The sequence below is a fragment of the Fibrobacter sp. UWH4 genome, from assembly GCF_900142475.1.
Lineage (GTDB): Bacteria > Fibrobacterota > Fibrobacteria > Fibrobacterales > Fibrobacteraceae > Fibrobacter.
Map to the genome: position 1 here is coordinate 633,656 of NZ_FRAY01000001.1, position 57,671 is coordinate 691,326.

General features: G+C 45.9%; 40 protein-coding genes, 1 tRNA gene and 3 pseudogenes (2 of these 44 running past the window's edge). 31 read left to right on the plus strand and 13 right to left on the minus strand.

Annotated features, from left to right (window positions below; translation table 11 throughout):
* From ispE to guaB, 5 genes are all read left to right on the plus strand, one after another.
* Window positions 1–90, plus strand: partial view of a 4-(cytidine 5'-diphospho)-2-C-methyl-D-erythritol kinase gene (gene ispE, locus BUA93_RS02515; protein ID WP_072977116.1) — the 3' portion only. The gene continues 780 nt to the left of window position 1, outside the view; the window shows 90 of its 870 coding nt (coding positions 781–870); its start codon lies beyond the left edge, outside the window; it ends in the stop codon at window positions 88–90.
* Between the two features lie 48 nt (window positions 91–138).
* Window positions 139–210, plus strand: a tRNA-Gln gene (locus BUA93_RS02520).
* Between the two features lie 39 nt (window positions 211–249).
* Entirely contained in the window at window positions 250–861 is a 612-nt protein-coding gene (locus BUA93_RS02525; RefSeq protein ID WP_072977118.1) for a 50S ribosomal protein L25, read from the plus strand.
* Between the two features lie 137 nt (window positions 862–998).
* Entirely contained in the window at window positions 999–1,553 is a 555-nt protein-coding gene (gene pth, locus BUA93_RS02530) for an aminoacyl-tRNA hydrolase (RefSeq protein ID WP_072977120.1), read from the plus strand.
* 114 nt (window positions 1,554–1,667) lie between these two features.
* On the plus strand, window positions 1,668–3,125 hold the full coding sequence (gene guaB, locus BUA93_RS02535; RefSeq protein WP_072800790.1) for an IMP dehydrogenase: 1,458 nt from the start codon (window positions 1,668–1,670) through the stop codon (window positions 3,123–3,125).
* 183 nt (window positions 3,126–3,308) lie between these two features.
* Here the strand turns inward: guaB and BUA93_RS02540 are convergent, their stop codons facing one another.
* Both BUA93_RS02540 and BUA93_RS02545 read right to left on the minus strand, forming a co-directional pair.
* The gene (locus tag BUA93_RS02540; protein ID WP_254793814.1) at window positions 3,309–4,580 is read right to left on the minus strand and encodes a GGDEF domain-containing protein; all 1,272 of its coding nucleotides are present in this window, start codon (window positions 4,578–4,580) and stop codon (window positions 3,309–3,311) included.
* A gap of 134 nt (window positions 4,581–4,714) precedes the next feature.
* Window positions 4,715–5,203 (minus strand): GNAT family N-acetyltransferase, encoded by a 489-nt coding sequence (locus BUA93_RS02545; protein ID WP_072977123.1) that lies wholly within the window; start codon window positions 5,201–5,203, stop codon window positions 4,715–4,717.
* 108 nt (window positions 5,204–5,311) lie between these two features.
* Here BUA93_RS02545 and bioA point away from each other — a divergent pair, with 108 nt between their 5' ends.
* From bioA to bioD, 4 genes are all read left to right on the plus strand, one after another.
* The gene (gene bioA / locus BUA93_RS02550) at window positions 5,312–6,622 is read left to right on the plus strand and encodes an adenosylmethionine--8-amino-7-oxononanoate transaminase (protein ID WP_072977124.1); all 1,311 of its coding nucleotides are present in this window, start codon (window positions 5,312–5,314) and stop codon (window positions 6,620–6,622) included.
* A gap of 79 nt (window positions 6,623–6,701) precedes the next feature.
* Window positions 6,702–7,523: a 6-carboxyhexanoate--CoA ligase gene (locus tag BUA93_RS02555; RefSeq protein ID WP_072977126.1), complete on the plus strand. Its 822-nt coding sequence runs from the start codon at window positions 6,702–6,704 to the stop codon at window positions 7,521–7,523.
* Between the two features lie 221 nt (window positions 7,524–7,744).
* Window positions 7,745–8,962 (plus strand): 8-amino-7-oxononanoate synthase, encoded by a 1,218-nt coding sequence (gene bioF / locus BUA93_RS02560; protein ID WP_072977127.1) that lies wholly within the window; start codon window positions 7,745–7,747, stop codon window positions 8,960–8,962.
* A gap of 47 nt (window positions 8,963–9,009) precedes the next feature.
* Window positions 9,010–9,705: a dethiobiotin synthase gene (gene bioD / locus BUA93_RS02565; protein ID WP_072977129.1), complete on the plus strand. Its 696-nt coding sequence runs from the start codon at window positions 9,010–9,012 to the stop codon at window positions 9,703–9,705.
* Window positions 9,706–9,733: 28 nt separating this feature from the next.
* Here the strand turns inward: bioD and BUA93_RS02570 are convergent, their stop codons facing one another.
* Window positions 9,734–10,615 (minus strand): LysR family transcriptional regulator, encoded by an 882-nt coding sequence (locus tag BUA93_RS02570; protein WP_072977131.1) that lies wholly within the window; start codon window positions 10,613–10,615, stop codon window positions 9,734–9,736.
* Window positions 10,616–11,347: 732 nt separating this feature from the next.
* Between BUA93_RS02570 and BUA93_RS02575 the strand changes: the two genes are divergently transcribed.
* The 6 genes from BUA93_RS02575 to BUA93_RS02600 all read left to right on the plus strand — a co-directional run bounded on the left by BUA93_RS02575 (window position 11,348) and on the right by BUA93_RS02600 (window position 20,763).
* Window positions 11,348–13,186, plus strand: a complete 1,839-nt coding sequence (locus tag BUA93_RS02575; protein WP_072977132.1) for a type I restriction-modification system subunit M — start codon at window positions 11,348–11,350, stop codon at window positions 13,184–13,186.
* A 107-nt stretch (window positions 13,187–13,293) separates the two neighbouring features.
* Window positions 13,294–14,580 carry a restriction endonuclease subunit S gene (locus BUA93_RS02580; protein ID WP_072977134.1) on the plus strand — a complete coding sequence of 429 codons (1,287 nt, stop codon included), beginning with the start codon at window positions 13,294–13,296 and terminating at the stop codon, window positions 14,578–14,580.
* A gap of 47 nt (window positions 14,581–14,627) precedes the next feature.
* The gene (locus BUA93_RS02585; RefSeq protein ID WP_072977136.1) at window positions 14,628–17,600 is read left to right on the plus strand and encodes a type I restriction endonuclease subunit R; all 2,973 of its coding nucleotides are present in this window, start codon (window positions 14,628–14,630) and stop codon (window positions 17,598–17,600) included.
* Window positions 17,601–17,793: 193 nt separating this feature from the next.
* Complete coding sequence (locus BUA93_RS02590) at window positions 17,794–18,804, plus strand: PDDEXK nuclease domain-containing protein (protein ID WP_072977137.1); 1,011 nt, start codon at window positions 17,794–17,796, stop codon at window positions 18,802–18,804.
* A gap of 139 nt (window positions 18,805–18,943) precedes the next feature.
* The gene (locus BUA93_RS02595; protein ID WP_072977139.1) at window positions 18,944–19,483 is read left to right on the plus strand and encodes a flavodoxin family protein; all 540 of its coding nucleotides are present in this window, start codon (window positions 18,944–18,946) and stop codon (window positions 19,481–19,483) included.
* 125 nt (window positions 19,484–19,608) lie between these two features.
* Entirely contained in the window at window positions 19,609–20,763 is a 1,155-nt protein-coding gene (locus tag BUA93_RS02600) for an alpha/beta hydrolase (RefSeq protein ID WP_072977140.1), read from the plus strand.
* Window positions 20,764–20,833: 70 nt separating this feature from the next.
* Here the strand turns inward: BUA93_RS02600 and BUA93_RS02605 are convergent, their stop codons facing one another.
* Both BUA93_RS02605 and BUA93_RS02610 read right to left on the minus strand, forming a co-directional pair.
* Window positions 20,834–21,499, minus strand: coding sequence for an MmcQ/YjbR family DNA-binding protein (locus BUA93_RS02605; RefSeq protein WP_175547359.1), 666 nt, complete (start codon window positions 21,497–21,499; stop codon window positions 20,834–20,836).
* Between the two features lie 31 nt (window positions 21,500–21,530).
* Window positions 21,531–22,034, minus strand: coding sequence for a DUF2798 domain-containing protein (locus BUA93_RS02610; RefSeq protein WP_072977142.1), 504 nt, complete (start codon window positions 22,032–22,034; stop codon window positions 21,531–21,533).
* Window positions 22,035–22,299: 265 nt separating this feature from the next.
* On the opposite strand from BUA93_RS02610, the gene BUA93_RS02620 reads away from it, so the two are divergent.
* Window positions 22,300–23,463, plus strand: a complete 1,164-nt coding sequence (locus BUA93_RS02620; protein ID WP_072977145.1) for a Bcr/CflA family efflux MFS transporter — start codon at window positions 22,300–22,302, stop codon at window positions 23,461–23,463.
* Between the two features lie 4 nt (window positions 23,464–23,467).
* On the opposite strand, the gene BUA93_RS02625 is transcribed toward BUA93_RS02620, so the two are convergent.
* Window positions 23,468–25,120 carry a Na/Pi cotransporter family protein gene (locus BUA93_RS02625; RefSeq protein ID WP_083597100.1) on the minus strand — a complete coding sequence of 551 codons (1,653 nt, stop codon included), beginning with the start codon at window positions 25,118–25,120 and terminating at the stop codon, window positions 23,468–23,470.
* 133 nt (window positions 25,121–25,253) lie between these two features.
* Between BUA93_RS02625 and BUA93_RS02630 the strand changes: the two genes are divergently transcribed.
* From BUA93_RS02630 to BUA93_RS02650, 5 genes and pseudogenes are all read left to right on the plus strand, one after another.
* Window positions 25,254–25,736, plus strand: coding sequence for a cyclophilin-like fold protein (locus BUA93_RS02630; RefSeq protein ID WP_254793815.1), 483 nt, complete (start codon window positions 25,254–25,256; stop codon window positions 25,734–25,736).
* A 172-nt stretch (window positions 25,737–25,908) separates the two neighbouring features.
* Window positions 25,909–26,706 (plus strand): hypothetical protein, encoded by a 798-nt coding sequence (locus tag BUA93_RS02635; protein WP_072977148.1) that lies wholly within the window; start codon window positions 25,909–25,911, stop codon window positions 26,704–26,706.
* 46 nt (window positions 26,707–26,752) lie between these two features.
* Window positions 26,753–27,169: pseudogene (locus BUA93_RS16495) on the plus strand (Rrf2 family transcriptional regulator); the annotation flags it as partial.
* Window positions 27,170–27,200: 31 nt separating this feature from the next.
* Complete coding sequence (locus BUA93_RS02645) at window positions 27,201–28,022, plus strand: protein-ADP-ribose hydrolase (protein ID WP_072977149.1); 822 nt, start codon at window positions 27,201–27,203, stop codon at window positions 28,020–28,022.
* Entirely contained in the window at window positions 27,991–28,890 is a 900-nt protein-coding gene (locus BUA93_RS02650) for an SIR2 family NAD-dependent protein deacylase (RefSeq protein ID WP_072977151.1), read from the plus strand. The genes BUA93_RS02645 and BUA93_RS02650 overlap by 32 nt, the downstream gene beginning before the upstream one ends.
* A 140-nt stretch (window positions 28,891–29,030) precedes the next feature.
* Here the strand turns inward: BUA93_RS02650 and BUA93_RS02655 are convergent, their stop codons facing one another.
* The 5 genes from BUA93_RS02655 to BUA93_RS02675 form a co-directional block, all read right to left on the minus strand.
* A complete protein-coding gene (locus tag BUA93_RS02655; protein ID WP_072977152.1) occupies window positions 29,031–29,717 on the minus strand; it encodes a hypothetical protein in 687 nt (228 codons plus the stop codon).
* A 472-nt stretch (window positions 29,718–30,189) separates the two neighbouring features.
* Window positions 30,190–31,641, minus strand: coding sequence for a GAF domain-containing protein (locus tag BUA93_RS02660; RefSeq protein WP_072977154.1), 1,452 nt, complete (start codon window positions 31,639–31,641; stop codon window positions 30,190–30,192).
* A 36-nt stretch (window positions 31,642–31,677) separates the two neighbouring features.
* Window positions 31,678–33,900: a DUF262 domain-containing protein gene (locus BUA93_RS02665; RefSeq protein ID WP_072977156.1), complete on the minus strand. Its 2,223-nt coding sequence runs from the start codon at window positions 33,898–33,900 to the stop codon at window positions 31,678–31,680.
* A gap of 7 nt (window positions 33,901–33,907) precedes the next feature.
* Window positions 33,908–34,954, minus strand: coding sequence for a hypothetical protein (locus BUA93_RS02670; protein ID WP_072977158.1), 1,047 nt, complete (start codon window positions 34,952–34,954; stop codon window positions 33,908–33,910).
* 1 nt (window position 34,955) lies between these two features.
* Window positions 34,956–36,140, minus strand: coding sequence for an AAA family ATPase (locus BUA93_RS02675; protein WP_072977160.1), 1,185 nt, complete (start codon window positions 36,138–36,140; stop codon window positions 34,956–34,958).
* Between the two features lie 259 nt (window positions 36,141–36,399).
* Between BUA93_RS02675 and BUA93_RS02680 the strand changes: the two genes are divergently transcribed.
* From BUA93_RS02680 to BUA93_RS02705, 5 genes are read left to right on the plus strand one after another with little or no spacing between them, the layout of a single operon-like run.
* Window positions 36,400–36,579, plus strand: a complete 180-nt coding sequence (locus BUA93_RS02680; RefSeq protein WP_139257688.1) for a hypothetical protein — start codon at window positions 36,400–36,402, stop codon at window positions 36,577–36,579.
* An 18-nt stretch (window positions 36,580–36,597) separates the two neighbouring features.
* On the plus strand, window positions 36,598–37,749 hold the full coding sequence (locus tag BUA93_RS15695; protein ID WP_083597086.1) for an FISUMP domain-containing protein: 1,152 nt from the start codon (window positions 36,598–36,600) through the stop codon (window positions 37,747–37,749).
* 42 nt (window positions 37,750–37,791) lie between these two features.
* Window positions 37,792–40,188 (plus strand): LEPR-XLL domain-containing protein, encoded by a 2,397-nt coding sequence (locus BUA93_RS02695; RefSeq protein WP_072977166.1) that lies wholly within the window; start codon window positions 37,792–37,794, stop codon window positions 40,186–40,188.
* A gap of 13 nt (window positions 40,189–40,201) precedes the next feature.
* Window positions 40,202–41,488 (plus strand): AAA family ATPase, encoded by a 1,287-nt coding sequence (locus BUA93_RS02700; RefSeq protein WP_072977168.1) that lies wholly within the window; start codon window positions 40,202–40,204, stop codon window positions 41,486–41,488.
* Window positions 41,461–42,081, plus strand: coding sequence for an HNH endonuclease family protein (locus BUA93_RS02705; protein WP_139257690.1), 621 nt, complete (start codon window positions 41,461–41,463; stop codon window positions 42,079–42,081). Before BUA93_RS02700 ends, BUA93_RS02705 begins: the two co-directional genes overlap by 28 nt.
* 199 nt (window positions 42,082–42,280) lie before the next feature.
* On the opposite strand, the gene BUA93_RS02710 is transcribed toward BUA93_RS02705, so the two are convergent.
* Complete coding sequence (locus BUA93_RS02710; RefSeq protein WP_072977171.1) at window positions 42,281–42,865, minus strand: NADAR family protein; 585 nt, start codon at window positions 42,863–42,865, stop codon at window positions 42,281–42,283.
* Window positions 42,866–42,869: 4 nt separating this feature from the next.
* Window positions 42,870–43,838, minus strand: a complete 969-nt coding sequence (locus BUA93_RS02715; RefSeq protein WP_072977172.1) for a phosphoribosyltransferase-like protein — start codon at window positions 43,836–43,838, stop codon at window positions 42,870–42,872.
* A gap of 229 nt (window positions 43,839–44,067) precedes the next feature.
* Between BUA93_RS02715 and BUA93_RS02720 the strand changes: the two genes are divergently transcribed.
* The 5 genes and pseudogenes from BUA93_RS02720 to BUA93_RS16735 form a co-directional block, all read left to right on the plus strand.
* Window positions 44,068–44,247, plus strand: coding sequence for a hypothetical protein (locus BUA93_RS02720; protein WP_139257692.1), 180 nt, complete (start codon window positions 44,068–44,070; stop codon window positions 44,245–44,247).
* A gap of 18 nt (window positions 44,248–44,265) precedes the next feature.
* Window positions 44,266–45,426: an FISUMP domain-containing protein gene (locus BUA93_RS15700; RefSeq protein ID WP_083597087.1), complete on the plus strand. Its 1,161-nt coding sequence runs from the start codon at window positions 44,266–44,268 to the stop codon at window positions 45,424–45,426.
* Window positions 45,427–53,627: 8,201 nt separating this feature from the next.
* A pseudogene (locus BUA93_RS16725) lies at window positions 53,628–54,206 on the plus strand (hypothetical protein); the annotation flags it as partial.
* A gap of 150 nt (window positions 54,207–54,356) precedes the next feature.
* Window positions 54,357–54,986 (plus strand): annotated as a pseudogene (locus BUA93_RS16730) (calcium-binding protein); the annotation flags it as partial.
* A 2,025-nt stretch (window positions 54,987–57,011) separates the two neighbouring features.
* Window positions 57,012–57,671: the start of a hypothetical protein gene (locus BUA93_RS16735; protein ID WP_371359294.1), read on the plus strand. It continues 5,481 nt past the right edge of the window; the window shows 660 of its 6,141 coding nt (coding positions 1–660); its start codon is at window positions 57,012–57,014; its stop codon lies off the right edge, out of view.

Consider the following 57,671-nt stretch of genomic DNA (forward strand, 5'->3'; position numbering starts at 1 on the left):
GATTCGCGTAAACAGGCTAAAGAGGCTGCCGAAGAGCTGAAGCCGATCTCCAGGTACCAGGTTGTAACCCGCTTTTTTGAGGGATTTTAGCTAAAACCCTTTGAAATTTTGGCGAAAATGCTATATTTGCGCCACCATTGGGGTATCGTCAAGTGGTAAGACAACGGATTTTGATTCCGTTATTCGTTGGTTCGAATCCAGCTACCCCAATGAATTTTTTTTAACCATTTACTTAATTGGAGTAAAATTATGGAACTCACAAAACTCGCAGCAACCTCGAGAGTGCTAGGCAAGAGCCGCGACTGCGCCCGTCTCCGCAAGGAAGGCAAGATCCCGGCTGTCTATTATGGTAAGGGTCAGGAGTCTGTGAATATCAGCGTTAGCGCAATCGATGTTCGCAAGGTTCTCGCCCCGGGTAAGCGTTACACGCTTCTCGACCTGGAAATTGATGGCAAGGCCGGCAACGCTGCCGTAATTTATAACTACCAGAAGAATCCGCTGACCCAGGAAATCGAACACATTGACTTCCTCAAGATTGAAGAATCTTCCAAGGTCAAGGTTCGCGTTCCGGTCAAGCTCTCCGGTCTTCCGGTTGGCGTCAAGACTCAGGGCGGTACCTTCGCTCAGCAGAACCGTTACATCCAGCTCGCTGCTGAACCGGCCAAGATTCCGGCTGTCCTCGAAATGGACATCTCCGACTTCCCGGCTCCGACGACCTTCTACGCCAAGGATTGGAAGCTCGCCGACGGTATCGAACTCGCTTGCCAGCCGCGTACCGTGATCTTCACGATCTCTGCCAAGAGCGGTAAGAAGGCTGACGACGCTGCTGCTGAAGCTGCTCCGGCTGCCGAAGCTAAGTAATTGCATCAAGCAATCGAAATTGGACCTGTCTGCTCCGTGCAGGCAGGTCATTTTTTTAGGCTCGAAGCATGAGCTATTTACTATATTACCGTTTACCTCACACCTCAAAGCGCCTTTGGCGCGACCTCATACCTGTTATGTACATCATCGTTGGTCTCGGAAATCCTGGTACTCAGTATTCAAACGCTCACCACAACGCGGGCTTTATGGCTGTAGAAAAGTTGGCCGACCCGAACAAGGACTGGAAAAGCGAACACAAGGCGCTTACCATGAAGGTGAACATCGCGGGCGAGGAATGCCTGTTGGCAAAACCGCAGACCTACATGAACCTGTCTGGCGAAGCAGTGCAGGCCCTGATGACCTGGTACAAGGTGAAGGTTGATCATCTGCTGGTTTTTAGCGACGATATTAATTTGGATGTAGGCCGTATCCGTTGCCGCAAGGACGGTAGCCATGGCGGTCAGAATGGGCTCCGCAACATCATTGAGCATGTGGGCGACAAGTTCCCGCGCATCCGCTTTGGCGTGGGCAAGTGCCCTCCGAAATTTGACCTCAGCAACTGGGTGCTCGCCAAGTTCTCGCCCGAAGACCGCCCCATATTCGAAGAGGCCATTGCAAAAGTGCCCGCGCTTGTGGAATGCTACTTCAAGCTCGGCATCGAAAAGTGCATGGAACGGTATAACGGCAAATAGGGCGATTTCGACGCTGCTCATCGCTAAAACGCTCTTTTTTACACATTTCTAGCGGTTTAGAGCTAGGATTTAAAACCGAAAATTACTATATTCTATGCGCAAAAGAGGTACTATATGAAACTTTTGCCAGAAGCTTTGACGTTTGACGACGTCCTCCTTGTTCCCGCAGAATCTTCTGTTCTTCCGGCTCAGACCGATGTGAGCACTCAGCTCGCCCCGAATATCAAGCTGAACATTCCTATCATCAGTGCTGCAATGGATACCGTGACGACGGCTCCGCTCGCTATTTCCCTTGCTTTGCAGGGTGGTCTCGGCATTATCCACAAGAACATGTCTATCGAAGACCAGGCCGAAGAAGTTCGCAAGGTCAAGCGTTGGCAGTCCGGTATTGTTACGAATCCGGTGACGCTCGATGCCGATGAACCGGTATCTGCTGCTTTTGAACTCCGCGCCCGCAACAAGGTGAGCGGTTTCCCGATTCTTTCCAAGGGTAAGCTCGTCGGTATGCTCACGAGCCGCGACCTCCGCACCGTGAGCGACATGAACGTGAAGATTCGTGCCGTGATGACCAAGAATCCGGTGACGGCAAGCCCGAAGGTGAGCCTCGCCAAGGCGAAGGAAATCCTCGCCGAAAAGCGTATCGAAAAGCTCCCGCTGGTGGATGCTTCCGGTGCCCTGAAGGGCCTCATTACGATGACTGACATCTTGAAGCGCGAAAACAACCCGAACGCAAGCCTCGACAAGAACGGCCAGTTGCTCGTCGGTGCCGCTGTCAGCACTTCCGCCAATACTCTTGAACGCGTGGCTGCTCTCGTGGATGCCGGCGTCGACCTGTTGATTATCGATACGGCTCATGGCCACCACATCGGTGTGCGTAACATGGTGAAGACCGTTCGCAAGAAATATCCGAAGCTCACGATTTGCGCCGGTAACGTCTGCACGCCGGAAGCCGTGGAAGAACTCGCTAAGTGCGGTGCGAACATCGTCAAGGTGGGTATCGGTCCGGGGTCCATCTGCACGACCCGTATCGTGGCTGGCGTCGGTTACCCGCAGTTCTCCGCCGTGGTGGAATGCGGCAAGATGGCTCGCAAGGTCGGCGTGAAGATCATTGCTGACGGTGGCCTCAAGTTCTCTGGCGACATCGTGAAGGCTCTCGCTGCTGGCGGTCACGCCGTGATGGTGGGCTCTCTCTTTGCCGGTACCGAAGAAGCTCCGGGCGAAGTGATTCTCGCTGACGGCCGAAGCTACAAGAGCTACCGCGGCATGGGCTCTCTCGGCGCCATGAAGGCAGGTTCTGCCGACCGTTACTTCCAGGGTGGCGTCCAGGAACCGCGCAAGTTTGTTCCGGAAGGCATCGAAGGCCGTGTTCCGTACAAGGGACCGCTCCGCGACACCGTTTACCAGCTGATTGGCGGTATTCACTCTGCCATGGGTTATGCCGGTGCTGCTAACCTCGAAGAACTCTACAAGAAGGCTACGTTCGTCCGCATCACGGGCGCAGGCCTCCGCGAATCTCACCCGCACGATGTGACCATCACGAAGGAAGCTCCGAACTACAGAACGGGCGACTAATCCCTCTTTTAAAAAGAATTAGAAAGCGGCGGGCATTAGCTCGCCGTTTTTGTCATTTATGCTCAAGTAGAAAAAACATTTGTTGGCTAACTGGAGAACCAACGTCCAAAAATATTCGCTAAATGTGAACCTTATTTTTACAGTTGTATTGCCAAACTCAGTATAAGTTGGAAATACTTAATTTTATTTTTCGAACGGAACTAAGGTAACGCAGTTCCTTTTTTTCTTGGACACATAGAGCGCCTTGTCGGCATAAGAGAGCATGTCTGAAACCGTTCCGTCTCCGAATGTTCCGCCAAAACTCATCGTTAACTTTACATTCGGGTAATCTTTCAGTTTGATTTTTTCTGCCTTGGCGCGCATCTGTTCAAGTCTGATTTTTAGCACTTCATGACTGATTCCCTTGAACGAAATTAAGAACTCGTCGCCTCCATAACGTACTATGCGGTCCAGATTACGAACAGATGAATTCAGTATCGATGCTACCGCAGTAAGTGCGGCATCTCCACACTGGTGACCGAAATTGTCATTAACGTCTTTGAAAAAGTCGATATCAGCCATTACAACGGCTTGGCTGTTGCGTGATGATAGTTTGTCGTCAAAATACTTGCGATTCATTACTTGTGTCAATGAATCCCTGTAGATTTTGTCGTTTATTTCCGTGATTTCGTTATGCTTGTCGGCAAAACCGAATAAAGTTGTTTCTTCACCAGTTCGAACAACCTTCATTTCGACATACTGGCCGAGTTCGTTGTGAAATATTTTTGACAAACTATTGCCGACTGGCAGGTATTCTTTGATATAGGACTCGTCTGTCACTTCTCGAATGCTATCCCGATCCTCTTCGAGAACGGACGTATTGATAAGTTGTTCAACAAGAGCCTTGAATGTAGGTTGTTCTTTTATGAGGCTTAGTGCGTTTTTGATTCGACTGCTTGTGCGAAGATATTCCACTTTTTCAGTTACAAAATCGACTCCGATAACGGAGGTGAATCCGTTCATGAGCGCGTTAATCATATTTTGCTGTTTGCGGTTCTGCTCCAGGAGTTCCTTCTCTTGTTCCAGCTTTGTCATTTGCGCGTTCACGTTTTCGACAAGGTACAGGACTCGGCGTAGAGGCTTTTCATTACCGATGCGGACAAATATCGCCTTGCTCCAACCGTGTATCTTTCCGTGAAAAATTTCTGAAATAACATTTGTATTTTTCAGGCGTTCCGGCAATGTTGAAAGTGTCGTAAAATTCTTGATGGTTTCAACACTTTCTGGGCATGCAAGGTTTACCATGATATTGGTAAGACTTTCTTGTAGGGTGGTGCCGCATTTCATGAATTTATCGATGAATTGGTTGGTCTTGATAGGGAATGCGGTTTGATTCTCAAGGTCAAGTACATGCATCGAAATGTACAGCTCAGTTGCGGCGTAAGTTATAGCTGTGAAAAATTCCGCAGTGTTCACAGGAAAGTCTGCTATAAATTTTGGGCAATTGTCCATAACGGTCCTTGATGAAAACAATTACTTTTGATGTTTAAAATATATTCTTTTCAATGAAAGTTGTTTTATTTTTTTTCAAAAACTAGGTTTTGAATTGTTTAAAGTTCGATATAGTGGGGGATGATGTCCTCGTAATTCCCGTCCTTGAGCAAGAACCCTTTGGGAATCACGCCGAGTTGCGTAAAACCGAGTTTCTTGTAGAGCTTGAGTGCGGATGTGTTTGTGGCGACAACGGCGTTGAACTGTAAAATCCGGAAGCCGATTTCTTTAGCTTTTGCGAGGCAATCTTTCACGAGAAATTCACCGATGTGCTGGCCGCGCTTGTTCTTCTTGACGGCGTAGCTTGCGTTTGAAATGTGCCCGCAGCGTCCAACATTGTTCGGGTGGAGAATGTACAACCCGACCACTTCGCTGGAGTCTGCATCGGTGGCAATGCCTGTAAACGATTGTGACTTGAAAAATGCGTCTCCAGTCAGCGGGTCAAGAGTTTCCTTCTGCGGGAACGCGATTCCGTCTTCGACAATGTCGTTCCAGATTGCAATGGCGTCGTTGATATATTTTTCGCTGTAGGCTTCGATTTTGAGCATTCTTTTTATCCTTTTAAAAGCCCAAAAAATACTTTTACAAGTATCTTCTTCATAAGGAAAAATATATAAAATGTGCTCGGAATAGGAATTTTCTATATTTGAATCTAAATGGAAAAGCTACTTGATTTTGATAGCGCGCATTTGTGGCATCCGTATGCGGCGCTGAAAAATACTCCGGCTAGGTTCTTGGCAAAATCCGCTCATGGAACGACGATTGAAACGGCCGATGGTCTGAAATTGATCGATGCTGTATCGAGTTGGTGGTGCATGGCGCACGGGCATAATGCCCCTGAAATCGTCGAAGCGATTCAAAAACAAAGCGAAAAGATGTGCCATGTGATGTTCGGCGGTTTTACGCACGAACCCGCGATTGAGTTGGGTGAAAAGCTGGTGAACTTTTTGCCCGAAGGCTTGAACAAGATTTTCTTCGCAGATTCGGGAAGCATTGCTGTGGAATGTGCCGCCAAGATGGCTGTACAATATCAGTATTCCCTCGGTCATCCGGAACGCTGCAAGTTGGTCGCCTTGAAGGGTGGCTATCATGGCGATACCGCAGGCGCGATGGCGCTTTCTGACCCTGATGGAATGCATACGCTTTTCCGTGGAATCATGCCGCACCATTACTTTGCGGAACGCCCGAACTGCCGTTTTGACGAGGCTTGGAACCAGTCGGATTTCGCATCGATGGAGCAAGTTGTCGAAGATCATAAGGGTGAAATCGCTGCCGTGATTTGCGAGCCTGTTTTTCAGGGTGGAAACGGCATGTGGCTTTACAATGCAGGTTACTTAAAGGCCCTTCGCGAACTTTGCGATCGTTACGGTATCTTGCTTATTTTGGATGAAATTGCTTCGGGCTTTTATCGCACGGGCCCGCGATTTGCGATGATGCATGCGGGAATAAAGCCGGACATCATGTGCATAGGCAAGGCGCTCACGGGCGGAAGCATTACCATGGCGGCTTGCGTTGCGTCCGAGAAGGTTGCCGAAACAATTACGAATAGCAAGATTCCTGCGTTTATGCACGGCCCCACTTACATGGCGAATCCGCTTGCCTGCGCTGCGGGAATCGCGTCGCTTTCGCTGTTTGAAAGTCGCGATTATGCGGGGAAGGTTGCTCGAATTGAATCTCGCCTCCGTGCGAACCTTGAACCGCTCCGAGCGCTTGAAAATGCGGCCGACGTGCGTGTTCTCGGCGCTATCGGAGTCTTGGAATTGAAGGCGAAACCTTCAGCGGAAGATATCTTGCGCGTGATTCGCGAAACCGGCGTGTGGCTCAGGCCTTTCTGCAATTACGTCTATACGATGCCTCCGTTCATTACAACCGATTCTGAAATCGACCGCATCTGCGAAGCGATCAAGATGATTGGCGAATGTGAACCCGCGCCTGTCGTAGAAGGCGAAGACGAATTTCATGAGTAAGTAGACATCCTGTCATCCTGGAGAGGCAAGGTTGGTGAGCTTGCCGAACCACGCCCCGATAGGATCCATTGAGATTTTTATGGAATATTATAGTTTAAAAATGCGTGCCTCGCAGCAAGTGGGCGAGGGCGAACAAAAGCATGAACAACACATTTCCGGTGCCGAACGCATTGTGGGCCGTGACTCTGTAGAAGCGGTATGTTCAGCGATGGTGCGTCGGGCCATGACGCATTCCAAAGGCGACCCGGATTTTATCAACGTGAAAATCGAAAAGGTTTGTGAAAGCGATATCCAGATTTTGAAGGCCTTGCCCGTGACGCGTGTAGATGTGGAATCTTGGCAGGAAGGGCTGGAGAAGGCTTTTGGGTTGGTCAGCAAAGCTGTGATGGAAGTTCATAAAGAAAGTTCCCTGAGCGTGCCGAAGGGAACGAGTGAAAAAGCCTGCCTTCAAAACTTCGCCGCAAATTTGCCAGAACTTTTGCGGGCAACGTTCCCGATGCGTGGTGCGATGCTGTATGATATCGCGACGGGTGAGCGCCTGGAACCTGACCACGAACGCGGCGTGCGGGCGACTTATATGGACGCGCTTCATTCGAGCGAAGTGGATAGTTGCAAGAATCACTTTAACGAAGCCATCGTGCTTGCGACCAAGGTGGCGAACGCCCCCGGAATGGTGGCGGAATTTTGCGTGAGCGATGACCCGAATTATGTGACGGGCTATGTGGCGAGCAAGGAACTCGGCTATGTACGCATCATGAAGATGAAAGAAATGGGCGATGAAAACGGAGGCCGCATTTTCCTGTTCGACTCGCGCAAGGCTAAAGCCGAAGAGTGTATCGAGTACTTGCAGAAGAAAAAAGTGCTCGTTGATGTCTCCTCGAGTCTTCCTGGAACGAAGTGACGGGATCCAGAGTTGATTTTTCAATAACAAGTCATCTCGAAAAAAATGGATTGTTCAGTAACAAGTCATCCTGGAGTGACCGTAGGAACGATAGGATCCAAAGAGAAATAGAAAGGCTAGATAGCCATCCTGAGTGGAGAACCGAAGGAAAATGGTTGAGTGCTTCGTAACAAGTCATCCTGGAGAAGCTAAGCTTCGAACGGGATCCAGAGAAAATTAGCATGAAAGAGAAAATTTTAGACTTATTTACAAGAGATGCGTTAGAGACTGCGCGTGCGAACAACACTTACCGCTCGATGCGCTTGATGGAAACGCCAGAATCGTCGCGCGTGAAAATCCGCATGCCCGACGGCACTTCGCAGGAGCAGATTTTACTTGCTTCCAATTCTTACCTGGACTTGGCGAACGTCGATGAACTCAAACAAGCGATGGCTCAAGCGGTTCTGGAGTGGGGGACTGGTAGCGGGGGTGCCCGCCTTACCACGGGCAACAAGACTCCGCATCAGAAACTGGAAGAATTTATCGCGAAATTCAAATGCGAAGAATCCGCTATTACGTTCAATACGGGTTACATGGCGAATGTCGGCACGATTTCTGCTTTGTGCAGCAAGAACGACTTTATCTTTAGCGATGAATTGAACCACGCGAGTATTATTGACGGAATCCGCCTTTCCCGCGCCAAGTGCTTTGTCTATAAGCATAACGACGTGGCGGATTTGCAACGGGTGATTCAAGAAGCGGAAAAGTCTCGTGCGTATGAGCCCACGTTGCCGGTCCCTCGCAAACTCATCGTGACAGACGCTGTTTTCAGCATGGATGGCGACCTTGCGAACCTGCCGGAACTTTTGCGGATTGCGCATGAAAGCGAATGCCTCCTGATGATTGACGAGGCGCACGCCACGGGCGTGCTCGGCAAGACCGGGCGCGGACTTGCCGAGCACTACGGCTGTGCTCATGCCGATGTAACTGTCGGCACATTGAGCAAAGCCGTCGCCGCCGAGGGCGGCTTCGTGGCGGGCAAGCAACAGCTGATTGATTTCCTCCGCAACAAGGCCCGTAGCTTTATCTTCACGACGGCGATGCCCCCTGCCGTTGCCGCTGCCGCCTGCAATAACTTGCGCTACATTGATGCGCACCCGGAACGCGTTCAGAACTTGCGCGAAAACGTGAAATTTTTCTGCGATGCCTTGCTACATGAAGGCGTGAACGTCGTGCAGTCCCCGTCTGCGATTGTTCCGATTGTCATCGGCGACGAAGCCCGCGCACTCAAAATATCCGCCGCTCTCCAAGATGCGGGAATACTCATCCCTGCAATCCGTTACCCCACCGTCGCCAAGGGCCAAGCCCGTCTACGCGCAAGCCTAATGGCAACGCACACGCACGAACAACTTCAGATTGCTGCAACAACCATTGCTCAAATAATAAATGATTGCTTGTGAAGCGTCGCTATTCCTAACCACTAATCACTAACCACTGTTTACTTTTTATGTCCAAAGGATATTTCGTTACAGCTACCGGAACGGATGTCGGCAAGACCTTCATCACCGCCCTTCTCGTAAAAAAGTGGCGCGATTCCGGTATCGATGCGGGCTACTACAAGGCTGCCCTCAGCGGTGCAGAACTCCGCGACGGCAAATGGGTCGCAGGTGATGCCGATTACGTGAAGCGCATCGCGAATCTTTCCGATACGCAAGATCAGCTCGTGAGCTACGTCTATAAAAAAGCTGTCTCGCCGCATCTCGCCGCCCGCAAAGAAGGCAACCCCGTAGAAATTGCGAAAGTCCAGGCCGATTTCGAAGCAGCAACTAAACGACACGAATTCATTTTCGCCGAAGGCAGCGGTGGAATCATTTGCCCCATCCGCTATGATGCCGACGAATCTAGCAACGCATCAGGAGCATCGAAAAAAATATTCCTCGTCGATATCATGAAAACGTTAGGCTTTCCGCTGCTTATTGTTACGACAGCGGCCCTCGGCTCCATTAACGCTTGCGTGCTCACCGTAGAATACGCCCGTAGCCGCGGCCTCGATGTCCGCGGGCTCATCGTAAACCGCTACGGCTCTAGCGGCAACCTGGAAATGGAAGACGACAACATCCGCATGATGCAAGACTTGACAGGCCTCGAAATCCTTGCGAAAGTCAAAGACGGCGACACCGATTTAGGCGTGCAACCGTTTTAAACCTTAAAAATGGGGCGCTTGTCCGCTTCTATTCCCCCAGCACGTGTCGGAGCGTGTCGAGGAAAAGTTCCCCCGCCCGCGTGAACTGCTGGCCCCGCCGCCAAATGATGTACATGTTGGTGGTGAGTTCGGGCATAAGCGGCCTGAAGCACAGGCGCGAACTGCGGCTCGTATCCACAAGGCCGTCGAATGTGAGCAAGTAGCCCGTCCCCTCCTTCGCAAGCACCGAACCGTTGTACGAAAGATCCAGCCCCACAATCACGTTCAGCCTCGAAATATCGTCGCCGAACCACTTCGGCAAATCCGCCACCATCGCCTGGCGCGACGCCATCAGCGGCTTGTCGAGCAAATCCTTCGGCTCAATGAAATCCCGCTTGGCCAAAGGGTCGTCACGACGCATCACCACGCCCCAGCGGTCCACCGAACGCACCGCAAGGCAGTTGTACTTTTCCAAATCAACGTTGTCTACAACTACCGCGAAATCAAAAATGCCCTTGTCCAGCTTTTCCAGGGCGCGCTCGCTGTCGCCCGAATATAAGTTGTACTTAATCTTCGGATAATCGTCCCGGAGAATCGCAATGCACTTCGAAAGAAAATTCACGTTCCGCGATTCCGCGCAGGCAATAGCAATTTCACCCACCACCTCGTCTTCCTTCAGCGACTTGAAATCCTGCACCGTCCTGTCGGCCATCGAAAGGATATCCTCCGCACGCTCCCGCAAGAGTTCCCCCGCAGGCGTCAGCCGAATCGCGTAGTTCGTGCGCTCGAAAAGCTTCTCGCCCAGTTCCTCCTCCAACTCCTTGAGCTGGCGACTCACCGTCGGCTGCGTCACGCAAAGATTATCCGCCGCGCGCGAGACATTCCCCAACCGCGCCGCCTCCAGAAAATACCGTAAAACTCGAAGTTCCATACCCGAAAACTAATAAAATTCAAGCCCCGCGGGTATGAATTTGCAAAAATAATGCCCGGAAGGAATAACTGATTGATTTGATGGTGGGGGAAGAATCCCCCTCGCTTCCATCGCCAGTCCCAGTGACAAAGGTCCCTGAGCCTGCCGAAGGGCCGCTACCCCCTCGCCTAAGGGGCTCCGCCCCCTAAAACCCCCGGCTTGTCCCGCCCGCCCGCTCAAATGTCATGCCCTAGTCATCCTGGAGCCGCAATGCGGCGATAGGATCCACTCTGCATCGACTTTCCTTGCGTCATTCCCGCGATTTCTCTCGTCATCCCCGCGTCTTTTCTCGTCATCCCCGCGATTTCTTTCGTCATCCTCGCGTAGGCGAGGATCTCCCTCTCGCATATTTATATATATTTCCCATTGACATAGCCCCATTCCTCGCGGTTTGGGGCGCGAGTTTAACGTTGAGTTAGCTCTTATTCTCGGAACCGAAAATCTGGAAAATTTTCAAAATACAACGAGGATAAGGCGAACACTCACGTCCAGCAATGGGCGTGGGTCGTTTGTGCTTATTGTTGTATTTGGTTTTCCAGAGCCACGGTTCCAGTAAGTGCATTCGACGCCACGCTTTTTCTTGCGAACGCGTGGTTGCCGGGCGAGATAAAGGTCATTGAGCTTGCCGAAATGACCGCGGAATTTTGCTTGCAGTTGAATGCACCAGTATAAGGGCTAGCAAATGAGGCCCTTATGGATAACACGCAGCAGTTCAACAAGCTGGTCAGTTTTATGTGGAATATCGCCAACGACGTGTTGGTGGATGTCTTTGAACAGGTCGATTACAAGAAGGTCATTCTCCCGATGATGGTGCTCCGCCGCATCGACGTTCTCTTGGAACCTACGAAAGAGGCCGTTCTCAAGCAGAAGGCCGAACTCGACAAGCAGAAGATTGTGAACTACGAGCCGGTGCTGACCGCTATCACCAAGTATCCCTTCGTGAACGTTTCGAAGTTTACGATGCGCACGCTGACGGCAGAGACGAACCCGAACCGCCTGAAAATGAATTTCCTGGAATACATCGACGGTTACAGCAAGGATGTCCAGGACATTGTCAAGAAGTTCGAACTGTTGCCGACCATCGACAAACTTACCGAGAACAACCGCCTGGGATCCATTCTCGAAAAGTTTACCGACAAGTCCATCAATTTGGGAATCTTGCCCCTAAAAGATGCAAGCGGAAAAGAAACTTTGCCCGGTGTCGATAACCACATGATGGGAACGGTGTTCGAGGAACTGCTCCGCCGCTTCAACGAAGCTTATGCGGTGACTAGCGCCGGTCGTCACTTTACGCCGCGCGACATGGTAAAGTTGCTTGCCGACTTGACGATTCTCCCGATTGCGGACAAACTTGAAAATTCGACATACACCATTTACGACGGAGCCTGCGGTACGGGCGGAATCTTGTCGGTTGCCAAGGAGAAAATCCTTGATATGGCACGTGAACGCGACAAGAAAATCAAGATTCACATTTTCGGTCAGGAACTGATGCCCGATACTTACGCTACCTGCAAGGCGGATATCATGATTTCGGGCCAAATCAAGAGTTTCAGTTATTCGTTGAACAAGCAGCAGCGCGACTATATCGCTTTTGGTTCGACCATTTCGCAAGATGGTCACATTGGCGAAACTTATGATTTCTGCATTTCGAACCCGCCGTTTGGTACGGCATGGAAAGAAGACCTCAAGAACTGGGGGATTTCGGACAAGAAGGAAATCACCGACAGCCGTTTTGTGCTTTCGGACGACATAAACTTTGTCCCCGACATTGGCGACCCGCAGATGCTCTTCTTGGCGAACAACGTGAGCCGCATGAAGGAAACGGAACTCGGCACCCGCATCGTGGAGGTGCACAACGGAAGTTCGCTCTTTACGGGCGACGCAGGCTCGGGTAACAGCAACTTGCGCAAGTATATCATCGAAAACGATATGCTCGAAGCGATTGTCGCCATGCCCGAAAAGGACTTTTACAACACGGGTATCGGTACCTACATCTGGATTGTCACGAACCGCAAGGAAAAACGCCGCAAGGGCAAGGTGCAGTTGATTGACGCAACCGCCATCAAGACTCCGCTCCGCAAGAATCTGGGCGAAAAGAATTGCGAAACGAACGAGGCAGACCGAGCAAAGATTTTGAAACTCCTGATGGATTTCAAGGAAACGGAACAGAGCAAGATTTTCGACAATTCCGAATTCGGTTACTGGTCTGTGCCGCTGATGAAGCCTGTATTGGACGAAAATGGAAAACCGGTCAAGGACAAGAAAGGCAATATAAAATATAAGGCGAGCCGTAACGAAACGGAACAGATTCCGATGAACTATCCGGGTGGAATCGAAGGTTTCTACGAGAACGAAGTCAAACCCTATACGCCTGACGTGATTTTTGGCGAACCCACTGTGGGTTACGAACTCAGCTTTACCAAGTATTTCTACAAGCCTGTGGAACTCCGCAGCCTGAAAGACATCAAGAACGACATCATGAAACTGGAACGGCAAACCGAAGGTGCCCTAGCGGAGATTCTGGAAGAGTAAGGATGAACACGTCATTGCGAGGTACGTTGTGACGAAGCAATCTCTTATTCGAGTGTCATCCTGAGCGGAACTAAGTGGAGTCGAAGAATCTAAAGGAATTTGTCTATATGAGAAAGTATGCGCGATATAAAGATTCAGGAATCTCTTGGATAGGAGATGTGCCGGAGCATTGGGAAACGAAACGTTTGAAATATGTTGTCGATGAATTTTGTAAAGGAAATGGAATTACAAAAGAAGAAGTTTTCCCAGATGGTGATATAAAATGTGTTCGATATGGGGAAATCTATTCTAAATACGATGTTTCATTTTCTGATTGTTACTCTCTAACAAAAAATAAATTTATTGCGTCTCCACAGTATTTCTCATATGGAGATATTCTCTTTGCGGGTACGGGGGAACTTGTAGAGGAAATTGGAAAAAATATTGTATACCTAGGAAATGAAAAATGTTTGGCTGGAGGAGATATAATTGTTGCCAAGCATTCACAAAACCCATCGTTTCTTAATTATGCACTAGAAAGTAAGTATTGCCGAATACAAAAGAGTTATGGGAAAGCCAAGTTGAAAGTTGTTCATATTTCAGCAGGTGAAATCGGAAATATCGTTATTCTTCTCCCTCCGCTTCCAGAACAAAAGACGATTGCGGAATACCTGGACAAAAAGACTGCGCAAATCAATGAACTTGTTTCGGCAAAACAGAAACAAATCGAACTCCTGAAAGAATACAAACAATCCGTTATCGCAAATGCCGTCACAGGCAAGATAGACGAAAGACGAGAGAAACGCAAATGGAAAGATTCTGGCATTTCTTGGATAGGAAAAATCCCTGAAAACTGGGAAGTGGATAAATTGGGACATCGCTTTATTCAAAGGAAAGAAAAAGTTTCCGATAAAGATTATCCGCCATTGTCAGTATCTAAAATGGGTGTGACTCCGCAATTGGAAAGTGCTTGCAAAACCGATGATGGAGATAATAGAAAGTTGGTTCTGAAAGGGGATTTTGTTGTTAATTCTCGTTCAGACCGAAAGGGATCTTGCGGTTTATCCGAATTAGATGGTTCTGTTTCCTTGATTAATATTGTTGCTACGCCACGTAATATAGATGGGCATTACATTCATTACTTGTTTAGGAGTAATAATTATATAGAAGAATTCTATCGTATGGGTCGAGGGATTGTGGCTGATTTGTGGACCACGCGATGGAGCGAAATGCGAACAATTATGATTCCTGTCCCTCCTCTTTCCGAACAAAAGGAAATTGTCGCCTATATAGAGAAGAAGGTTTCTTCTATCGATTCTCAAATTGCGTCCATCGAAAATCAGATTGCGAACTTGAACGAGTATAAGCAAAGTTTAATAAGTGATGTGGTTACAGGCAAGGTAAAAGTTTGTTAGTTCACTTCGGCAAGCTCAGTGAACTTAAAAGAAAAGAGGTTTGATATATGTCGACGGATACTTCAGAAAAGGGTCTCGAAACTCTCATCGAAAAATGTCTTCTTGAGACTAACGGCTACTATAGGGGTGTGCCGTCCGATTACAGCACCGATTACGCCTTGGATTGCGACAAGTTGGAGCTGTTCCTTTGCTCCACGCAAGAAGACAAAGTCCAAAGAACTGTAGATTTCAAGAATCCGCATATCCGTCATTCGTTCTTTGACAGGCTTAAGAACGAAATCACCAAGCGTGGCGTCATTGACGTCATCCGCAAGGGCTACAATTACAATACCACGCACTTCGACATGTATTACCCGTTCCCGTCCGAGTTGAGCGAATCGGGACAAAGTTATTACGACAGGAACATTTTTTCCGTTACGCGCCAGGTTCACTTTAGCGTCGCGAACCCTGACTTGTCTATCGACATGGTGATTTTCATTAACGGCATGCCTGTCATCACCATCGAACTCAAGAATCATTATACTGGCCAGACCGTGTTGAATGCGGTGGCGCAGTATTCTAACCCGAATGAACGTAATCCCAAGGAATTGCTACTGCAGCCTAGGCGTTGTGCTGTCCATTTTGCCGTAGATGACGACAACATCCGCATGTGCACGGAATTGAAGGGCAAGGAATCGTGGTTCCTGCCGTTTGACAAGGGTGTCGATGGCGGTGCCGGCAACCCGGTAAATCCTGGTGGCCCGCGAACGGCCTACTTGTGGGATTATGTGCTTACAAAGCAGACTCTCTCCTACATTGTTGAAAACCTGGCTCAGGTCGCAAAATTTACCGATGAAAAGGGAAGAGTCGTCAAGGAATCGGTTGTGTGGCCCCGCTACCACCAGCTTGATGCCGTCCGTTATCTGGTGCAAGAAACCAAGTCGCATGAACTGGGGCAAAAGTTTCTGATTCAGCACAGTGCGGGTTCGGGTAAGTCGAATACGATTACGTGGCTTGCCTTTATGCTGGCCCAGCAACTGCGCGGAACGGAAAAGCTGATGGATTCCATCATCGTCGTGACTGACCGCGTGAACCTCGACAAGCAAATCCGCAACAACATCAATGCCTATAACCAGCTCGGCAATATTGTCGGCTGGGCGGATTCTTCGGAAACGCTTCGCAAGGAACTCACTGCGGGCAAGCGAATTATCATCACGATTGTTCACAAGTTCCCGTTTATTCTCAAGGAAATCGGTACTGCTCTCGCTGACCGCCGTTTTGCAATCATCATTGACGAAGCGCATAGCAGCCAAAGTGGCTCGCTCTCGGCTAAAATGAACATGGCGATTGCCGGTGTCGATGTCGAGAACGAGGAAGATTTTGAGGATATCTTGAACAAGACCATCGAAGGCCGCAAGATGGTGAAGAACGCAAATTACTACGCCTTTACCGCGACCCCAAAGAACAAGACTCTCGAAATGTTCGGAAAAAAGATTCCGCAGCCCGATGGAAAACCGAAATTCGAACCGCACCACAATTACACCATGCGCCAGGCCATTCAGGAAGGCTTTATCTTGGATGTGCTGAAAAACTATACGCCGTACCAGAGTTACTACAAGGTCGTTGAATCGGAAATCATCCGCAAGCGAAAGGAAAATCCCGAATTTGACCGCGACCAGGCGCAAAAGAAAATCCGCTGGTATGTGGAAAGTCGCCCCGAAACGGTCGAGAAAAAAGCCGCCATCATTGTAAACCACTTTATCAATAACGTCATCAACAGGAACAAGGTGGGTGGACAGGCCCGTGCCATGGTGGTGACTGCCGGAATCGAAAGAGCGATTGATTACTATTACGCCATTTCGAAGCAGTTGCAAGATATGCGTAGCCCGTATAAGGCTGTTGTCGCGTTCAGCGGGAAAAAGATGTATCACGGCAAGGAAGAAACCGAGTCGAGCATCAACAAGTTCCCGTCTGCCGATATCGAAAAGAACATGAAGCTGGATCCGTATCGCATTCTCGTTGTCGCTGACAAGTTCCAGACCGGTTACGACGAACCGTTGCTGCACACAATGTATGTCGATAAGGGCTTGACTGATATCAAGGCCGTGCAGACGCTTAGTCGCTTGAACCGTTGCCACCCAAAAAAGAAGGACACGTTCATTCTCGATTTCGCGAATGATCCCGAAGATATCAAGGAATCGTTCCAGCGCTATTACAAGATGACGACGCTTGCGGGCGAGACTGATCCGAATAAACTGAATGACCTGATTTTCGAACTGGATGAATTCAACATTTACACGCAAGCTGAAATTGATTTGTATTGCAGAAAATATCTGGGTTCATCCCCGCGCGAAGAACTGGACCCGATTATTGATACGTGCGTGGAACGATTCAAGAATGACCTGCAAGAAGAACAGCAGATTGCCTGCAAGAGCGCCATGAAGAATTTCGTGCGCATTTACACCTTCCTTGCCGCCATTATGCCGTTTGGTAGTGAGGATTGGGAAAAACGTTGGACGTTCTACAAGTATCTTGTGATGAAATTGCCCAAGCTGAAACGCGAAGACTTTACCGAAGGCTTGCTGGAATCAATTGACTTTGACCAGTTGCGAATTGTGGAACAGGAAGCGGCAAAAATTTCCCTTGAAAACGAGAATGCCGAAATTGCGCCCGTGCCGACGGGTAATGGAGCCGCTGGCAAAAAAGAACCGGACCTTGTCAAGTTGAGCGATATTCTGGAAGAATTCAACCAGCGCTATGGCGGCGTGGAATGGGAATATCCCGATAAAGTCAAGAAGGATATTGACGAATTGCCCAAGGAGCTTGCCGAAAATGAAAGCTTCGCCAACGCCGTTTTGCATGCCGACGAATCGACCGTGCAAATCGAAGGCGGCGACGCCCTGCAGCAAATTATCGTCAAGAACATGGCCGCCCGTTCGGAACTCTTCCGCATATTCCTAGAAAACCAGGAATTCCAGAACTTCCTCGTGGAACGCGTGATTAATGCTGCGAGAACGATGGTGAGGGGCGCTGCAGGGTAGAATGAATAACCCCAGTGGTTATGTAAAATTTTCTTACTCCCCTTGCCAATTTTGATAGATTTAGATACATTACCGCTGAACGCATCTCGCTGTTTTAAGGCGAGGTGCGTTTTTGCGTTAGATCGGCTTGTCGGTTTTGCAAGAACGCCTCAAACGTTAACTAGCCGTTTTTTTGCGGCTAAATGGAGGCTATATGGCTAAAAAAGTGGCTAATCATAGGGAAGACGCTCTTTATTCTCAAATTGCGTCGATTCTCGAACAGAACCGTAAGTCTGTTGCTGTTGCCGTTAATACGGCGATGGTGCGCACGTATTACGAAATCGGCCGTTCGATTGTCGAAAATGAGCAAAAGGGTAACATCCGCGCAGAATACGGAAAAGAAGTCCTCAAAAATCTTTCTGCCAGGCTTACTGCAAATTACGGTAAGGGATTTTCGCAGAGAAACCTGGAGCAAATGCGTCAGTTTTTCTTGATTTACTCCAAGGAGATTTCGCAGACAGTGTCTGCGGAATTCACCCTCAGCTACTCCCATTACTTGTTCCTGATGCGTATTGATAATCCCGACGAACGGAAATTCTACGAAATTGAGGCGAAAAACTCGAATTGGAGCCTGCGGGAACTCAAAAGGCAGTTCGATTCCGCGCTTTATGAGCGGCTCGCCGTAAGCAAGGATAAAGAATCGGTGAGGGAACTGTCTAAAAAAGGGTGTATCGTGGAGTCCCCGGCGGACATTGTCAAGGATCCCTACATTTTGGAATTCTTGGGACTGCCGGAACAGTCCGAATATTCGGAAACCGAACTGGAAAGCAAGCTCATCGACAAGTTGGAGTCTTTTTTGCTTGAACTGGGTAAGGGGTATACTTTCGTGGGACGGCAGTCGCGGATTACGCTGGACGAAAAGCATTTCTTTGTGGACCTTGTTCTTTACAACAGGCTGCTGCAGTGCTTTGTGTTGGTGGATCTGAAGATTGGCGAACTCACGCATCAGGATTTGGGCCAAATGCAGATGTATGTGCACTACTATGACCGCTTTGTAAAGCTTCCGCACGAAAATAACACTATCGGCATCGTTCTTTGCAAGAAAAAGTCGGACTCCCTTGTAGAAATCACTTTGCCCGAAGGCAATTCGCAGATTTTTGCCAGCAAGTATCAAACTGTGTTACCCAACAAGGAACAGTTGATAGAGTTGATCGAAGAGAAGTAGATGCTAAAAAATGCCCCTCCTTTTTATGCTGATCAAATCTATGCCTTACAAGCATATCTAGTTATGAAAACAAAGTATTTGCAATATCTGAAAAAAGAGGTATATTTGAACATGTAAAGACTTCAACCGAGAGGAACCTATGAAAAAAGTATTGGTCTTGTCCAGCAGCTTGCGCAAGGGAAGCAACTCCGAAACCCTGGCGCAGGAGTTCGCGAAGGGTGCCGCCGAGGCGGGCAACAAGGTGGAATTCGAGTCGCTGCGCGGCAAGAAGATCGGTTTCTGCATGGGCTGCCTCGCTTGCCAGAAGAAGGGCAAGTGCGTCATCAAGGACGACGCTCCCGCCATCACCAAGAAGATGGAATCGGCTGATGTCATCGTGTTCGCGACACCGATTTACTATTACGAGATGAGCGGCCAGCTCAAGACCATGCTCGACCGCGCGAATTCTCTCTATTCCAGCGATTACAAGTTCCGCGAAATTTACCTGCTCACTTCTGCCGCCGACACCGACGCGAAGGCCATGAACATCGCGAAGCGCGGCATTGGCGGGTGGATAGCCTGTTTCGACGGCGTGAAGCTCAAGGGTGCTCTCTGCGCCACGGGTGCCGAAAGCGCCGGCGACGTCAAGAAGAATTCCGCGCTCCTAAAAAAAGCGTTCGCCATGGGAAAGAAAGTGTAATACAATAAAGTCATTCTCACGAAGGCTGGATTGCTTTTTGTCATTCTCGCGAAGGCGAAAATCTTAAGATGTCCGCCTGCGCGGACATGACGAGATGAGTTGAATTTTTAAATAGGAGATAAATCATGAAATCTAGATTCTTAAAAGCGGCGTTTGCCGTGGTTTCCGCATGCACCCTGATGGCGTGCACCCCCGCAACAGAAACTGCTCCTGCAGCACAACAGACAAAGGACGAAAATATGAACAAGCTCACGCTCACCGCCGAATGGGACAAGGTATTCCCCAAGAGCGATAAGGTCGAACATTCCAAGGTCACTTTCAAGAACCACTTTGGCATTGAACTCGCCGCCGACATGTTCGTGCCCAAGGACACGAGCCTCAAGGTGAACGGCAAGTTTCCCGCCATCGCAATCTCGGGCCCGTTCGGTGCCGTCAAGGAACAGTCCAGCGGCCTTTACGCCCAGCAGATGGCGGAACGCGGATTCCTGACTATCGCTTTCGACCCGAGCTTCACCGGCGAATCGGGCGGCGAGCCGCGCTACATGAACAGCCCGGACATCAACACCGAAGATTTCATGGCGTCCGTGGATTTTCTCTCGACCCGCGACAACGTTGACCCGGAACGCATCGGCATCATCGGTATTTGCGGCTGGGGCGGCATGGCGATTAACGCTGCCGGCATCGACACCCGCGTAAAGGCGACGGTTGCTTCGACCATGTACGACATGAGCCGCGTATCCGCAAACGGCTACTTCGATGCGGCAAACAACGCCGATGCCCGTAACGAGGCCCGCAAGGCATTGATGGCCCAGCGCACCAAGGACTTCAAGAACGGCACATACGACCTGGCCGGCGGCGTGGTGGACCCGCTCCCGGACGACGCTCCCTACTTTGTCAAGGATTACTACGCCTACTACAAGACCCCCCGCGGCTACCACAAGCGCTCCCTCAACAGTAACAAGGGCTGGGCCGCCTCCGCAGGCACCTCGCTCATGAACACCAAGCTTCTCGCATACGCCGACGAAATCCGTAACCCCGTGCTCATCATCCACGGCGAAAAGGCCCACAGCCGCTACTTCGGCGAAGGCGCATTCGAAAAGATGACCGGCAAGAAGGCGGACGTTCCCGCAAAACTCGACGCCACCAAGAACTGGAGCAAGACCGTCGGCAATAAGGAACTCCTCGTCATCCCCGGAGCCTCCCACGTGGACCTCTACGACAACCTAGAAAAAATCCCCTTCGAAAAGCTGAACGAATTCTTCAAGACGAATTTGAAGTAAACAAAAGACACAAAACCGCGACGTTTCTCGCTGCTGTTCAAGGTCACAAATTGTGACCTTGGTTGCTTTTTCACGCCAGCGTGTAGCTTTTATCCAGCAATTTTTTGATTTCGGTTAGCGTCACCGTCCCGTCAAGGACGACCGTTACCCAGCTTTTCTTGTTCATGTGGTATGCGGGGAGGTAGCCGGGCTTTTTCAGGAGTCCCGGCAATTCCTTCGGGACTATCTTGAAGTTCGCCACTTCGATAATCTCGTCGCCCTTGAGGCCAACTTTTGACTTTTCGACAGTCCCCAACAGGCAATACCATTTCTTGTTTTCGTGCTTGCGGATGGCGGCGAATTGCGGAAACCGTTCCCACAGATATTCGGGCTTGTCTCCGTATTTTTGCTCCGCGTAGCCAATCAGGTCGTTTGCAGATTTCCTTTTGAAAATCTGCGTCTCGAAACATTCGCTAATGAATTTATCCGTAATAGCGGAAACTTCTTTGCGGATGCGGCCCACGAGGGCCCCCTGCACGGAAAGCACTGAAAACAGTAGATATTCTTCGCCGGAATCGTTGTCGAAGACCTTGACTGAAACCTTCTTGCCTCGTCCCACTCTGATTTCTAGACGGAATTGCCCGCCAAGTATTTCGCGGACGAGCGCATAGTTTGGCCCTTCCTTCGTGAACCCGAAAGGAATGAGCTTTTTTACAAGGAGTTTCTTGCCGTTGAATTGTTCTTCGATGCCTGTCACAATCGAAAAGATAGATAAAATTATTTATGGCTCAGTTAGAAATTGCGACTTCCCGGCGTGCGTCGCGGTACTTGTGCAAGCCGAGCATCACACGGCGTGCAATCGGCTGCGCAATCAAGATTTCTACCGCGAGCGAAATGGCAAAGTTGCGAGGCCACTTGTAAAAGAAGTTTACCAGCGGCTCCATTGTGATTTCGCGGTTTCCGACCCAGGTACCTACAATCGTCAAGATGATGGACATCAGGAAAACCGTGCACATGATGTTGAGTGTAATCACCGCATGGAAGCTGTCGCCTTTCTGCGTAAGCCTTGAGGTCAGGAATGCCGCAGGCTTATATGTGACAAGCACCGTCGCGATGACGCACGGCCAGAGAATCGGCATAATCGGGAATACGTGCGCCCTGCTTTCCATGCTAAAGCCCATCTCGAAACAGGTGATGAGCGGCGCGATGATGTTCATCGAGATAATCGAAAGCGTCACGAGAAAAAGGGTGAATTCGCGTTTGCCGCGCGGGAGTTTCATGTAAAAGTCCATTTTAACCTCTTTTGTTGCGGGCCCTGCGCAATAAAAAAGGCGCAAAACCCTGATGTTTGAGTTTCACGCTGAACCATTATACGCAATGAAATTTCGTGCCCATAAATAAAAATTTTTTTTGCCTTTGTCAAGAACTTGCCAACGGAAAAATTTTTTCCTAAATTCGCTTGCGAAATCAACGTGTAGCGGTCCCGCATAAGTCCAGTTGTAAGGCTTTGCGGGCTTTTTTTATGGCGATTCTACGCAGCTTCGCCAAGAGGAATATATGAGCGGAAAACAGAAATTCACTTTCCTTATGCTGTTGCTAGGCTTGCTTTCGGCGTTCGGTCCCTTCGTGACCGACCTTTACCTGCCGGCCCTCCCGAGCCTAGCAGACTACTTTGCGGCAAGCCCCTCGATGGCGCAACTGAGCCTCACCATGAGCATGCTCGGGCTTTCGGTGGGGCAACTCTTTGTAGGCCCACTGAGCGACAAGTACGGCCGCAAAAAGTTGTTGCTAGTTTGTCTGCTTCTCTTTGTCTGCGGGACTGTCGCCTGCATTGTCGCGCCGAACATCGTAACCTTCAACGTGTTTCGTTTGTTGCAGGGCATGGCGGCGTCCGGCGGCATCGTGATTGCTCGTTCCATTTCGGCGGATTCCTACCGCGGCCCGGTGCTCACCAGGTTCCTCGCCATGGTGAGCGCTGTGAACGGAGTCGCCCCGATTATAGCCCCGGTGCTAGGCGGATTCTTGCTGAATTTCATGAGCTGGAAGGGAACTTTCGCGGTGTTGCTCCTGTATGGGGCGCTGCTGCTCTTTATGTCAGGAAAATTCCAGGAATCGCTCCCTGTAAAACGCCGTAGCAAAAAGTCTGTCTTGGCAAGTTTTAGCTTGTACGCAAAAGTATTCAAGAACCGCACCTACGTATCGTATTTCTTGGTATGCACATTCCCGATGATTATCTTATTCGGGTATATCGCCTCTTCGCCGTTCATTTACCAGAAAATCTACGGACTTTCGCCTGTGGGCTTCAGTCTCTGCTTTGCGCTGAACGCGTTGTTTACGGCGTTCGGTTGTGCGTTGTCGGGCAAAGTCGGCGATGAACGCAAGGCTCTCAAAATCGCTGGCGCGGGGATGCTCGTTTTCGCGATTGCTGTTGCTGCCGCCCTTATGATGCATGCGGTCCTCCCGCTTGTGCAGGTTGCCTTCATGGGGCTTACGTTCATGTTCGGCATGAGTCAGCCCCCGGCAACGGCCTTGGCATTGAATGCGGAACGAGCAAATGCAGGTACCGCTGCAGCGGCCATCGGGGCGTCGGGATTCCTGATGGGTGGAATCGTCTCTCCGCTGGTGGGCATGGGCGACATCGCCACAAGTGCATCAATCGTGCTTCTCGTGGGCGCAGTGTTTACGCTTGGATCGGTATTAGTAATAAGGTCTGGGCGATAATTTTTTACGATCGGCGATCTCCCATGAGCCTTGCCATGGTAAAACAACTGTCGCCCATCTTTTCGATTTTCCGTACGATGTCGATGTAAAGGAGTTCCGCCTTGACGTTGTTCCCTTCTTCGAGTCGTTTGCGCGCCACCTTCTTGAGCGCTGTCCGTTCGTTGTCGATGCGCTCTTCCAGGTCTCGGGCCGTGGCAAACTGTTCGGCAGAAAGTTCGCCGTCCATCGTGCCCAGGTGGCTGTGCACAAGGTTCAGCAACTGCTGTACAAGCCCGATGTAGGGGAAAAGCCGTTCCCTGTCTTCGGGAAGTATAGACAAATTCTTTTCGGCCACGCGCTTGATGAACAGCGCCACGGTAAGGCTCTCGTCCGAGAGGGCTTCCAGTTCCGTGACAATGGAGAGCATGGAGTTGATGTCGTTCATCTGGAATTCAAGCAGGTTCAGTTTTTGGCACTTCAAGAGGTACGATGTCAACTGCTCCTGCATCTGGTCCAGGTAGCCCTCTTCCTTTTCAAGCCAGTCGTAGTGGTTTGCGACAAATTCCTTCGGGTCTCCGGCAAGGCCGTTCTGGATGCGGGTGAACATTTCCACCGTGTTGTCGGCCATGTTCTGGATTTCCTTTCGCACCGAAACCAGCGGGATGGTCGCCGATTCGTGGGCGGCGAGATCCGGGAACGGGAAGGTGTAAACGGCGGGGATATCTTCGGGGGAATCCTTGATGATTTTTTTCGTAAGCCTTGCCACCTGCGTCGTGAAGGGGAGGAACAGGAGCGTTCCGGCCACGTTGAAAATCGTATGGAGCATGGCGATGTGGTAGGTGATGGCAACTTCGGCACGCCCCGGAGTAATCAAGTCGACGATTACGGTGAGTTGTTTCAGGAATATCAGGGCGAGTATGGCCGTGACGCTATTGAAAATCACGTGGACCAGGGCCGTGCGGCGCGCGTTGTCCTTTGAACCGAAGGCCGCCATGATGGAATCCACCGTGGAGCCGATGTTGCTTCCGATGACAAGGGCTGCAGAAAATTCCCAGGTCAAAAGACCGTTGTACGCCATGGTGATGACGATTGCCGTCATGGCGGAAGACGAATGAATGAGCGCCGTTACGGCGATGCCGATAGCGACCGCGATGGGGAAACTCCAGAATCCCAAATCCTGGACTCGCCCCAGGAAGGACATGTTTTCCGCGTTCAGCGAAACCGCTTCGGAAAGCCACCCCAGCGCGACAAACATCAGGGAAAATCCCATGACGGCGTGCCCGAGATTTTCTTTCCTGAATTTCTTGAGCGCAGTCAGCAGGTAGCCGATGCCGAAAATCGGCACTGCCAGGGCGGAAATCTTGAAATCGAACCCGAACAGGGCCACAATCCAGGCGGTAATCGTGGTACCGATGTTTGCACCGAAAATGACCGCCACGGACTGTTCTAGGGTGAGTAGGCTCGCATTCACGAAGGAGACCGCCATCACCGTCGTCGCGCCCGACGACTGGATGAGCATGGTCAGGGCGCAACCGGTAAACAGACCGAAGAATCGGTTGCGGGTCATGAAGGAGAGTGCTTTTTGCAGTTTTTCGCCGGCGGATTTCTGAATGCCGTCGCTAAGGAGTTTCATCCCGAAAAGAAGGACGCAAAGGCTTCCAAGAATATTGAAAACCATTCCGAGAATTGTAGTCATAAGCCTCGTAAAGGGGTTGTTGGACTTGCTCCAAAAATAGCAATTTAAGTTCTTACATTAAACATATTTAATTCTTCGTTATCGAAACGCAAGCCCAATTATTTATATTGTGTATATGCGAAACATTGTCCTTGTAGCGTTGTTCTTTCTCGTGGCCTGCAGCGATGCCGCAAGCCATTCGTCACAGCCTGAAGCTCAGACGCCGAAATCATCTGCAAGTTCATCTGCCCAAACGGAGGCTACCGTGAAACTCAAAATCCATGTGAACGATACCACCTTCACGGCAACGTTCGAAGAAAATTCCTCCGCCAAGGCCTTCGCCGAATTTCTTGCGCAGGGCGACCTCACGCTCGACATGCACGACTACGGCAGCTTCGAGAAGGTGGCCGACCTGCCGCGCAGTTTTCCGCGTAACGACAAGCAAATCGACACCGACGCAGGCGACATCATCCTTTACCAGGGCAATTCCATCACCATCTACTACGACAAGAACTCCTGGAACTTCACGCGCCTCGCCCGTATCGACAACGTGAACAAGAAACGCCTTAAGGAAATCCTCGGAAAAGGGAACGTGAAGGCGACATTCTCGGTGGAATAAACGTCCGAAAACTCTAACTAACCCTCGATTTTTGCGTAAGCAAATTTTTACACGAAATTTTTAGTTGTTCTATTGACATTACAACATTGTTTGAGTATATTTTGTGTTGTAACATTTAAAGAACAACTGTTTAAAATCAAACAAAAACGGGCATGGCCCAAGGAGACTCAAAATGGAAAAGAACAACTTCAAGACCGTAAAACTTGGCAAGGGCGTCGTGGAAGTCTACGATTTCGGGGCGGTCAAGCTGCACGCCTACAAGACAAACGACCTGATAACCGACGAATGTTTCTTGCTGGAAAAGGGCGGCGAGATGTTCATGGTCGAAGCCCCCTGTTTCTTCGACAACATTAGGGAACTGGAAGCCTACATCAAAGGCCTTTCGGTAGAATTCGTGGGAACGGTGATTGCCTACCATGGCGCGGGCGCGACCTTCATGAAGGGTGCTCCCGTGTACAGCACCCGCCATGCCGACGATTACAACCATAACGGGGGAGGTGCGGCCCTGGTCAAGAATTTCACGGCGGCTTTTGGCGATGCTTTTGACAGCTCCATCTACGCGACGACGGACTTTATCGAAGGCGAGACTTTGAATCTCGCGGGCATCGACATGCGCATTGTCGCGACCCAGGAAGCTTTCGATATCGAGTTTCCCGAAATCAACGTGGTCTACACCCACATGATGGGCCACGACGTTCATTCCATCGTGGCAGGGAGCAAGCACGCCGATGCCATCATCGCGCAGCTCACGGATTACATCGACCGCGGAATTTCCCTGATTCTCACCTCACACTACACGGTGGAAAATCTGGAAGATGCCCGTGCAAAAATCCAGTACCTGAAGGTGATGAAGAATATCGCCCTCAAGAACGTGAACCCGGCGGCATTCAAGAGCGCCATGAAGCAGGAATTCGCGAACTACTCCGGCGAAAACTACCTGGACATGACGGCGGGAATGTTCTACAAATAGGCCAAGGCACGCGTGAACGCGGGCAACAAATGTTAAATTGTGGATTATGAAAGTCAGCGTTCGTTTTACGGCGGCGGTCCATACCTTGCTTTGCATCCACTTCTTCGAGGGTGCGGAACGGGTGACCTCGGAATTCATATCGGGCAGCACCGGCGTGAATGCGGTCATCATCCGCAAGGTCCTTTTGCAGTTGCAAAAGGCGGGCCTGGTTGAGACGGCTCCTGGCGTAGGGGGCTCTCACCTTGCGCGTCCTGCCGACAAGATAACGCTCCTGGATGTCTACAAGGCCATCAACGATAACGACGAGGAACGGATCGTCTTCAGTTTCCACCCGGAACCGAATCCGCTGTGCCCCGTAGGCAGGAACATCCACCGCCTGCTGGACCCGGCCCTGAATTCGGCGCAGACGGCGCTGGAAATGGAACTGGAGAAGACGACCCTGAAGGGTCTCGCCGCACAACTCAAGACCGCCCCTGAGTCATCCGGGAGGAAACATGAACCAAGCAGAGCGCAGACTATTCCTGATAAAGTATCTACTGGCGGAAAGTCCCAGGTACAGCGGCACGACCATCCCCGCGGACGCCGAAGGACAGAAAATCCTGTTGCGTTCCTTGATGAACGTGCGGGAGGCCGCCCCCGCAAGCGATGAATTCTACAGGATTCAGGACGAATACCTGCAGGAATCCATCCGTGACCGCGGAATAACGGATGTCGCGGACATCGAAAGTGTTGGCAGGCGGTTCAGTGCGGGTGCGCCAGACCTGTTTGGCGATTCCCTGTTCCTGTGGCGCGGCGACATCACCACCCTCAGGGTGGATGCAATCGTGAATGCGGCCAACAGCGGCATGACGGGTTGCTGGCAGCCTTGCCACAGCTGTATCGACAACTGCATCCACACTTTCGCGGGAGTCCGCCTCCGTAGCGCTTGCGACGCCCTGATGAAACGGCAAGGGCACCCCGAACCTACGGGACAGGCGAAAATCACGCCGGCCTACAACCTGCCCTGCAAATACGTGCTGCACACGGTGGGGCCAATCGTGGGCTACGGCCTTACGGAACGGGACTGCGAGTTGCTGGAATCGTGCTACAGGAACTGCCTCGAAGTTGCGGCCCGGAACGGCGTGGAATCTATCGCCTTCTGTTGTATTTCCACAGGCGTATTCCGTTTCCCGCCGGAACGTGCCGCCCAAATCGCGGTGGATACGGTGCTGGAATGGAAACGCCGTACGCAAAACCCCATGAAGGTTGTCTTCAACGTTTTCAGCGAAAAGGACGAGGCTATCTATGCGCGGATTTTCGAAAAAATCAACGGATGATTTTTCTGCCGAAGTATCGAGACTGAAAAAGGCGCTGGCAAGGGCGGATGCCGTCGTCGTGGGCGCGGGCGCCGGACTTTCGACATCGGCGGGATTTACCTATTCCGGGGAACGCTTTGTCAAGTACTTTGCCGACTTTTCTGTAAAGTACGGCTTTTCGGACATGTATTCCGGCGGCTTTTTCCCTTACGGCACACCCGAAGAAATGTGGGCCTTCTGGAGCCGCTATGTCACGATAAACCGCTACATGGCCGCCCCGAAACCCGTCTACGAAAATCTCCTGAAAATCCTACGGGATAAGGATTACTTTGTCCTTACCACCAACGTGGACCATTGTTTCCAGAAAGCGGGCATTGACAAGGAACGGCTCTTTTACACCCAGGGCGATTACGGGCTTTTCCAATGCAGCAAGCCGTGCCACCCCTGCACCTATGACAACGAAAAGCAGATTCGTGCCATGTTCGACGCCCAGGGATTTTCAAAAGAGACGGGCTTGTTCGGCGCCATGACCGTCCCTGCGGAACTGTTGCCCAGGTGCCCCATTTGCGGCCGCCCCATGTCCATGAATCTGCGCTCCGATTCCACCTTCGTAGAAGACGACGGCTGGCATCGTGCTGCAAAACGTTACCGCGAATTTCTCGACAGATGTAACGCCATGCGCGGCGGAAACGTGCTGTTCTTGGAACTGGGCGTAGGCATGAACACCCCCGGAATCATCAAGTACCCGTTCTGGCAAATGACCGCCCTGAATTCGAACGCCACCTACGCCTGCATCAACTACGGACAGGCCTACGCTCCCGACGACATCGGACCCCGCTCGTTATGCGTCGACGGTGATATCGGCGAGGTGGTGACGAAACTTCTTTGATGAAGGATTTGACGAATCACTCGAATAATTTCATTTCAAAGGAGATGTCGCCACGGTCGTAGGGGAATTTTTCCTTGTCGACGGGGTTTTCCGCAAAGCCCCGCTTTTTTCTCTATACCTTTGGGGATTTATTTTGCTGACTATGTGGGTTGGTATACCAAATTGCTTGATATGGTTGCATCGATGATTTTCAGTTTTGCATTGAATCGTTGTTGTTCGGCGTTAATCAAACGGGCTATGTATTCAATAATATTCGTTTTTAGAGGAATTCCAATGTTTTTTGTCGTTGTGTGGTTTGGCACCATTGCTATTGATGGTGATGGATATATATAGATGCAATGAGCGACGGATTGCTGATTTATTGAGTCATAATTAGCATAAATATGCAATGAAATTTCTGTGTTATTCCAGACTTTTGCAATCACATTAACTTGGTCAGGCAAGAATGCGTATCTAACACCATTATGTTGGGCGATAATTTCTATGAGATGTGAAAGAGTTGTGATTCCATTGCTATAATTTTCTGCAAGAATATCCCAATAGCAGGGATATTGTAGGTTGATCCCTTGACAACTACTATTGTACACCCACGCCCAGCCGTTATTAGAATTTGCTATGTGGCAGAAAGTACCCGGTAGAATGTGAGATATATGCGGATAGCCGGGATCTCTTGTGAGCAATCTGTCTGCAAAATTTGGTGGTGCAAATGGACTGCTATATGTGTATATTGGAGGTATGTCGGATTTGCAGCAAAGTGTGAAATTCTCTCTGCAAGGCTGTAGCATGAGCGGATTGTCGAATAGCGCGTTTAGGATTACTTTTTTCATTTTAACCTTCTTCCGATTTTCAATCGGTTTCCTTTGGTAGGGAAATTATATCGAAGTGTCATTTTTTTGCGATTTTTAAGTGATAAATTGAACAAAGTGTGATACAGATCACATTTTGTTGGCGAAAATACGCCCACAATTGTGTGAAGTCGCTTCCGCATTTGCGGGAGCGGCTTTTACATTGTGGGGGAGTTGCTTGAACTTTTGCGGGAGATGCTTTTACAAGGTGAAGTAGGTGCCTGGACTTTTGCCGGGGCGTGTTGCATTCTTGTGTAAAGGGGCCCGGGCAAATGTCCGAGGGGCAACACTACTTATGCAAAGGCACTTGAGCATTTGCCGGAGCAGTTTCACTACTTATGCAAAGGCGCTTGCACTTTTGCGGAAGCAGCATTTACAAGGTGACAAAGGTGCTTGGACTTTTGCAGGACCTCCAACCACACTTTTGGGCTGCTTTTCGGGGCTTTTGCCCCCCTTACCACCAGAGTTTCAGGCGGAGGTAGTCGATGGCCTGGTGCGAGAGAATCCACCAGAGCGTGCGCTTGCCCGCGAAAATCTTCGCGATACCTGTCATGCCGGGGCGGAACCACGGGGGAGTCGCCCGCACGAACTCGCCGCGCACGGCGAAGGTGTTCTCCTGGTCCTTGACGCTTGCCGTCGGGTTCATGAGCGTGGTGCGGAACCTGTACACGTAATCGGGACGGCTCTTGATGGCCATGAAGCCCTCGCCGCCAAGCCGCACGTTGTTCACTTCGAGTTCGCTCACGTCGGCCTCCATGTAGATTTCTTCGATGGATGCCAGCTGGAACAGCTCGCCGCCCTGGTTCACATGCGACCCCACGCGCTTTTGCAGGTCGCCCTCGATGACCACCGCGCTGTCCGATTCGCAGCGCACCACCGAGCGAGAGAGCTTGTAGCGCACCGTCTTTAGCTTCGCCAGTGTCTGCGAGAGCTTGGCCTGCTGTATGCGCAGGTCGGCCAGCTGCCTGTTCGCCTGGGCCTTCTGTATTTCGCGGCGGTTGTCCTGTTCCTGGGCCATTAGGTCGGCCTCTTCTAGCTTGAGTTCCTTCTGGTCGAGTCGCAAGAGCTCGTCGCCCTTGTACACGATGTCGCCCGGCTTCACCTTCACGCTCTGGATGAACCCGTCGAAGGGGGCGCTCAGGTAGGTGATGTGGTCGGTCTTGAGCATGGCCGGGGCGCTTACCCTGTAGGGGATGGGCACCAGTGCCGCGAAAAGCACGAACGCCGTAAGCAGGATGCCCAGCAGTTTTGCCCAGGTGTGTTCGTGGCCCAGAAGCTTGGCTAACCCCTCCCGCGCGGCACGGGCGAACCTCTTGCCGAACCAGCCGCTCTTGCGGTAGAGTTCGTCTATCCTTGCGCTAGTGAGCGTTGCTACCAGGTGGATCTGGGCGGACTCCTCGTCGTCGAAGGGGTGCGCCCCGCGTTCGCAGGTGATTACCGCGATGGTCTCTTCGCCCCGCCTTACCGGGACCGAGAGCATGTGCCCCACGCCGTAAGTCTTGCTGTAGTACTCGTGGATTCGGGTGGCGAGCGGGGTGCCGCCGTCCGGGGGCGGGTAGGCGATGCTTGCGTCCTGTTCGTAGGCCTCTTCCATGGCGCATTCCAGGTCGCGCACCACCTGCATCTTGCCCTCGAAATGGTCGGTGTGGCTTATGGCCGCGAGCACCACGTAGTCGTGCTTGACCATGCCGATGCTCACCCTTTCGGCGTGGTGGCGGTCGGCGATTTCGCCCGCAAGTGCGAGTGCCGCCGTCTTGAAAGTCTTCGCCTCGCCGACAACCCGCACGATGTCCAGGACCTCGTTCATCTGACCGATCTTGGAACTGGTGGTGCGCAACGCGTTCTGCAGCGCCTTGATGATGGCGCCCTGGTCGAACTGCGGCTTTTCCTGGTTCTGTGCGGTCATTGGACTGTCGGTTAGGGTGTGGTTTGGGTGGAATAATTAAGATTTAAGACTTTTTATCTTTTCCCATTCGTTTCGGTGCTGTATGCATTCGTTAATAATTTTGGATAATTCGTTTTCATTAGTCTGCTTTAACGCGAGCTGTTTCTTTGCGATGGTTTCATCTAATGAGTTGTTTTGCAATTTGAGATTTTGTTCGGCAAGCGCATTTGCAATGTTTGCTTTTTGGATGAAGTAGGCCATATGGTCTAATACAGAATTGATTACTTTTGCGTATACAGCATCGAGTTCTTTACTGTGATATGCAAGTTGCTCTTCTAAAAAGCGAATTTTCTTTTCTAGAAGAAATGACTCTTTTCTATAATATGGGGTTGCCAATTTTTCAATAATAGAGTTTGCGGCGACATCTATTGAGTTGATTATATTGTCGATATTATCTTTTTCAGAATCGTAAATGTGATATCTGAATTCAACATGATGTCGTTCGCTAAAATCTTTTTTATTATTCGTGATTTTAATTATTTTTATTGCGCAAAAATATCCGTTTGAATTCTCTAGGATAATGACATTCCCTGCAACTAGTGATTTGCACCTTGACGTAAAATTAAATGCTTCAGGGATGTTTTGATATTGAGGGAAATCTACGATGTCCGGATTGAAAAATAGGCTTTTGACTCCGTCTCGATAACAATAAATACTGTCATCGCCACATTCACTCCATCGTGTGTCGAATGCTTTTTTGCCGTTTCCTATAATGAAACTGCCATTGTTTAGCGTGTAGTCTAGAATTATAGAATCCTCTAAATTCGTGTTGACAAAAATAGAAGTTTTATTTTGTTGTGAAATGTCATTTCCTTTTGGCATGTGTACCAAGTTGTTACGTTCAAAATAACGTAAGCCAAGAGATTCCACAAAAGACATTTCCGCCAACATTATTTCATTTTTGTGGTTCTCTATATAGTCTGAATACTGTTCGTCTTGTAAATTTGGATTGTCTGTTTTTAAAAATAAAATCAATGCTTTTGAACGCACTGCTCCGAGTGAGATTTTTTTGGGAAACGCATATGTGGTGTATGGATTTTTTTCTCCATCGTCATAGAAGATTTCAGAAGATGCTCCACAAGCGTAATCAATAAATTGATTGTATGCTTTTCGTTGATAAGTTAATGAGTTGACAGTAAAATAATTGCTGTATGAAGTTTTCCAAAACCAATTTTTTAAATCTTTAATTTGTTTTTCTGAGGGGTTTGAAATCTTTCTAAAGAATTCCATTATAAAAATTAACTGCATGTTATAAGGCAGGTATTTGTATTTATTTACATGCAATTCGTTGTGAAGAAATTGTACCGCCTTTTTGATAAAGGGGATGGTTTCTCTCGTCGTCTTTGCAAAATCATCTCGTTGGGCTAAATGCTCAATGTCAGTTTGGTCGAAATATAATTTGCCGAAAGAACTTTGAATGCAACGAAATAGAACATTTCTTGGTGTCTTTTCGAATCCAAATTCCTTTAAATCGCGCTGTATTTTCGTTATTTCATCAGAAAATTTAAAATTATTTTTTTTGTACGACAACGCATTGACCATCCAGTCAAAAGAAATGTCTACGCCTTTGGAATTTAGCCTAGAAAAGATTTCAACAGCTTCTTCAATATTTGCATCATTAATTTCAATACATGCGATTTTATATTCGATGAAACGACTTGCTAGGGAGTCTGCTCGGTCTAAAAGATTGTCGATTTCGTCTTTAGGAATCTTTGGCTCTATGTTTGTTCTAGAATATTGGCGAAAATCACTGCTGCTCAATAAAACGTGAAGTGGAACTTGATACGGTTGCTTTGTTACATCGTTGCGTGGGTAGAAAAATTCTTCGTTTTTTAAATCGTAGTATAAGTTAAACAACGATTTGTACATTTGCTCGTCACAAGCAAAACTTGATTTGTCTGGGTTTGTCAAACAACCGAACATTGAAGAAAGTCTTTGGAATCCGTCAAGCACATACCATTTTTGATCATTGTTTTGGGGTAGCTCGAATGGTCCAACTTTACGAGATTCTTCCCAATTCATTTTTTCTGAAGGCTTCCATAGCAGAAGAGATCCTATGGGATAATTTTTTTTAATGCTGTCAAACAAATCCTTAATATTATCACAAGTCCAAACAAAATCTCGTTGGAAGGGGGGGACGCAAACTAGCCCTTGCTTGACTTCCGTGATAAGCGAGCCTATTGTTTTGATTTTTGTGTCAATAGTAAGTTTTTTGCACATATTCCCTCTATAGAATTTTTTCAAGTTCCGAAGCTATATCGCTTAGTTCGTTAGGATTTTGAGACATTCGTTTTTGCAATGATTGTCTGTGCACATAAGATGATTCTTCAAATTGTTTTGACAAACGTTCTTTAAAATTTGCAATACCAGATCCATTCGACAAGTAATTCCAATTAGAGTCACTTATAGTAGAATAAAGTTTTTTTATTTCCTCTTTCATGAAATTTCTATCACATGCTGTACAAACAACCATTTTGTCAGGATCCTGTTCAGGTGTATATGACGAACGAAACTTGTTTTTTATTTTAAATCCACATTGCATGTCATAGAAATCCTTCTGCTCGTCTGTTAAATGCCGAAAAGCGTTGAACCATCCATTATTACTTCCGCATAACTCCTGTATTGCATCATCAGGCAAATAATTTTCTGCTTCTCTCTTTTCAAGAATGTGATATTTTATATTCCACTTATTCAAGTCAGATATTGCCCGATCGTATTTATGGTTTTCATCGCCGAAAAATTCCCTGTCGCTGTCCCAAAGAACATAATATCTAAAGAATTTTATTTTGTTTTTAAAATCTTGTTCTTTTCTAGAAAAAATTGCTTTTGTTGAACCACACCCGCCTAGATGCTGTGGAAGAATTTTATTCTTCTCTAAAGCTTTTTTTATTCGAGTACTTCCAAAATGCTTTATAATGCAATTAAGAAAATAACCATCGTTTTGAATGTTCTCTACATAGACATACATTGGCAAAGTAACATAATCTATAGCTTCTTGAATATTGAAAACTTTTTTTACGATTTCTGAATGACCATTCATGCAAACGTCGATAACTTCACCGCGATATGGGGGCAATGTCATGTTAACGTTAATTGATTGCTTAATTATATTTTGTAAACTTTGGGGAAGAGATTTGAACGATCCGGTTTTCAAAGATTTCGGTCTGACGAGAATTGAGTTTATTCCTGAACTAAGAGATATGATAGAAAGTAATCCTATCAACTCTTCTATAGCCCCCCTTTCAAAACATGAATCATCAATCCTACAAAGCATTTTATACCTTATTTTGTGCTTCAAAAATAGCTATCGATTCTGCCAAAGTTTCTTCAAAAACACCTTCTGGCCAGTAATTTACTGATCCATCTTCATTTATTTCGACTGAAACAAGCTTGCTACAGCACTCATTTTTATCAAATTCTACAGAATAAAGAGCGACGTCATTAACAGAAAGTTTTTTTTCTGCAATTAATCTTCTTAAGCGTAGAATAAAATTGATTGAGTGGGTTTCTACAAGATAAGATTTGTTGCAATCATTTTTTGTGCTTAAGGCGATTAATTCTGCAAGGTTTCCATGAGCTGCCGGATGCAAATGTGTTTCCGGTTCTTCTAATACAATAATGGTCGGTTCATCGCATGTGCGACTTGCTCGCGTAACAATCGGAAGGGATTGGGCTATGCCTACGCCAGCATCTGTAATATTTATATTTAATTTGTTTGCTTGTTCCATTTCAATGGAGTAAACAGGATCTCTGTCACGGTTTACTTTTATTTTCCATCCATTGAAATTGTTTTCATACCACTTTGAAACATTTTTTAGAAGTTCTTGATTAACGGTTTTTGAATCATCAATTAAAAACTGGTAGTTGATGCGACCATCATTTTCTTCACAAGATTTAAATGTGTTTGATTGTAAAAATGCGTATGGAAGCCAACGAAATGCTCCAATGTAATCAATGTTAAAACGCAATGTGTTTATAATTTGTTGAGCAAACAGCTTGTATTTGTCATGACTTGGTGTAATTCCGTTAAAATACACTCCTGGAACGGGATTTTTTGTTACAAGATCATGAAGTTCGTCGTCCTCACCAGGTTCAAGTCCAATTTTGTCGTCTTTGTTTTGAGCTGTCCAGCGTTCTATTTTCGAATGGCCATTTTCTTCGTTGACAAAAAAAGAAAATTCAAGAGAATTTTTTTTGTTATCTTCAAAAAAGAATGAAACAGCTCTATGACCACGACCATACACAAGGCTTCTCATATCCTCGATGTGTAGTCCGTTTTTTGTAGGGTCGAATACTTCAGCTGATTGGCAGTTAATGGCTGATTGTAAAATCGATGGTATTTTGAGAATAGCGCTTTTGCCAGAGTTGTTTTTTCCAAAAATTACTGTGACGGGTTTTAATGAAAGCGTCTGTTCGTTTTTGAAAATTTTATAGTAGCTAAAACGAATGTTTTTTATCATATTATCACCTAATGTGTATAATTTAGATTTAAATAACCTTTAATGATTGCTGAATTCAAAAAAAAGATGCTTTTAAGAATAGTTGTCCTGTTTTAATGTCATAACCTTGAAAAATATCCCGGTGTGACGCGAATCATGCTGGTTGTGAAATGAATACGGTTATAATACGCCCACGTTCCAGCGGTATACAAAAAAAGTCGGACTGCGGGGCGGGGTGTGGGCTGAATATGGGGGCTTTTTACCCCCATTTGGGGTGTTTATGGCTGGTCAAATAGCTTTCTTTATTATCTTTTTCTTAAAAATAAGAACAGATTTTGTTCCTATGAATGAATCGGATGTAAAAGTAAAAGGGCCTGGTCCCTATTCGATTGAGCGGTTGAAACCGCGATTTATGGTGGATGCCTTATCCATCGAGATTTTGCTTTCAAAAAAAGTTTAATAACAGGAGTACTAAAAGATGAACAAGTTCAAGACACTACTTTTCTTAGCCGTGTTTGGCGGGATAGGCCTTTGGGGCTGTGACGACTCGTCGTCGGCAAGTGAAGGCAACAATGAATCATCCGCTGTTGAATCATCTTCAAGCGTAAAGGACTCTGATTCCACCGAAGAGTCATCCTCTTCGATTGACAAGAAGTCTTCGGGTAACGAAACCAAAGACAAGTCATCGAGTAGTGAGAATAAGTCTAGCAGTTCCGCGAAAGAAACGAAGAACTCCTCCGACTCCAAGAGTTCCAGTTCTGTAAAATCGGGAGATTCTTCTAGCAGTAAGAAGAATGTGTCTAGCTCGTCGGTGAATTCGTCTTCAAGCAAGAACCAAAGTAGTAGTTCTTCTGTGAAACAATCGAGTTCTAGTTCTAATCTTGTTCAATCATCAAGTAGTAAAGGTAATCCATGGGGAACTTCTGCAGAATGGGGACCTTTCAACTGCAATGTGAATGGGGGGTGCTTAGAATTTACAGATGACCGAAATGACCGAACTTATAAGTACATGAAGTTTGATGGAAAAAAGTGTTTGAACTTTAATGACAAAGGAAAATGTACGGACGAAAAGGATACCACCATCTATGCAATGGTAGAAAACTTAAATATTGGGAAAATGGTAGATGGATCACTGGATCAAAATGTTGATAACGAGATAGAACGATATTGTTATGATAATGATACGCTTATATGCCACTACTATGGAGGCCTTTATCAGTGGGCAGAGATGATGGGCTTCAATGACAGTTGTAATACCAAGAGTTGTGCTCACTTGATTCAAGAAAATCACCAAGGAATTTGTCCAGACAAATGGCATCTGTTGACATACGAAGATTTCTATATCATTTTGAATAGCAATGGAAACACACATGGAATAGAGGGCTTGCGGTCGACGTTTGGTTGTGGAGGATATAATGGAACAGGTTTTAGCCTTGTATGTGGTGGAGAAAATTGGGGATATGCATATGATAATTTTGATGAGGGCGTATATTGGTTCTACCCAGAAGAGACTGATTCGAATTTGCTTAAAGCGAGTGGTTCATATACAGGTCTATCAATGACAACCGTTAGAAAGGGTTCTTATAAAAAAACACATGGTTTTTCGGTTAGATGTGTTAAAGCTGAGTGATTTTTTTACGGGTAAAAAGTTTTTCACCAACAAAGGGTCGTTATGTCAAAGAAACAACAGAGAAAAAGTCTAAACAAGAACAACTACAAAATCGAGGCTCTCGAACCTCGTTTGATGATGGATGCCAATGTAGATTACAATGACTTTGTTGATGAAATTACTGATTACAATTATGCAAGTGCTCTGAGCTCAACTCTTTCAGAGATGCAGCAAAATGTTGACCAATCCTTTACGGAGGCTTTGGGCAAGTTAAATCTTGCTAACGTTTCTTCGGTACAGGATTTCTTCAGCAGCCTCACAAATGATGCTGCATCTAAATGGAATAGCTTGCTCCAGGCAATTTCCGCTATTCCGCAGAACCAACAGAATAGCCTAGAAGTCTCGGATATTGCCAGCGTGATTAATGCTGCCGATATTGGAATTTTGGCTTCGGCAGACAACAATACTCTTTCTCTTTCCGTTGAATCGTCCGCTACCCCCCTTTTAAATGCCTTAGAACTTGGTGACTTTGATGTTGCTTTAACCGACCTTTCGGCGGTTATTAATACATCTGCGAAAATAACCATTAGCTTTGCAGATGCTGCACCAAACGACAACGAAGACATTCTTACAGTATCCGCGATTAGTGGTACGGCTCTTGAAGCAGAGGTGAGTGTTGCTGACCTAAATACGGGTACGGGTGTTGGCTACATGAACATGTCCCTTAACGATGTTGCCGATGTAAACAATGATGTCGAATTGAGTGTTTCCTACGATTCTACGAATGGTTTTGATTCGCAATTCTTGATGGATGTTGAGTTGTCGCTGACTTCTGGAAATTTACCGTTTAGATTCAAAAATAATGGGCAAATCAAAATTACGGAAAATGATGGCGGAGATGTCGTTTGTTCGATTCCGGAAATAGAGTTTACGAATTCTCAATTTGATTTGCAGACGATTCTTGGAATAATTGATGAATTTGAAATTCCTTTCCTTAAACAATTGAGCTTTGAAATAGGTGGGGATCGGAAAAGGATTTCTGATATTGGGCTTATGATAAACGAGTATTGGACTCGTGCCTCCCTTGCGATGAACGCCGCTGTTTCGCGAGTAGAAAATGTTGATTGTCTGAATATGGAAACTCTCCGAAAATGCTTCGGGATGATTACCAACCTTTCGGCGGTTTCTGGAATACTTGATAAAATAGAAATTATTTCATCGAATTCTTCATTTGATATACTTTCGACAAATTCCTTTAGTGCGTCCGATATTGTAGACTTGTCTTCTGGTGAAATAAAAGTTCGTTTTACGCCAAATTTGTTGGATGTTGCTGGTGATGTTGATTTGGGACTTTTTAAGCTTGGCGGAGTGAAGGCTGATTGTTTTATTGAACTGAATTTAGGAGTATCGGTTAATGAAAATGGACGGTTGTCCTTTACATCGGTTTCCTTGAATGAAGTTGGCCTGTCTGTAAAAACAACGGCGCAAGATGAAAATGTCCACATAGGGCTTTTTGATGCTGAAGTAAAAAACTGTGGACTGGATTATAATATCTCTGTAAAGAATGTCCAAAATGAACTGAAATGGTCGTCAGATAAACTTGAAATCTCTTTTGGTACACTCGAGTTGAAATCTGGTTCGGTATGCGTTTGTAAAGTAAATGAGAATCCTACAGATAATACCTTTAAGTATAGTTTTGAAGATGCTGAATGGAAAATGCCTGATGCTATTAAGCAGTTTGTCTCGCTTTCGGGAGATACACTACAGCAGCAACTGTTGTCATATCTTAATGCTCTGCAAAGTTCCTTGCGTTCCCTTATTCGGGACAAGGTCAAGTTGGGCGTCTTTGACGGCTCTGTTGATAAAATTGTTGATGTCATTGACAAAATTGATAAGGTTGTTTATGGTTCTGAAGATAGTACAAATCCAGGACTGGTAAGTGTCCTGAATGGGTTGTATAAATTGAATTTTTCTAGCGTTGAAGATTTTGTTGAGATTTTTGATTCAAAATGGATGAAAGTTTTTGGCTTGACGCCGACTGACCTTTCCGAAAATGGAATCGTTGATGGGAAGGTCTGCTCCTTGAAATATATAGATTTGAACGGAAATGAGATTGTCCCGACTAGTGGTGAAGTGTCTGAAGGTGGAATCGAAGATGAACAGCAGCCGGATTTTAAAAAGTATCGAATCGATTTTAATATTTTCTTTAAGATAGATGAAGAAATGAACCTGGATTTTGCCAATAAGCTAGGTTCTATTTTGGCGAATGTTTCTACAGATGGAACAATTGGTTTTGTGGGAAAAGCCGGATTCAAGTTTAGTCTTGGTGTTGACTTCTCATCAGAAAAAATCTCTGCTGACACAACAATAGGCTCAATTCTTGGAACAAATGGTTCAGATGCTTTAGAAAACCATGATTACTTGACTGGTCAAGGTTCACTTTCATTTAGTTTTTACTAGCTTTGGAACGCAAATGCTGAATTTTCTCGAAACTACAAATGTCGGGCCGATTAAGCGGCTGTCGGTTAGTTTTGCCAAGCGCCTGAATGTTCTTACTGGTGACAACGGTCTAGGCAAGACTTTTTTCCTTGATACGGTCTGGTATGCCATGACCCGCAAGTGGCCCGCCGAGGTTAACCAGAACCTGTTCTCGGGCCTTGTGGGTCGGCCGCAGGATCCAACTTCTGAATCCTTTATTCGGTTCAATCTGACAACCGAACACGATAACCATGTAGACTACAAGGCCACCTTTGACCGTGCTGAACAGGGGTGGGTAGGTCAGGTAGGCAGGCCCTACAATGCAGGGCTTGTTATTTACGCCCTTGCCGATGGCAGTTTCTGCGTCTGGGACCCTGCCAGGAACTATTGGAAGAATGGGGCGACCGCAGACATTCAGGAACGCAGGCCCGCTTTTGTTTTCTCTTCGCGCGAGATATGGGAAGGCCAGAAGGATGGCGACAAGTCCGTCTGCAATGGCCTGCTTGCGGACATGCTCAAGTGGCAAGTCCAGAAGGGTGGTGAGTTCAGAATCCTTGAAAACTTGCTCGTGAATTTATCCCCGCCCGACTTCAGTTTGAAGATTTCGACACCGACGCGCCTTTCTGTTGACGATGTTCGCGACATCCCGACCATTGCCATGCCTTATGGAAATGTTCCTGTGCTCCATGCGTCTGCGGGTATTCGCCGGATTCTTGCTTTGGCTTACTGCCTTACTTGGGCCTATAGCGAACACCGCAAGGCGTCCCAACTTCGCGGGGTTCCGACAGCTTCGCAGGTGACTTTCTTGATGGACGAAGTGGAGGCACATTTGCATCCACGCTGGCAAAAGAAAGTTCTCAATTCAATCCTTGTCGCTATTGGCGAAATGTATGGCGAGGGTGCCGATGTGCAGGTAATTGCCTCTACACATTCGGCCCTGGTAATGACTTCGCTCGAAGATACCTTCGACAAATCGCTTGACAAGTGGTTCGATTTCGATTCTGTCGATGGTGGTGCAATCAGTTTTGAGGAACGTCCGTTCGAGAAGATGGGCTCTTCTGATTCTTGGCTTACGAGCGAGGCTTTTGATTTGGCCTCTCCCCGTTCTCCGGAATCCGAGGCGTTGTTGAAAGAAATGAACGATGCGTTGCGAGAGAATTCGGGGGCTACCCCGGAGCGTATCCGCGGACTTTATGATAAACTTTTGCAGAAACTTTCACCTTTGGATGAAGATTTGTTCGTTATTCGTCATATATGCAAGAAGAAGGGCTTTATAGAATGATTCCTGTAAGGCCTCAGATAGAACCTGCCGATTTTGATGATAAAGTGCGTAAACCGGGCAATGCTTGGCTGCGGGCGAATCCGGGTGTGGATCCCAGCAAGTACAGAAATTTTTGGACGGCATGTCTAGGTGAGATGGCTGACCTTTATGGCCATACTTGTGCTTACTTGGCGATATACTTTGATTCCGTATATGGAGCCGATTCGGTAGACCATTTTATTCCCAAGTCTGACCCGATAAACGGAAAGAAACTTGCTTACGAATGGGGTAACTACCGCCTTTGTTGCCTTGGTGAGAACCGTAAGAAACGGACTAAAGTCCCTCCCCTGGATCCGTTCGACCCGCACATGAAGCAGGATTCGTTCTTCATTAATTTTGCGGATGGCTCCATCTACCCCAATCCCGGTTATGATGAAACCTATAAGCAGAAATGCTGGGACACGATAGAGGCTTTGCAACTAGACAGGCCTAATTGTCGCAAGATGCGCAAAAGTTTTTTTGAAATGTATGTTAAGGATCCTGCATCATACATTAAGTACCTACAAAAAAATGCCCCCTTTATTTATCAGGAAGTGGTGCGTCAGGGGCTGTAATGTAGCCCTATTCTGCAGTCAGGTCTTCGCACAGCACGAGTTTTTCGTTTTTCCAGGTTTCCAGGCCGTTCTGCAGTAGCAGTTTGCCCGTGGCCCACATCAGCCGGACATCGATGATTCGAACTGCGGCTTTTCCTGGTTCTGTGCGGTCATTGGACTGTCGGTTAGGGTGTGGTTTGGGTGGAAATAATAGTAAAAATCAGAATCCAGGAAAAATGATTTTTCCCCCGATTTCTGTTTTCGTGACAGATGTTGTGTATTTTATTTCATTTTCTAATAGAAAAAAACAATCTTTTCTCTCTTGGATTTTTTCTCTTTGTTCTCGGATTTCCATCCACAAGCGTCCTAGAGCATTTGTTCCTTGATAAGTTTTGGGAGAAATCTTCTTTGTTCCCCAGAATTCATCTTTTGATGATATTTCAACGATGTCGTTATTTCGTGTTTTTTCAAAAATATCGTTGAAATAATTAGTATATGCAGTATATTTCATAAATAAACTAAAACGCATTATTTTAATTCGATTAGATTGCATTTCTTTGACATATTTGTAGGCTGTTTTTTTGGACTCTAAACCGTTTGGTGCGTCTAGAATTTCTGATTGAATCGATGGGTTGTTTTGAAATTTTAGTGCCTGATATAGATGTTCTGAAGACTTGATTAAAGTATTCTCTAACAAGAAAGGGAATCTCATTCCCATATTGGAAAAGGCGCCCCATTTATCTGAAGCTCTTACAAATGCGCAGGACTTGGTTAGATGGTATATGCGAATGCTGTTCTGTTGCATATGATTAACGACTGTAACCGTCTCTGATCATTAACGGATACCAATTGAATGTTGAAAGAGGTGAATAGCTTCCCCACCAGATGACAAGTGGTGTTGCATTTGGACAATTTCTATAAGAGAATACACTGCCTCCAAACCCCCAGCCTCTACGATAAGGAACTACACCTAATGGTCTATAAATTTTTTTCTTTTCGTCCGATAAACGGCTCCATATTTCAGCTCCTTTAATAAAAAATGCTTCTTCACACATTATTCTGGCATCTTCATTGGGGAAAACTTGGTTGTTTCCTGTAGCGGGTGTATCTCTTAGGTAGGAATCACATAAACCCATTGCTTGGAATTTTTCCTTGAAAATATTATTCTGCATACACTTAATATGTGGCCAAAATACTTCTGATTGATTTTTGCAACACGCTCTGTTTTCTAGACGTAAACAATGTAACAAATTTATTTCTTTGTGATGGTCTGCAAAATACCATTCGTTATATGAATGAAGCACTATGGGACAAATACTGATTTTCTTGCTATTGTCTAAATTGGTTATATCGTTTGATATTCGTCCAAAAGTAAAAGCAAAATCATCAAGATAGAAAAGGTTTTCTGCCTTGCGTTCATCTTGACAATAGGCGATGTTTTCTTTCAGTAGGGCCTCCTTTAATATTTCTACCATCGCTTTTTGGCTTTTTCCGTCTTTTTGACAATCTAAAATGAATGTTTTTGCCCAATAAGCTCTTGGATCGTTGTTAGTAAGGACAGGATCCTTTGCCTTTGTTGAGCACATGTTGATATATCTTTCTTTGTCAATAAAAAGGCCGCATCCCATTATTTGATCCATTGTTGTAATGATAGCCTCTTGATATTTCTTATCGAATTGATTCAGCCAATGTTCTATATGTCTTCTTGCTGATTGTTCGTCTATTACATAGGTTGGTCTTAATTTATATTCAAGGATAGCGTGGATTATGTTCTTCATAAAAAGTCCTTTCCGGTATAACCGGGGTGTTTTACTAGAAATTAGGTTAAAATGATTCTGTATTGTTTTTTTTGAAGGGAAAAGTTGTTGCGATGTGACGTGAATCACGCTGGTTTTAAATTGAATACGGCTATAATACGCTCCGTATTGCCGGTATACAAAAAATGTTAGACCTCGGGGCGGGGTGTGGGGTGAATATGGGGGCTTTTTACCCCCATTTGGGGTGTTTGTGGCTGGAAAAACGCCCATCTTTATTATCTTTTTCTTAAAAATAAGAACAGATTTTGTTCCTATGAATGAATCGGATGTAAAAGTAAAAGGGCCTGGTCCCTATTCGATTGAGCGGTTGAAACCGCGATTTATGGTGGATGCCCTGTCCATCGGGATTCTGATTTCGAAAAAAGTTTAATAACAGGAGTACCAAAAGATGAACAAGTTCAAGACACTACTTTTCTTAGCCGTGTTTGGCGGAATAGGCCTTTGGGGCTGTGACGATTCGTCGTCGGCAAGTGATGATAACAATGAAACATCCGCTGTTGAATCGTCTTCAAGCGTAAAGGACTCTGATTCCACCGAAGAGTCATCCTCTTCGATTGACAAGAAGTCGTCGGGAAACGAAACCAAAGACCAGTCATCGAGTAGTAACGCTAAGTCGAGTAGTTCCGCGAAAGAAACAAAGAATTCGTCCGACTCCAAGAGTTCAAGTTCTGTGAAGTCGGGTGAATCTTCTAGCGGCAAGAATCAGGATGTATCTAGTTCGTCGGTGAGTTTGTCTTCAAGCGAAAAGCAAAGCAGTAGTTCCTCCGAGAAACAGTCTAGTTCAAGTTCTGTCTTGCCTAAATCCAGTAGTTCCGTTTTTGAAGTTGACTCTTCCAGATTATGCACGCCTGGGTATGATTATTGTTATCGTCCTTTGGGAGCAGATAGTTTACAGGCGGGAGCGTATAAAAAATATAAGGATACTCGCAATGGACGAGAGTATTTCTATTTGACAATAAATGGTAAAGATACAAGTGGAAAAAAGGCTTCTGTAACGGTATTTGCGGAAAATCTGAATATAGGTGAAATGGTTGACGGTTCAGAAAACCAATCGGATAACGATAAAATAGAACGTTACTGTTATAACAATGATACGACGAACTGTGTGGAGTATGGTGGGCTTTACCAGTGGGCGGAGATGATGAACCTTCCGTTCGAATGCAATAGTAAGAGCTGTGCCGACTCCATTAAGCCGAATCATCAGGGAATTTGCCCAAAGGACTGGCGTCTTATGACATATAATGACTTTTATATTGTAGTTCACGCAGATGGAAATGATGCGGGTGTGAAAGGTGTTAGATCAATGGGTTTTGGCGGCCTTAACTATACGGGGTATAGTTTGATCGGTGCGGGAATGAGGCTCTATGATGATGGGGTATCATCTTTTATTGATATAAATGAAGCTGCATATTGGTTTTTCCCTACAGAAAAAGAAAATAAGACAACATGGGCAGGTGTGGCTTTCACTATCAAATCAATTCAAAATTTTGATAATGGTTATGGACCGAAGATTGATGGATATCCAGTCCGTTGTGTAAAGATTGACTAACGAATTCATAATAAGGATGACATATGGCCAAGAAAAACTACAATCACGGAATGAACAATTTCAAAATTGAACAGCTTGAACCCCGCCAGATGTTCAGCGCCGATGTTGGTCTAAACGATATTGAACAACAGCTGAATAACATTCCTGACATTGTTGAAAATACTTTGGAAAGTATTGATAATCTGCAAATGTCAAACCTTGGTCTAGATGCCACCCTTAACTCTGCCTCGGCTATTTTGCCGGATATCGCGACAGATATACAATCGTTAATTTCTGCGGCCTTTACAAGCTATAAGGGTTCTTTGCCCCCAAATACAGAGTCGGTTTCACTAGATGCCCTTGCCGCTGAATTAAATAATAGAATCACGACTGATTTGCCACAGAGTTTTGTTAATCCTTCGTTCAGTGTGCAAAATGAAGATACACTTAAATTGAATCTAGGTTATCAATCTAACGCTGATGTCGGAAACTTGAATATAGATGCCGTGGCCCTACAGACGAACAATGTGACCATTTCAGCCTCGGTGTTGGCAAATGTGTCGGTAGAGATTGATTTTGACAAGGATGATGATGCAGTCCCTGCTGAAAGCAGTTCTGATATTGAAATTTCTGCCGATATATCCAATATTAATATATCCGTTCCAAATTTTGGAGGAACGGCGGAATTCATGAATTTATCCGTTTTAGAGCAGAATGATGATGTTGCTGACCTTGGATTAAACTACAACGGAATATCATCTCTGCAGACCACTTCTCTTGATCTGGAATATCGTCTTGACAATACAAATGCAGGTATGCCATTCGATATAAAAAATGCTAATGATGTTATCGGCGTGACCAAGGCAACGAATGGTGATTTTTCTGTTTCAATGCCTGAACTTCAGCTAAAAAGTGGTATTGAAGGGTTTTCGCTAGAAAATATTCTCCAAGGTCTTGATTTCGAAAAAATTCCTTTTATTCGCGATTATAAATTTGGTGGGAAGACTGTTTCCTCTTACATTGCGGACTTGCAAAAATTTTGGGCAAGAGCCTCTTTTGCAATTAATGGCGCTGTTGAACAGGACTCGACGGGAGCGAGTCCTGTCTATCAACTGAATTTGGGAAAAATCGGAACCTATTTCTCTAAACTGATTGCCAATGTAGAAAATGTTGGATTACTGCTTAAGTCTTTCACTCTGGAAGATGAAAATCATAACCTGGTGAATTTGTACGGTTCTGCAACGAATATCTCATCAAACGATTCGTTGCTGGACCTGTCTTCTTCACCAACATCAATTTATCTGAATTTTAAGCCCAATATTCCCAATATTGCACCGCAACCGAACCAAACTATAGACTTGGGGCTACTGAAATTAAACGACCTTGATGTAGATTGTTCCATTAGAGTTGAAGTGCCGATACATGTGGATCAAAATTCCGGTCAGTTGTCTTTTGATGGCTTTGCGTTGGATGATTTTAAACTAAAGGTATCAAAGACGGATATCAATGGAGAATTGGCTCTTGGCTTGTTCAATGCATCTGTCCAAGGCGGCTCGTTTGAGTTGGAAGTTGGATATGATGTGAATACAAATGAATTGCTGATTTCCGAACCGAAATTCTCGGTGGAATCAGCAACATTAAAGTCAGGTACGGTAACTGTTGCAAAACTAGATGCTGCCGAAAACCCTTATGAATTCGGTTATGATTCGCTGACCGAAAACTGGATTGTACCAGATGAGATAAAAGCTTTTGCGTCGCTATCCGGTGAAACTCTTTCCCTTCAAGTTGCTGCATATCTTCAATCAATGCAAACCGCCCTTCGCAAACAGCTGGAAGATAATGTCAAGTTGGATTTCCTGGGAAGCTCCATTGAAAAAGTTGCAGATGTCGTTGACAAAATAGACATGGTTGTTAACGGATTTGTGGATCCGTCTAATTCTGCAAATAATGTTGTTGGCTTGTTTGTTGTTGATAAGGGTAAATACAAGGCTAATTTTTCTAGTGTAGAAACATTTGTTGAGGTTTTCAATAATGCGTGGAAAAAGGCTTTCAAGATAAATGATAATGTTTGCTCTTTAAGTTATGTTGGATTCGTTGGTGATGAGGCGACTGTTATAGATGATGTAGAAAATACGAATGATTCAATAAAAAATAATTTTAAATTGGATCACTATACCTTTGAATTTAATTTGAAATTTAGCAATGAAGTCGATTTTGACTTGAACCTGGCGAAATCGCTTGGTGATGATTTTGTGAATGTTGCAACATTTGGAAATGTTGTTGTCTCTTGTGAAGCCGGCGTAAATTTTAAGTTGAATGTAAATTTTAAATATTCGACTATTGGTAACGAAACTAACATAGGCGATATAATAGATGATGCAAATGTCGGTCAAAATGAAACATACTATTTCTATGATGTAGGAAACCAACTGCAGATAACAAAAACAAAAGATGTAATAATTGACGGCAATAATGAAGATTATTCATTCTCGTTTAAGGTGAAACCTAATAGTGCATCAAATGAAACAACTGTTTTAGTGTTGAGCGGAGGAATATCTTCTCAGAATTTTAGATATGTCGCAGAATCTCGTGGAACGAATGGTGAATATACGACACTGTTAAATACGGGTCTACCGGATATAGAATATAATGTCCAAAATAGGAAACTGATTTTTACAAGTGATGAAGATTTTAGCATTTGTCGTTCCGAAGAAGCTGATGCATTTGGTGAGTTGAAACTCGTTAATACAGTTTTGCAGACATGTTGTTCTTTAACATTGGATTATAATCCGCTTAGTATTGTTCTTAAAGATGCGAAAAATGCATCTAATCAAACTATAACTTTAAAATTATCAAATGTTATAGATTTTGCTAAAGACCTTTTTAGCAAAGGGGTGGCCGAAAATGCCAATTGGTGGGAAAGCCTAGACAAATACCTCTCACTTCAAAAAAATGATGAGGACCAGTTCGGCTTGGATTCTGTTGGCGAATTGGATTTTGGACGATCTATCAAGAATACATATGGATTGTATGTTATAGAAGCCGATTCCAGTGGCGTCGTTCGGTTTGGCTGTGACCCATCTCTGCTTCAAGGATATAAAACGAGTCGTGTTGGAGATGCGATTGTCGTTGACTCACCTTATTACACGCTTGAATCAAACTCTGGATTCAAGTATATGCGTATGTCAGGTGTGCTGAATGCATCGGGAGTGATTGGTACAGAAAAGGGAATCTTGCTAGAAAAGTATTCTATAGATGTCGCTACGGGAAATTGTGAATATAAATCAAAATATATTGATTCTCCTGCGCATAATACTTGTTTTACGGCTAGCACGAATGAATCTGATGCCATTGCGGACAAGAATAGTCTTCAATCTTCTATAAATTACGTTGTTGGAACCGATCCTGAAAATCCGGTCGTTGATGCCGATTTTAATGGAAAGTTCCTTGTACAAGAAAATACTATTAGCCAAGAACAAAATTCAGACGAATATACTGTAGGAGTATTTGCGACAAGCAAGGAAAAAGCATGTTGGAGAATCGTTTCTGACAGCAGCAACCTTGTGTTGGAAAAATATCAAGTGATAGGCAAAGCCCTTACCCTTGTTGATTCGATAACGCTCGATAGTGTAACATCTCTGTCTTTGGGGGCTAATCTCGATAAAGCACAAGAATCTTACAATGCTTTAGTCTTGGAACTTCAGAAACTCTGTGAAGGTGCGTTTGATTTATCTTTTGTTGATGAATCAGGAACTTATTCAATAGGTGTTACTTCCAATAAAACAGAAATTTATTCTGCTACGGTCTCTGATAAGTTTTTAGATATAACCATAGGCTCTGACGAATTACATATAGATACCAAGAATTGTAGTGATTCAAATGACCTTTCTCGTGCTATAGAGGATGCCTGGAAAGCAAATAATTCTACCACGCAAAATGGAGCGTTGAAATCTGTTTCTGTACAGAATGATAAAGTTGTATTTGCTGTTGCTGAAGGGACTTCTGTTGTAAGCGCTACTTTAGGACTTGATTCAAATACAATTGGCGAGAAAAATGACTTTAAGCTGGTCGATTTCGGTGGAAATAATCTTGGCCCTGTAGATTTCGAGTCTTTGCTTGGTGGAGTTGATGCAGATGCCAACATTGTGGCTGTAGTTAATGCCATTAACGCTCTGATTAATCCAAATAGTCTAGATGACTTGCCCTCCTTATGTTGGCAGGATGTAAAAGACAATCCGATGGACCATCTTGAATTTCGCTCGAATGCTGCATTTGCGCTTGAAAATATTGGTTCGAGTAAAGTCCTCGAAAGGCTAGGCTTCTCGCCAATGAGGGCTAGCAAATGTGGTAATGATGATTATCGCATTGTTGGCAAGACCTTGCTTGGCGTTGATTGGTCTAAATTATTTAGCCTTGATGAAAGTGCCGATGCCAAGGTAGAATTGTATGCGAAGGTCGATTTCTCTATTGGTAAAGCTATAGATGTTAAAGAGGTTGATACTAGCGATCAGGAATTAATTGTAATCTCGTTGGATGAAAATGCAAATAAGAGCTCGTTTGCTGTTGGTGGATATGTTAAGTTTGGAGATGTTTACTTTAAGATTCATAATCTTGATGTAAATTCGGAAGGGAACGTTGATTCCATTACAGTTTCAAAAAATGATTGGATTGTTATCAAGGAAAACGCCTCGACTACAGTCAATTGGGATGACCCGAATATATCTTTAAGATATGTCGCTGCCATTGAGGCCACTTTCAATTTTGTTGATGTGAATCTCGTCGCTGACGGTTCAGTGCATATTGAGGCGACTTTTACTGCAAATAAGAAGACTGATGCTAATAATGCTAACGATTCGTTCTTGAGTAACTGGGAATTCCAGAATCCTCAGTTTGTGTATACATCGGCCAATCAACAATCTGAATCTTCAAATAAGTTCGAATTTGGCGGCGCTGTCGCGGTTCCTGGTTTTGACACATTCTATATCGGCGAAAACAAGATTGAACTAGAGGAAAAGAATGGACTTCCGTCAATAAAATCTGATTTTTCTGGCCTAGAAACAGCAATACATGATAAACTTTCTGATTTGTCAAATTTCTCAGTGCAAGATGTCTATGCCTTGCTTGATGGGCTTGTAGATCGTTTGACCGCCATTGCTAAGAATAGCGACATCAAAATTCCTGTTATCAATAAATCGGTTGGCGATTTGGTGAATGTCGCAAACGATATTCGAAAAATCGTGAACAACTTGCGTAAGGACAATATTGTTAGCTTGCAGGGATTGAATAATCGATTAATCAAATATCTTAATGATTTTGGTTTGACAAGTACACAGGGTAAAGAAATTTTTAAGTTAAAATACAACAATGAACTACAGCAAATAGGCATAGAATTCAATGTTCGAAAAGCTTTTAGTTCTGTTCATAAATTTAATTTCGGTAATGGCTCAACAGGTATAAGCGGTAATGCTGATTTGAAGGTCTCAGGAGGGTTTTGGTTTGAACTTTCTGCGAATATGGATTCCTCTTTTGACTTTGTTTTGGGTGATGTAATAAAATTTGGCGCTGATATTGATATAGTTGGAGAAAAACTTTCGTTTAATTTGGGAGTTGATGCCGCAGGTGATTCTGCAACTCAATCAGAAATAGCAGTTCTGCTGAAAGACTTAATTACGGTTGGTTCCAACAATAACGATGCGTTTATTTTTGGAAATGCCGCATTGATTGGAATGTTTGGTGAAGATGGTGTTTCTCTAGCGACTTGGAAAAAACAAAATGGGTCTGATTACAGTCAAAATCCTAAGTTGGCAATACCAATGGTCGTTTGTAGCAAATTGCCCATAAGTGTTTGTGGTTATTCTCTTGGCGATGTGTTGTTTGGCAAGTGGATGAACGGTGGTATTGTCAATGCCGCAAATGTTGAATCGGCAAAAGCCTATAAGTCCCAGATAGAGCAGTATTGTAGCGATTGGTTATCAGGAATAACACCTGTCGCTATCGGAGAGGCTGTAAAAGTAGTTTATGATTCTTCTAGGACGAGTAATCAAAATGATTCAGGATGTTCCTTAAGACTGAAAGAATCTGACTCTGCAAATAATGGCGATTTTGTCGTTGATTTTAGCAGTGTGTATTCTAAGATGGAGGAAATCTTAAGTGGTGATTTTGATTGGTTTGATAAGATAAAATTAGCCATAACGGGCCTGAATCGTCTGCTAGACACCATGGAATCAAGCATTAACGGTGGCATGATGAGCGATTTGGTCAATGTGCCTGTGGTTGGCGGAACATTGAGCTCAGGTGTCGATTTCTTGAGTGACCTTAAACAGAAAATTCTTGAGCCATTCTCGAATTTTGTTTATGAATCAACCGGCATGACGGCTCAAATGGTTGCTCAAAAATTGAGTGAGCTTTTGGATGGCTATTTAATCATTCCGGGAGCAAGTGTACCTTCTATTAATGTGTCTTCCGGTGAAGAGTTATGGAAAAATGACATTAGTAACAATCTTCTATACCGACAGGGAAATGAATTTGCGGAATGGTTCTTTAGGCTAGGCGGAGATTACTCCTTTGGCTCCAATATTGGATTTGACCTTGGATATCCTGGACTCGGATTGGAAGCGGAAGGTGGATTAAACCTTAGTTTGTCCTGGTCGCTTGAATTTGGCTTTGGAGTGTCAAAGGAGAAAGGTTTCTATTTCATCTTCGGCGAAGGTGACGAAGTAAGTGCCAAGGTTTCGGGTCTTTTTGAAGATGATTCGGATGTTCTCGGCAAAATGGCCGGATTGGGCATGATGCTGGAACTTGATTCGGATGACGGCGTTGAGATTAATTTTGGCCTGAATTTCGAGGATGGAGTGTCAAATTACAGTGCCTATGAATCGGCCTTTGGCACAATGGTAATAGCTGATACATCAAAGAAACTTGTTGGGGTTGACCTTTCCCAGGCAATGGGAGTGCTTCCTCAATTTAGTTTTACCGCCAACGCAGATATTGAAACAAAAATTACTGTTGGCGTTTTGAAAGATGTCAAGTCGTCTGATACACCTAAATTTCCTAATGTAAGTGGAGATTTTGTCTTCCATTGGACAGATGGAAATATAACCCAATTGGGATTCAGTGAGATGAAACTCGATATGGGGTCATTTATTAGTGGAGTTCTAGCGCCGATTGTATCCAAGATTCAAAAAGTTGTTGAACCGTTAAAACCACTAATTGATTTCTTGACAACGCCATTCCCTGTACTTAAAGACTTAGATATTATTATTACTCCGCTTAGCCTTGCCAAGGAATTTAGTAAAGGCAAATTTGATGATGGCATGGTTTACGCCATTAAAGATCTTATTGCTTTGAGTGATAAAATTACTGCATTGGGTAATGGTAAAAATATGGCAATAAAGTTGGGAAACTTTATGCTTTATGATGGTATAGTTCGACCTAATGAAAGAACCGCTGCATTAGCTTTCTTGAATGGGAGCGCCTCTAAAAACTCGTTAGATGATTCAATAGGAAAATATGTTTTTGACGACGATTCAAACCTTTTTGATATTTCTTCTATAAAGGATTCATCTTCAGCAATGTTGTCTGGGGGTGGTTTCAATGTGGGGGATGGTTCCTGGCGATTTATCTGGGACAAACCGACTGACATTTTCAAACTGCTGCTCGGTCAAGATATTGATTTGGTCCATTATGATATGCCCAAGCTCAGTTTTGACTTTGACTGGGATACATTCATTCGTATTTGGGCTCCGCTTGGCGTTCGTTTAGGAGTGTCTTTCAATGCGAATATAGACCTTGCCTTTGGCTATGATACCTTAGGTATTCGACAGTGGGTGGGTAGCGACTATAAGGACTTTAGCCGCCTGTTGAATGGATTCTATGTCGATGATCTTGATGAAAAGGGTAATGATAAAAATGAGCTCTCTTTCTATGGTGGGTTAAAAGCATCTGCAGAATTGAATGCTGGCGTTAGTGCCGGTGTTGGCGGCGGTGTTGGCATCAATGTAGGCTTCAATTTGTTTGACCCGAACAAGGATGGTAAACTTCGCCTGAACGAAATTGAACGAGTATTCAAGGAAGAAGGCCTTTTTGGCATGTTCGATGTAAATGGAGCCATTACAGCCAAGTTGTATGCCTACCTTGATTTATTGTTCTATACCAAGAAGTGGAACATTACGGACGACATCACCCTATTTGAATTTAATTATGAACATCATTTAAGCCCTGTAATGATTTCAAAGTCGGGTGATGATGTCGTTGCGAATATTGGTTCTAATGCATCGAGCCGTGTAGCGACCAATGATTTGAATAAGACTCTGGATGATGGTGATGAAACACTTGTGCTTACCCTTGGTAAAGATTCGGTTTCTGACAAATATGGTCATGAGGAGTCTATTACGGATGGTAAATTAATCATCAATGCAGAACAGGGAAATGATAAAATTTATCTAAAATCGGGAAATGCTACGAAACCTTCTGAATTTAATATCATCATTAATGGTGGTGATGGTAATGATATTATCGACCTATCTGACCTGTATGTTGCCGCTGGTTATTATGTCCTGATTACGGGCGGTGCCGGTGCCGATAATATTACCGGTGCCCATGGCTTGAACATAATCTTCGGTGATACTGGAACCGTCCGTGTCGATAAGGAAAAAGACGAGAATGAACAGGATGTTTATAGACTAGTAGCAGAAGCGAATGTAGATGCGAACCAGGCCGGAGGTGATACAATTCTTGGTAACTCTGGTCATGATATTATTTTTGGCGGTGCTGGAGATGACCAAGTTGATGGTGGAGATGGTGTAGACTATATCTTTGGCGATGGCGGTTCCTGGTCAATACTGACAAATGAAAATGATGTTGTTGCCGCACTGCATGAAATATCTAATGGTCTTGTAAAAGATAATGTTCGCATTTCCCGTACGGATATCAGCCTAGATGGCGGTAAGGATACGCTCATTGGCGGTGATGGCGATGATGTAATTTATGGCGGTGGCGGTGACGACCATATTGATGGTGGTGCCGGTAATGATTTAATCTATGGCGAAAAGGGGCATGACCGCATTCTTGGTGGTTCGGGTAACGATACCATCTATGGTGGCGAAGGTATGGATATTGTCTTTGGTGACAGGATTACGGATGGCTCCAAAGATGTTGCAGCTCCCTTTGCTGTTGATACAACGAACAAGACTGCTGCTTTTAGTCAGGAATTTATTGATGCGCAGTTTGCAAAGGATGATCCAGATAAATATAAAATCGCACAAGAAGAATTTGAATTCATTATCGAAAAATTGAATGATAAAGGATCTGTATCTACAGTACCTGTGAGCAATACGGATTCCTCTGAAGACAATGGTTCCGATATTATCTACGGCGATGACGGTAATGACCTGCTCTTCGGCGATGATGGTAGTGATACAACTATAGGTGGCGCTGATTCAATTTACGGCGGTATTGGCAACGACATCATCGACGGCGATGGCGGAAACGATACCATCAGCGGTGGCATTGACAACGATTTAATTTATGGTGGTGCCGATGACGATATCATTGACGGTGGTGCCGGCAACGATATGCTGTACGGCGATAACGGCGTAAGGGATTATGTAGTTAAGGCGGATGACAAAACTGTTAATGCGGACAAGGTGGATAATGCGAATGGGACCGACAAAATCGTTTTCGGCGATAATCTTGGCTTGCATGGCGAATTATATGCCAATGCAGAGGTAAAACCCGATGCCAATGGGGGTAATGACAAAATAACTACTGGCCCGGGCATGGACTTCGTTGATGGTCAGGGCGGTAGTGACAAGATTACCGTTAAGTTGATGGGCGACAGTACCACGAATTACACCAATGTGACTGATTCTGGGTTAGATGGTTCCGATACACTTGTTGTTGAAGGTACGGAAAGTATTGACCGCTTGCTGTTGCGCCAGAATGAAGAACAAAACTTGGGCTTTGTTGCACTTCTGCCAATTACAGAAAATGATTTTGACTCTGAAATTAGCGAGACTGTAAAAAAGAATCTCAATTCCAACATTGAACGTGTGAACTACACCCAGGGAGTCGATGTCCTGAATGTTAACGCAAATGGCGGCGATGACCAGGTGTATATCGATGGAACCGCGCAAACGACCAATGTTGATGGCGGTGCAGGGGCCGATAAATTCTATGTTGGACAACTCTACAATTCTGACAGGGTTCCCGGCACTTCGGCCAATATCCAACCTGTTGATAAATTCAATGCGACAAAGACGAACGAAGAGTCGTACCTAAGCGATGGTGTATCCAGTGGAACAAAACTCAATATTGAAGGTGGCTCCGGTGCCGATGAATTTGTTGCACTGAACAATGTGGGCGCGCTTAGTATGTCCGGTGGTCGTGGCGACGACACCTTCAGTGTATACTCTTTCCGCAAGGAAGATGGGGTAACTCCGTTTGACCGTGGTGCAATGACCATTGATGGCGGAAAAGATACGGATACGCTGAATGTTCGTGGAACCGATGCCGAAGATGTGTTTGTCGTGACTAAGGAGGGCATGCTGAGTGACCTTGTCGCCATCAAGGCTGCCGGTGTCGAAAGTACTCAGTTCGATGCCGCTGCCGGTGACGATATGTTCTATGTCGTGGGCAACAAGTCTACCGATGTGACAGAACTTAATGGCGGTAAGGGCAACGATACCTTTAGCATGGGCGGTCTCGACAAGGAATACACACTCCGAAGCGCCAACACTGACGGTCAGACTGTTGATGTCAAGTATGAATTCGTTGATGCAAATGGTGTAGCCGATACGAGCAAGGAATCCTTGACAGAAAGCTTTACTGTCGTTGATTCCGATAGTGCGCCTGCCGTTTTCATCGTTGAAAACAAGGGAACTCAAAACCAACCTGACTTTGAAATACAAGAATCCTATGAAGTGTTTCTTTCAAGTGAAAATGCTGCTCCGGTGTCCTTCTTTGTTGGGTGTGCCGGACTTCAAAATAACCAAACTCTTGATGTGACGATAAGCGCGCCTGTTCCCTCAACGGTGGACTCCAATCGTGGAGACAGGGGCTTCCTTGTAGGATATAGGAAAAATGCGGGAGGTGGCATTGAGTGGGGAGAGACCATAACGGTCCATCCGACAAATAATACCCCTGTAGAAGTCTTTGTAAAGGCTCTTCAAGATGATTTAATCGAAGAAGGCGTTCGTAAGGCTATCGCAATTTCGAGTACATGGAACAATGGTTCCGCCAAGAATGTCTTGACGAAATCCGTGACTTCCGTGGGACTTGTATTTGCTGGAGAAAACAGAGACGGCGATGTTGTCGCGGGAAGACCGCTAGTCCGTACCGAAGAATTCATTATTGGTGCAAGCAACGAGTTCAAGGTGAATTCCATCTATGTGCCACAGCCCGATTCAAATGAAGCTGCTGCAAACCAGGTCCTTTCTTTCTATGTGGACGGAGTAAAGCAAAATTGGTCAACTAGTGATTATAATTTATCCGGCAATGTAGTAACGATCAACCCGAATCTTTTACAAGCTGAAAAAACACTTACAATATGTGTGCGTTCAAATGTTCTCCGTGTTGACGATTCCAAGGTGTACCTTGCTTACGAGGACATGGATATAGATTCGATTACAATCGGCAAAAAAACTGTTTGTGAATATACAGAAGGTTGTGATAGATACTATGAACTCAATGGTAATGTAATTACCTTCTACAACGGCATTACAAGACAACCGATGACAGTTCATGATGCAGTGATTGTGAATGCGAGTTTGCCGAATAGCTACGATTGGGAAAACTTTGAACAAACAACCCCGAATGCGTCTAGTTTGTCGAGCGACTTGCTGACTATTTCTGTGCACAATTCTGTATTGTCCGAATCTGGAAGGAGTGATTTTACAAGCACTTCGTACAATGTTGAATACAAAGGCCAGTTGTCTGATGGTCAAACCGTATATGTAAAAATTACTCCGACCCAGCTGTTGGCAAATTCGGAAGCCGTTACGGAAAGCAAGCGTCTGGTCGTTTCATGTTCCGGCTTTAGTTCCCAGGCTGATGGCTCCATTATTGTAAGTTTCGATAGTGAGAATAAGAGTCGTTCCATTACCGTAACTGCAGTTCCCGATAACGCTTTGGACGATTATGGTGTCACCAAAGTGGGTGCAAAAGAAGAAAAAATCAATGACATTGATGGTGCCGTATACGCTTATGGTTACGGCAAGAGCATGATGCTTGATACCGGCAACCCGGCCATGCTTAATTACAAGCATGTT

What these genes read in the sequence shown, in the direction of transcription:
- BUA93_RS15695 (WP_083597086.1), top strand. Translation starts at nt 36,598, where the DNA reads ATGAACAAGTTCAAGACACTACTTTTCTTAGCCGTGTTTGGCGGGATA.
- pth (WP_072977120.1), top strand. Translation starts at nt 999, where the DNA reads ATGTACATCATCGTTGGTCTCGGAAATCCTGGTACTCAGTATTCAAAC.
- BUA93_RS02625 (WP_083597100.1), bottom strand. Translation starts at nt 25,120, where the DNA reads ATGGTTTTCAATATTCTTGGAAGCCTTTGCGTCCTTCTTTTCGGGATG.
- BUA93_RS02595 (WP_072977139.1), top strand. Translation starts at nt 18,944, where the DNA reads ATGAAAAAAGTATTGGTCTTGTCCAGCAGCTTGCGCAAGGGAAGCAAC.
- BUA93_RS02695 (WP_072977166.1), top strand. Translation starts at nt 37,792, where the DNA reads ATGTCAAAGAAACAACAGAGAAAAAGTCTAAACAAGAACAACTACAAA.
- BUA93_RS02665 (WP_072977156.1), bottom strand. Translation starts at nt 33,900, where the DNA reads ATGTGCAAAAAACTTACTATTGACACAAAAATCAAAACAATAGGCTCG.
- BUA93_RS02545 (WP_072977123.1), bottom strand. Translation starts at nt 5,203, where the DNA reads ATGCTCAAAATCGAAGCCTACAGCGAAAAATATATCAACGACGCCATT.
- BUA93_RS02715 (WP_072977172.1), bottom strand. Translation starts at nt 43,838, where the DNA reads ATGAAGAACATAATCCACGCTATCCTTGAATATAAATTAAGACCAACC.
- BUA93_RS02705 (WP_139257690.1), top strand. Translation starts at nt 41,461, where the DNA reads ATGCAAGAAGAAGGGCTTTATAGAATGATTCCTGTAAGGCCTCAGATA.
- BUA93_RS02650 (WP_072977151.1), top strand. Translation starts at nt 27,991, where the DNA reads ATGCGCGGATTTTCGAAAAAATCAACGGATGATTTTTCTGCCGAAGTA.
- BUA93_RS02630 (WP_254793815.1), top strand. Translation starts at nt 25,254, where the DNA reads ATGCGAAACATTGTCCTTGTAGCGTTGTTCTTTCTCGTGGCCTGCAGC.
- BUA93_RS02675 (WP_072977160.1), bottom strand. Translation starts at nt 36,140, where the DNA reads ATGATAAAAAACATTCGTTTTAGCTACTATAAAATTTTCAAAAACGAA.
- BUA93_RS02660 (WP_072977154.1), bottom strand. Translation starts at nt 31,641, where the DNA reads ATGACCGCACAGAACCAGGAAAAGCCGCAGTTCGACCAGGGCGCCATC.
- BUA93_RS02590 (WP_072977137.1), top strand. Translation starts at nt 17,794, where the DNA reads ATGGCTAAAAAAGTGGCTAATCATAGGGAAGACGCTCTTTATTCTCAA.
- guaB (WP_072800790.1), top strand. Translation starts at nt 1,668, where the DNA reads ATGAAACTTTTGCCAGAAGCTTTGACGTTTGACGACGTCCTCCTTGTT.
- BUA93_RS02570 (WP_072977131.1), bottom strand. Translation starts at nt 10,615, where the DNA reads ATGGAACTTCGAGTTTTACGGTATTTTCTGGAGGCGGCGCGGTTGGGG.
- BUA93_RS02710 (WP_072977171.1), bottom strand. Translation starts at nt 42,865, where the DNA reads ATGCAACAGAACAGCATTCGCATATACCATCTAACCAAGTCCTGCGCA.
- bioF (WP_072977127.1), top strand. Translation starts at nt 7,745, where the DNA reads ATGAAAGAGAAAATTTTAGACTTATTTACAAGAGATGCGTTAGAGACT.
- BUA93_RS02580 (WP_072977134.1), top strand. Translation starts at nt 13,294, where the DNA reads ATGAGAAAGTATGCGCGATATAAAGATTCAGGAATCTCTTGGATAGGA.
- BUA93_RS02700 (WP_072977168.1), top strand. Translation starts at nt 40,202, where the DNA reads ATGCTGAATTTTCTCGAAACTACAAATGTCGGGCCGATTAAGCGGCTG.
- BUA93_RS02555 (WP_072977126.1), top strand. Translation starts at nt 6,702, where the DNA reads ATGGAATATTATAGTTTAAAAATGCGTGCCTCGCAGCAAGTGGGCGAG.
- BUA93_RS02610 (WP_072977142.1), bottom strand. Translation starts at nt 22,034, where the DNA reads ATGGACTTTTACATGAAACTCCCGCGCGGCAAACGCGAATTCACCCTT.
- BUA93_RS02645 (WP_072977149.1), top strand. Translation starts at nt 27,201, where the DNA reads ATGAACCAAGCAGAGCGCAGACTATTCCTGATAAAGTATCTACTGGCG.
- BUA93_RS02575 (WP_072977132.1), top strand. Translation starts at nt 11,348, where the DNA reads ATGGATAACACGCAGCAGTTCAACAAGCTGGTCAGTTTTATGTGGAAT.
- BUA93_RS02680 (WP_139257688.1), top strand. Translation starts at nt 36,400, where the DNA reads ATGGCTGGTCAAATAGCTTTCTTTATTATCTTTTTCTTAAAAATAAGA.
- BUA93_RS02655 (WP_072977152.1), bottom strand. Translation starts at nt 29,717, where the DNA reads ATGAAAAAAGTAATCCTAAACGCGCTATTCGACAATCCGCTCATGCTA.
- BUA93_RS02670 (WP_072977158.1), bottom strand. Translation starts at nt 34,954, where the DNA reads ATGCTTTGTAGGATTGATGATTCATGTTTTGAAAGGGGGGCTATAGAA.
- BUA93_RS02585 (WP_072977136.1), top strand. Translation starts at nt 14,628, where the DNA reads ATGTCGACGGATACTTCAGAAAAGGGTCTCGAAACTCTCATCGAAAAA.
- bioD (WP_072977129.1), top strand. Translation starts at nt 9,010, where the DNA reads ATGTCCAAAGGATATTTCGTTACAGCTACCGGAACGGATGTCGGCAAG.
- BUA93_RS02635 (WP_072977148.1), top strand. Translation starts at nt 25,909, where the DNA reads ATGGAAAAGAACAACTTCAAGACCGTAAAACTTGGCAAGGGCGTCGTG.
- bioA (WP_072977124.1), top strand. Translation starts at nt 5,312, where the DNA reads ATGGAAAAGCTACTTGATTTTGATAGCGCGCATTTGTGGCATCCGTAT.
- BUA93_RS02525 (WP_072977118.1), top strand. Translation starts at nt 250, where the DNA reads ATGGAACTCACAAAACTCGCAGCAACCTCGAGAGTGCTAGGCAAGAGC.
- BUA93_RS15700 (WP_083597087.1), top strand. Translation starts at nt 44,266, where the DNA reads ATGAACAAGTTCAAGACACTACTTTTCTTAGCCGTGTTTGGCGGAATA.
- BUA93_RS02620 (WP_072977145.1), top strand. Translation starts at nt 22,300, where the DNA reads ATGAGCGGAAAACAGAAATTCACTTTCCTTATGCTGTTGCTAGGCTTG.
- BUA93_RS02600 (WP_072977140.1), top strand. Translation starts at nt 19,609, where the DNA reads ATGAAATCTAGATTCTTAAAAGCGGCGTTTGCCGTGGTTTCCGCATGC.